Genomic DNA, 44,183 nt, shown 5'->3' with positions numbered 1-44,183 from the left:
CGCGGATCACCCGCCGCCCGGCCCGGCCCGCCGGCCGCGGGCCCCGAGGGACCGCCTCCCTGACCATGGACGGGCGCCGCCCCGGCGGGACCCTGAGCGTGGCCGGGCGCCTGCCCGGCGGGTCCCCGAGCGTGGCCGGGTCCCCGAGCGTGGCCGGGTCCCGGGACGGGCCCCTGGCCGGCGGCGAAGGCGCTGCTCGGGGCGGGAGAGGGGCGGCCCAGGAGGTGGGCGACCAGGTCGTCGGCCTGCGGGCGGCGGGCCGGGTCCTTGGCCAGGCAGGCGGCCACCAGCGGGCGCAGCGGACCGTCCAGGGCGGTGAGGTCCGGCTCCTCGTTGAGGATGCGGTTGATCACGGCCGGGATGGAGTCCGCGCCGAAGGCCGGGCGCCCGGTGGCGGCGAAGACGATGGTCACGGCCCAGGCGAACACGTCGACCGCCGGGGTGACCGCCGCGCCGGCGAGCTGCTCGGGCGCGAGGTAGGACGGCGTGCCGAGGGTGTCGCCGGTGGCGGTGGCCCCCGGGGCGTCCAGGGCGCGGGCGATGCCGAAGTCGATGACGACCGGCCCCTCCGGGCCCATCAGCACGTTGGCGGGCTTGAAGTCGCGGTGCAGGATGCCGGCGCGGTGGATGGCGGCGAGCGCGGTGGCCGTGGAGACCGCCAGGCGGTCCAGCGCGGCGCCCCGCCGCGGGCCCTCCCGGTCGACGAGCTGGCGCAGAGACGGGCCGGGGACGTACTCGCTGACGATGTAGGGCTGGTTGCCGGCCAGGTCGGCGTGCAGCACCGAGGCGGTGCAGAACCGCGCCACCCGCTGCGCGACCGACACCTCGCGCAGGAACCGCGAGCGCGCCTCGGCGTCCCCCGACAGCCGGGCGTGCAGCAGTTTGATGGCCACGGGCTCGCCCGCGCCGGCGCGGCCGAGGTAGACCACCCCCTGGCCGCCGTCTCCCAGCCGGCCGACGATCTCGTAGGCGCCCAGCCGGCGCGGGTCCTCGTCCGTGAGCCCCTGTGCCACCCCAGACCCCCGATAAAGCGATATGTCAGCACTTCGCGTGATGAACGGTACCAGTGGGGCCCCAGGTAAAGGGCGCTGTCAGATCGCTTTGCCGGGGTTGAGGATGCCGAGGGGGTCGAACACGCGCTTGATCCCCTGCTGCACCTCGGTCACGAGCGGACCGCTCTCCAGGCCGAGCCAGCGGCGCTTGAGCAGGCCGACGCCGTGCTCGCCGGTCAGCGTGCCGCCGAGCTCCAGCGCCGCGCGGAAGACCTCGTCGGCCGCGGCCCAGACGTTGGGCGGCGGCTCGGGCAGGCCGCGGTCGAAGATGAACACCGGGTGCAGGTTGCCGTCGCCGGCGTGCGCGACCGTGCAGATGTGCGCGCCATGCCGGGCGGCGGCCTCCTCGATGAGGGTGATCATGTCGGGCAGCGCCGAGCGGGGGACGCAGACGTCCTCCACCAGGCAGGCGCCCAGCCGCTCCTTGGCGGTGTAGGCCAGCCGGCGCAGCCCGATCAGCTCCTCGGTCTCCTCCGGCGTCGAGGACACCGCGACGAAGCCCGCGCCGTTGGCCTCGCACAGCCGCTCCATCTCGGCGGCGTCGCCGGGCAGGTGCCCGTCGGCCTGGGCGATCAGCATGGCCCGCACGCCCGGGTCCAGGCCGATGTTCTTCCAGGCGTCGATGGCCTCCAGGGTGCCCCGGTCCATCAGCTCCAGCAGCAGCGGCTGGCAGCCGGCGGCGACGATCGCGGCGACGGCGTCCCCGGCGGCGCGCGGCGAGGGGAACTCGGCGGCGATCGTGACCGGCGGGACCGACGGCGCCCGCCGCAGCCGCAGGGTGGCGGCGGTGATGACGCCGAGCGTGCCCTCCGAGCCGACGAACAGCCCGGTGAGGTCGTAGCCGGTGACGCCCTTGATCGTGCGGCCGCCGGTGGCGAGGATCCTGCCGTCGGCCAGCACGACCTCAAGGCCGAGCGTGGAGTCGCGGGTGACGCCGTACCGCACGCACCGCAGCCCGCCCGCGTTGGTGGCCAGGTTGCCGCCGATCGTCGAGATCTCGTAGGAGGAGGGGTCGGGGGCGTACATCAGGCCGTGCGCCCGGGCGGCCCGGTCGAGGTCGGCGGTGATCACGCCGGGCTCGACGACGGCGACCTCGTCGGCGGGGGACAGCTCGCGGATGGCGGTCATGCGGGCCAGAGACAGCATCACGCAGCCCTCGACGGCCGTCGCCCCGCCCGCGAGCCCCGTGCCCGCCCCGCGGGGCACCACCGGGACGCGGTGCTCGCTCGCCCAGCGCATGGTGGCCACCACGTCGTCGCGCGTCTGCGCCGCCACCGCGCACAGCGGCTTGCCCGGCTCCAGGAAGGTCTGGTCGCGGGCGTAGGAACCGGCCACGTCCGGATCGGTCAGAACCCGGCCGGAGGGCAGCGCGTCGATGAGGGAGTCAACGGGATTCACGTCTGTGACTGTACGTTCTCCCGTCGCGCGTGCCGAGCCGGACCGGAATCCCCCGCCCCGGCTCCGGAGGGCCGGTGCGAAAGCGCCGAAGTGATGTGCACCTGGGGTGGGACGAAGGGCCGGATGCCCGGAAACCGCGACAGGAGCGGGGCGGAACCCCCGGAAACCGCAATCGGATCGGACTCGCCAGGATGACGATTTCGCAACATCCGCTGTCGGCTTTACTACTCCTTTACCTTTTCGTCTAACGTCCGCTTTGCCGAATCTGGGGCGTTCGTTGGCTAAGCGCCGCAGATCTCCACCGTTGGCGTGTCCATTCACGGCACGCCTTGACGTCGCCCGGACACCCCGGGCGGAGGAGGAAACCTCGTTGTCACGCAGAGTCAGGCGTCTCGTCGCCGCGCTGCCGGTTCTCGGGCTGGCGGCGGCGGGCCTCGCGGTCACGGGTGCCGCGGCACCCGGTGACACCTCGGTCGCCAAATATAAGCCCAGCGCGAGCGACTACTACATCAACTACGCGCCCCCGAGGGTTCAGAGCGAGAGCGCCTCGAAGGCGGAGGAGAAGGTGGACACCGGAGCGGCCAAGCGGCGCCGCGACGTGCCCACCGCCGAGGAGATCGACCACAAGTTCTCCCTGGGCAACCCGGTCGCCGCCCGTGAGCTCACCAAGCGCGAGCACACGGCCGTCCGCACCGGCAAGAACCCCTTCGAGTTCCTGTACAAGAAGGCCAAGGTCACCCAGCAGGCCAAACTGCTCACCCTTCTGGTCGAGTTCAACGAGAACGCCAACGACGACTTCTCGGGTTTCAGCCACCCCAAGAGCACCGACGAGCCGGACGTCTGCGTCACCGAGCCGCCCGGAACCAAGGTGAACGGGCCGCTGCACAACACCATCCCGAACCCCGCCACCGCCGCCGGCGGCGGCAAGGACAACAACTCCATGTGGGTGAAGGACTTCAACAACGCCCACTACAACAACATGCTTTACTCCAGCAAGGGCATCACCCAGCGGGTCCGCACGGACCTGAAGGACCCTCGCGACGGCAAGCCGGGAATCGACATCTCCGGCTACACCATGAAGAACATGTACGAGGAGATGTCCAAGGGCGCCTACACCGTCACCGGTGAGGCCCTGGGCTGGATCAAGGTCCCGCACTCCGAGGCCTGGTACGGCGCGGGCGCCTGCGGCGCCGCCATCCAGGACAGCTCCGGCCACCCGGACAACCCGCGCGGCACCGCCCAGATGGGCGTCGACGCGGTGAACATCCTGGCGCAGCAGAACCCGAGCTTCCCGTGGGCGGACTACGACAAGGAAGACACCTCCGACGCCGACGGCGACGGCAACTACAACGAGCCGGACGGCGTCATCGACCACCTCGTGCTCGTTCACGCCGGTGAGGACAAGTCCGGCGGCGGCGGCGCACAGGGCACCTTCGCGATCTGGGCGCACTCCAGCGCGATCCCCGGCGGCTACACCATCCCCGGCACCAGCATCAAGATCTCGAACTACATCGTGCAGCCGGAGGACTCCGGCGTCGGCGTGTTCGCCCACGAGTACGGCCACGACCTGGGCCTGCCGGACCTGTACGACGCCACCGGCGCCGGCGACAGCGACGTGGAGTTCTGGGACCTGATGTCCACCGGCTCGCACTCCGGGCCGATCTTCCAGTCGATGCCCATCCACATGGGCCTGTGGGACAAGTGGGTCCTGGGCTGGGCCAACCCCAAGGTGCTCAACCCCGGTGACGGCACCAAGCTGCTCACCGTCGGCCAGTCCTCGCGCACGCCGAAGCTCACCGAGGACGGCGTCCGGCTCAACCTGCCCGACAAGGACGTGGTCCTCACCACCCCGCACAGCGGCAGCAAGGTGTGGTGGTCGGGCAACGACCAGGACTGGGCCGACGTGCGGATCACCCGCGACGTGACCGTCCCCGCGGGCACCGACACCAAGTTCCGCTTCTGGAACGACTACACCATCGAGCAGGACTGGGACTACGGCTTCGTCGAGGTCTCCACCGACGGCGGCACCACCTGGTCCGAGCAGAAGATCTACGGCGAGGACGGCTCTCTCGTCTCCACCGGGGACGACTACGCCGACCCCAACAAGCGCATGAAGGACTACGGCAACAAGAAGTACGGCCTGACCGGCGACTCCGGCGGCTGGCAGCACTACTACGCCGACCTCGCGCCGTTCGCCGGCAAGAGCGTCAAGCTGCGCCTGCGCTACGCCACCGACGCCGCCGCCGAGGAGCGCGGCTGGTTCGTCGACGACCTGTCGATCACCAGCGGCGCCACCACCGTGTGGAGCGACGACGTCGAGCAGGGCGCCAACGGCTGGACCGCCACCGTCGGCACCTTCGTCGACACCACCGGCGCCGGCTGGACCCAGCACTCCGGAGCCCTCAAGAGCGCCCAGTACTACCTGGCCGAGTGGCGCAACCTGGACGGCTTCGACAAGGGCCTCAGCTACACCTACGACACCACCTGGAACCGCGACGGCGCCTGGAAGGTCGAGAAGGTCCCCTACAACGCCCCGGGCATGCTGGTCTGGCTGCGCGACACCTCGCTCGGCTACAACAACGCGGCGTCCAACATCTGGTCGCTGCCGTCGGCCGGCGCGAAGGGCCAGCTGCTGCTGGTCGACTCGCACTTCGACCCGCTGCGCCGCACCGGCAAGGCCGCCGAGGTCGACCCGAGCGTGACCAAGAACATCCCCTCCCGCCCGCAGGCCTCCAACGCGGCGTTCGGCTTCAACAAGACCTACTCCTTCAAGGAGTGCCTGGAGTCGGCGCCGTTCGTCGAGGCGTGCACCTCGTTCAAGCCCCAGGAGCCGGTGAAGGCCTTCACCGACGCCAAGGGCTGGTACCCCGGCCTGGAGTCCCGCGAGGACGGCCTGTACTACCGCTTCCGCGACGGATCGGTGGTCGTCCCCTCCAAGGGCGACCAGCAGTACTCCGTGCGGGTCGTCAACGCCGACGGCACCCCGGCGACCGACCTGTACGGCGAGACCGTCAACGGCTTCACCCTCGGCACCGGCAACCCCGGCGACGAGGGCAAGCAGCTCGGCGCGCAGGTCAAGCTGATCGCGCCGCTGCCGGGCAACCTGGGCGTGATCGCCCAGTTCACCGCGCCGAAGAAGTAGATCGGCACGGATGACCATATAGAGCGGCGGCCGGCCCGCGAGCCGGCCGCCGCCACCCGGGACGGGCGCGGCCTCGCCGCGCCCGTCCCGTTCGTTTTCCCCGCCCGCATAGCATGTCCCGGACGGAAACTACGGGACGGGTGATCGGTGAGCGAGCTGCGGACCAAGGCGGAACACACCAGGGCGATCCGCGATCTGCGCAGAGTGGTCCTTGTGGTGAACACCCGGTCCCGCCGGGGCCGCCACCGCTACTTCGAGGCGCTGCGGCTGATGCAGGCCGACGGCTTCCGGCCGCTGCGCACCTACGCCGTCATGGACCCCTCACGGCTGCCCCAGATCCTGGACGAGGCCCTGGACCTCCGGCCCGACCTGCTCGTGGTCGGCGGCGGCGACGGCACGCTCAGCTCGGCGGTCAAGCACGTCGCCCACCGGGACGTCGCCCTCGGGGTGCTCCCGCTCGGCACCACCAACAACTTCGCCCGCAGCCTCGGCCTGCCCCTCGACCTGGCCATGGCGGTCAGGGTGTTCAGCCGGGGCAAGGTCGCCGACATCGACCTCGGCATGGCGGGCGACCAGCCGTTCGCCAACCTCGCGAGCTTCGGGGTGTCGGTCGAGGTGGCGGGCACGGTCAGGCCGTGGCTCAAGCGGATGCTCGGCCGCGCGGCCTACCCGCTCACCGCGCTCACCGTCCTGCCCCGGCACGAGCCGTTCCGCGCCTACATCACCGTGGACGGCCGCCGCCACGAGCTGCTGACCCACCAGCTCAACATCGCCAACGGCCGCTACCACGGCGGCTGGCAGATCGCCCGCGACATCAGCATCGACAACCGCCGCCTGGTCGCCTACCAGCTCGGTTCGGGCAAACGGCTGCGGCTGCTCGCCGAGACCCTGGTGCGCGCCGCCGGAGGCCGCTGGCGCAGCCTGGCGGGCGGCCCGTTCGTCACCGGCACCGAGATGCTGCTGGAGACCGAGCCCCCCCTCGCCGCCGACGTGGACGGCGAGGTCCTGCTCCGCACCCCCCTCACCATCAAGGCCATCCCCAACGGCCTCCGCGTCATGGTCCCCCCCGGCTTCATCGACACCTGAGATTGGTCGGCATGACCCCTGTGCCTTCGGAACCTGGGCGTCGTCCCGGCCGCCGGCCCATCAGCCGGACGCGGAGGGAAGGGGGGCGGCATCGGCAGGCGGGCGGGCGTCGAAGGCCCTGCGGCTGGTCAGGATCTCCGAGGCGTGCGCGATCGACCAGTCGGCGATCGCGGTGGTCAGCTGTCCGACCTCGACGCCCAGCTCGGTCAGCGCGTATTCCACCCGGGGCGGAACGGTGGGATAGACCGTACGGCTGACCAGGCCGTCGCGTTCCAGCGCGCGCAGCGTCTGGGTCAGCATCTTCTGGGTGATGCCCTCCAGAAGCCGGCGCAGGTGGTTGAAACGCATAGGGCCGTCCTGTCGCCGCAGGGCTGCCAGAACGTATAGCGCCCACTTGTTGGCCAGGACCTCGATGACGGTGCGCGAGGGGCAGTCGCGGCGGTAGGTGAGAGCCACGCGCCCGGGGTCACGAGCCGATGCGGTATCCATGGGGTACCTAGATACCATATGGGTGCCTTCTTTACTACAGGTACCGCTGACGACCAGCATGGAAGCCGCGGCCCGACGGGTCGCGGTGACCATGAAGAGGGACGTGAGCGATGACCGCGCGCATGCTCGCCGTGCGCCAGCGGACCTTTGGTGGCCCGCAGGTGATGGAGACCATGGAGATCGGACGGCCCGAGCCGGGCCCGAACGAGGTGCTCGTACGGATCAAGGCGGCCGGAGTGAATCCCGCCGACTGGAAGATCCGCTCTGGACTGCTCAAGCACAGATTCGAACCGCCGCTCACTCTCGGGCTGGACCTGTCGGGCAGGGTGGAGGCGGTCGGCGAGGCGGTGACCGGGCTGCGTCCGGGCGATGCCGTGTTCGGCAACGCCTTCCCGCCCAACGGCGCCTACGCGGAATACGCGGCGGTGCCGGACACGTGGCTGAGCCCGATGCCGGCCGACCTGGACCATGTGCGGGCCGCCGCGCTGCCCACCACGGCGCTCACCGCCTGGCAGCCACTGACTCACGTCGCGCCCATCACTGCCGGACAGCGCATACTGATACACGCGGCCGCCGGCGGCATCGGCCACCTGGCCGTGCAAATCGCCAAGGCGCGCGGCGCGTACGTGATCGGCACCGCCCGCGCCGACAAGCACGCCTTCCTGCGTCGGCTGGGCGCCGACGAGCTCATCGACTACACGCGGGTCGACTTCGCCGAGGTGGCGCGCGACGTGGACGTCGTCCTCGACCCGATCGCCGACGACTACGGGCCCCGTTCGCTGGACACCCCCCCGCCCGGCGGAACGCTCATCGACGTGCGGGGCACCGGCCCGGACCGCAGCGCCGTACGCGAGCTGGCCGAGGAGCGCGGCCTGCGTTTCGTGGAGTTCGGCTTCACCCCGTCCGCGACCGACCTGGAGGCGATCGCCGGACTGGCGCGAAGCGGCACCCTCCAGGTCGCCATCGAGACGGTCCTCCCCCTGGCGCAGGCGGCCAAGGCACACGAGCTCAGCGAGACCGGCCGGGTCCAAGGCAAGATCGTCCTTGTGGTGAGCTGAACCGCCGAGGGGCCCGCACAGGACTTCGGATCCTGAACCGGGCAAAGCCGCGTCCCGGCTTGCCACGGTTCGCCCGCTGTGAAGGCCGCCTCGAAGGCCAGCACGCCGAACATCCCGGAGCTCTCGCTGACCTCGGCGGCGATGGCGGCGAGGTCGCGGCGGGCTTCCGGCCCCGGGACGGCCAGCGCGGCTTTCAGTCCGGCCAGGTTCCACGCTTTGGACGCCGACACCAGCGCGACCGATCGGGCCGCCGCGGGGTCGTCCAGCGACGGGAACGGCACGTGCCGCGCGCCCGGGGCCACGGCCTCGCGCAGCGCGGCTCCCCGGCTTCATCGACACCTGAGGTCCGGTCGGCCACCCCAGACCAAAGGCGGCGCGCCAGTCCGGCGACCTCGCCGAGCCGCCGTCGCGCCGATGGGCGGACACCGGCAGCGACGGCTTCGGGGCCGATACATTGGTCGGTATGACCGCACAGCCGCTGGAACCCGTCGCGCCCCGTGACCCCGGGGAGGACCCTGCCGCGATCTTCGAGGCGCTGCCGCCGTCGCATCGTGCCCAGTTCCGGTCGGAGTACGACGAGGCTTTGGACGCCGCGCACGACCTGGTCAGGTTCAAGCAGGTGCAGACGCTGCTGCGCCAATGGCGTCTGCGAGCGATCGCCTACGCCCGCCCCGGCTACGAGGAGGCGGTTGAAGACGCTCGCCAAGGTCGCACAGAGATGTTCACCCGCTACGCACCGCCAGAGTGGGAAGGCCGAGTGTGAGCCACAAGTTCGATGGTTTCCACGGGCGTGCCCTGTATGAGCTGAACGGCCTTCCCAAAGAGGTTCGCGACGGCCCGCTGCTGGATCGTCTCATCGAGCTTCTCCATGATCCGTGGGACGCGGTCGCGGAGCGTCCCGGTCACTCAGCGGTGCGACATGCCTTCTTCGGAGACGACAGCCAGGGAATGCTCACCTTCATCGTTGATGACGAGACGCAGACCCTGCGCATTGTCGACATACTCTGGGCGGGCTGAGCCCATACCTTCTCCTTCCCCGATCCAGAGTGGTGGGGGGCGGTCCCCGTAGGGCTCAGAGGGCGTCCAGGGCGCTGGTGCGGCTGGGGTGGGGGCGGGCGGCCAGGGAGGAGGCCATGCGGGCGATCGCGTCGGTGAGGAGGTCGGGCGGGGTGGCGAAGTTGAACCGGGCGAAGCCGCGTCCCGGCGCGCCGAACTTCAGGCCCGAGTACAGGGCCACCGAGCCGCGGCGCAGGAACCACTCGGCCGGGTCGTCGCCGAGCCCGAGCGCCCGCAGGTCCAGCCACGCCAGGTAGGTCGCCTGCGGCGGCTGGTATCCCACCCCGGGCAGCCGTTCGGCGAGCAGGTCGCCCAGCAGCGCGCGGTTGGCGTTCAGCCCGGCCATCAGCGCGTCCAGCCATGGTTCGCCCGCTGTGAAGGCCGCCTCGGAGGCCAGCACGCCGAACATCCCCGAGCTCTCGCTGACCTCGGCGGCGATGGCGGCGAGGTCGCGGCGGGCCTCCGGCCCCGGAACGGCCAGCGCCGCCTTCAGCCCGGCCAGGTTCCACGCCTTGGACGCCGACACCAGCGCGACCGACCGGGCCGCCGCCGGCTCGTCCAGCGACGGGAACGGCACGTGCCGCGCGCCCGCGTAGACCAGCGGGGCGTGGATCTCGTCGGAGATCACCCGCACCCCGTACCGGCCGGCGAGCGCGGCGACGGCGCGCAGCTCTTCTTCGGTGAGCACCAGCCCGGTGGGGTTGTGCGGGTTGCACAGCAGGAACGCGGCGGCGCCGGCGGCGAAGTCGCGCTCCAGCGCCGCGAGGTCCAGCCGGTAGCCGTCCGGGCCGAGCGCGAGCGGGCTCTGCACGACCTCACGGCCGATGCGCGGCAGCCAGTAGAAGTACGGGGGGTAGGCCGGGGTGTTGACCACCACCCGGTCGCCCGGGGCGGTCACCAGGTGCAGCACCTCGATGATCCCCGCCATCACGTCCGGCACCAGGCGGATCGCCGCCGGGTCGGTGTGCCAGCCGAAACGGCGGGCGGCGAACGCGGCGAAGGCCTCCGGCAGGCCGCACGCCACCGCGTACCCGGTGTCGCCGCGGGCCACGGCCTCGCGCAGCGCGTCGGCGATCGGCTCGGCGAGCGGGGTGTCCATCTCCGCGACCCACATCGGCAGCACCTCCGGCGGGTACTCCCGCCACTTGGCGCTGTGACGTTCGCGCAGCTCGTCGAGGCCGAGCGCGGAGAGGGGCCCGCCGGGGCCGTGGCCGGTGCCGATCAAGGTGATCCTTTCGGGAGGGTGTACCAGGCTCATCCCCACGAGACCCGGTTTCATCCGTCATTGAGGTGATAGCACATGATCTGTCCCCTTGGCGGTCCGGGGGTGATCGCCTATCTCCTACCCGATCGGGTGATGTGCCCGCCTTCGGGACGCCCGACCATGGACCTGACGCGGCGCGGCCCGCGGACCGCGCTCAAGAGAGGGGGCATGCCATGAAGGAGCGCCGGCCCGACCTTCCGCGCGGCGAATGGCGGGAGTTCTTCGACGCGATGACCCGCGACTACGAGGGCGTCGAGGTCACCGTAGAAGTGGTCAGCAGGGACCTCGGCGACCTGATCGAGGCCGAGCGGTCGCCGCTGGCCTACCTGGAGTACGACCCCAAGGACGATGAGTTCGCGGTCGGCCTCGGCGGGCCCAGTGGTGACACGGTGACCCGGCACGCCGTCCCCCACCCGCGCCAGATCATGGCGGACACCGTGCAGCAGGGCTCCGTGCGGGCCTTCGACGTCGTCGACGCGGAGGGCGCCCAGACGATCGTGACGCTGCGCCGCCCGCGGCTCGCCTCGCGCGCGACCTGAGCTTCGCGCGGAGGCGCGGGCGTGCTGGAATGGCCGGGACCGGCCCCCTGCCAAGATCGGACGCCCGCATGGACTTCGAGCTGAACGAGGATCAGCGCATGTTCCGGCGCACCCTGCGCGAGTTCGTCGACCAGGAGATCATCCCCGTCGCCTCAGAATGGGAACGCGAAGGACGCTACCCCGAGGAGATCGTCGAGGGATTCCGGCGGCTCGGCCTGTTCGGCGTCACCGTCCCCGAGGAGTACGGCGGCCTCGACCTCGACCGGGTGTCCTTCGCCCTGGTCTTCGAGGAGATCGCCCGGGGCTGGATGGGCGTGGCCGGCGTCCTCGGCTCCCACACGCTGTCGGCCTGGATGATCGCCCGGTACGGCACCGACGAGCAGCGGGCCGCCTACCTGCCCGACCTGGCCACCGGCGCGCGCCGCACCGGCATCGCCCTCACCGAGCCCGGCGCCGGCACCGACCTGCAGGGCATCCAGACCCGCGCCGTCCGCGACGGCGACGAGTACGTCATCGACGGCACCAAGACCTGGATCACCAACGCCCGCCACGCCGACCCCCTCCCCGTCCTGGTGAAGACCTCCATCGCCGAGCCGCCGCACAAGGGCATGTCGGTGCTGCTCGTCGACGCCGACCGCGGGTTCACCGTCAGCCGCGACCTGCCCAAACTCGGCTACAAGGGCACCGAGACCTGCGAGGTGGTCTTCGACGGCGTCCGGGTGCCCGCCTCGGCCCTGCTCGGCGGGATCGAGGGCCGCGGCATGCAGCAAGTGCTGTCGGCGCTGGAACTCGGCAGGATCAACATCGCCGCCCGCGCCGTCGGGGTCGCCCAGTGCGCCTATGAGGCGGCCCTGAACTACTCCCGGGAGCGCCACGCCTTCGGGCAGCCCATCTCCGGCTTCCAGGCCGTCCAGCTCAAGCTCGCCGACCTGGCCACCGAGATCCAGGCGGCCCGGCTGCTCACCTACTGGGCGGCCGACCGCTCACAGGCCGGCGCGGTCAACGCCGAGGCGGCGATGGCCAAGTACTTCGCCTCGGAGGTCGCGCTGCGCGCCACCATGGAGTCCATGCGCATCCACGGCGGCTACGGTTACTCTCAGGAGTTCGTGGTGGAACGCCTCTACCGCGACGCCCCGCTCATGGCAATCGGCGAAGGGACCAACGACGTGCAGCGCATGGTCATCGCCCGCGCCCTGCTGTCCGGCGCCGCGAAGGTCGGATGGTGACACCCCCCGCCACCCCGCGCAGCGCCGGGCCCGCCGCGACGGGGAGCGCCGGGGCCGCCCCGCAGACCGCTGGGACCGCCGCCACGGGGACCGCCGGGCCTGCCGCCCCGCAAGCCGCCGGGGCCGCCGTCACAGGGAGCGCCCGAGACTGCCTGTTCTGCCGTATCGCCAAGGGGGAACTGCCCGCCCACCTCGTCCTCGCCGATGAGGTCGCCGTCGCCTTCCTCGACGTCCGGCCGGTGTTCAAGGGCCACGTGCTCGTCATTCCCAGGGACCACGCCGAGACCCTCGGCGACCTGCCGGGGGAGGCCCTCGGACCGTACTTCGCCCGCGTCCAGGCGGTCTCCCTGGCCGTGGAGAAGGGCCTCGGCGCCGCGGGCAGCTTTGTCGCCATGAACAACCGCATCAGCCAGAGCGTCCCCCACCTGCACACCCACGTCGTCCCCCGCCACAAGAAGGACGGCCTGCGCGGCTTCTTCTGGCCCAGAGTCAAATACGAAGACGACGCCGAAGCCGCGTCGTACGCCACCCGCCTCCGCGAAGCCCTCGACCCCACGCCCTAACGCCCCACGTGGTCTTTTCAGGGTCCGTCTCCTACCGCGAGTGGATGGTCGCTACCGATCTCCTGTCGTCCGGCCCGCGTCGTAGACTCGACAGCATGACGGCACCGCAGGAAGAGTAACGAAGATCTTCACCGGCTGATCGACCAGCTCAGGCCCGATCAGGCGCGTGAAGAGCGTGTGCGACTCCTCCAGTTGGTTCACTCGCGCAGCGAAGACCCGGACCTCGGCCCTGATGGTGTACCCACGCTCTTCGGTGCGTTCCAAGCGGGCCGGAGCCCCTCGGCGGCCTGCCGGTAGAGGCCCTAGGACCGTACTCCGCCCGCGTCCAGGCGGTCTCTCCGGCGTGGAAAAGGGCCTGGGCCTGTAACCCACACCGGCGCCATCTCCGCCTAGAAAAGGGCCTCGCTCCGCTCGGACTGTATTTTTCGCGCTTCGCCCGGGCTCGACCACGCGCGCGGAGACCGGGGATCAGACGGTCTCACCCAATTGCTCGGCCAGCCGCTCCAGGCCGCCTCTGATGAGTTGCCCGTACCCGTCGTCGCCGAGGGCGCCCATGCCGGCCCGGGCCTGCTGGAAGTGTTCACGGGCGCGGTCGAGGTCGCCCAGTTTGCGGTAGCACTCGCTCAGGTTCAGGTGCAACGACGGATACAGGCCGGCCACCGGGAGCGGCACCCCGGCCTGCGCCACCTGGTCATCGGTCACCCGATCGGCGGCGGCGAGCGCCCGCAGATCCCACACCAGCTCCTGGTGCACGTCGTCCTGCACGTCGGCCATCGAGTGGGCGAGGACGCACACATGCAGAGGCTCGCCCTGCTCGCCGCCGATGTCATCCCAGATCTGCGCGAACAGGTCGCGAGCGGCGTCGCGCTGACCTTGGCCGTGATGCAGGTCCACCGCTTGGCCGATCCGGGTCAGTGTTGGGTCGGCGGTCATCAACGTCTCCTCCACCATCACAGGGCAACAGCGATCACCCTAGCCCTGCCGAAATGGGCCTCGCTCCGCTCGGGCCGTATTTCCCGGGCTCCGCCCGATGACCTGCCCGCGTACGTGCCCCAGAGACGCACGTCCGGCCGATCAGGTGCGATTCCAAGGCGTTCCATGCGGACAATAGGCAGCGCCTCGATTGCCGCTCAACGTGATGTATGGACGGTCGTGCTCACGACACGAACAACGACCCGAGGCTCGCACTAGCATCGGGGCCTGTGATCGTATGGCTCAACGGCACCCACGGCGCAGGTAAGACGACGACCAGTGCATTCGTGCAGCAACTGATCGCGGATTCACGGGTGTTCGACGCCGAGAAGGTCGGCGAGACACTTATGGACATCACGCCGGGGCTGCCGGCAACGGACAACTTCCAGCACTGGCCGCCTTGGCGGCCACTCGTAGTCGAAACCGCCCGCCGCGTACTCGACTACACCGGCGGCACTCTGGTGATGCCCATGACCGTCCTGGTCGAGCAGTACTGGCGTGAGATCAGCACGGGCCTCGCCCAACATGCCATTCCGGTACGGCACTTCGTCCTCCACGCTGACCAGGACACCCTCCGCGGGCGCATCGAGGGGGACACTCTCCTTGGCCCCTCCTCCTTCCGTCTCAAATACCTTGAGCCCTACGCCGAGGCGGCCCGCACGTGGCTACACAAAGAGGCCGAGGTCGTCGACACCACCCACCTCACGCCCGCCCAGGTCGCCCTGCACATCGCAGAGGCCATCAGAGGTTGAGGTCCGCCCCAGCTTGCCCTGTTTGTCGACGGCCCCTCTGTATGGGCCTTGCTTCGCTCGGGATGAATTTCCGGGCTCCGCCCGGTGGCCTCCGGCCCGTGTGCGGACCATGGAATCCATGTCGGCGCTGACGCCTTATGCCGGTCGAACCGAGGTGATGCCCAGGGAGGCGAGTTCCTCGTCCAGGGTGCGGACGTGTTTGTTGGTGGCCCAGGGTTCGAGGCGGGTGCGGGTCTGGCGGATGGTGTCGGCGAGGCGTCCGGAGCTGTGCCTGACGGTGATGCGGGCTGCTTGGCGGATCTTGTCGGTTGCGGCCGGTATCTCGCGCTTCTGGGTCAGGGCATCGGCATAGATCAGCAGGGTTTCCCCGCGCATCAACGGACTGATCGCGGCTGGCGACAAGGCTCGTTGTGCTGAATCAATGGCCTCGTCGGGGCGTCCCCAGGCGAGCATGCAGTAGGTGGCGTGCCGTTGTACGCCGCTGGGCGTCCACCAGTAGAGGTAAGAGGGGTCGGCCTCGGTCCGGGGATGTTCCACCAGTTGTCGTGATCGGGTGAGTGCGTGTTCGCTGTCGCGGACGTTGCCGTTGGCGGCGAGGACTCGGGCGAGGTCAATGGCATGTACAGAACGGAGCAACGTGCTTGGACTCTGTCGCGCCCAGCCTTGGGCGGCGTAGATGTGGTCGAGTGAACTGCCGGTGCGACCCTCATATCGAGCCATTGCCGCCAGGCAAGTGTGCAGGTAGGCGATCAAGGTTGCGTCGCGGATCTGGTGGGCGGCGGTGAGGCCCTCCTGGTAGCGGCGGCGGGCGCCGGGGTGGTCGAGGAGGTCGTGGTGGAGCCAGCCGGCGAGTTGGCTGAGTTCGGCGTAGGCGCGGATGAGACGGTCGCGCAGGCCGGGGAGCAGTGACTCGCGGTGGAGCAGGTCGGCGACGAGGGCGCGCTGGCCCTCCACGACGGGCAGGACCTTGGCGGGGCCGAACTCGTCGTCCAGGCGGCGGCAGCGGGCGGTGAGCTTCTCGATCAGTTCCACGGTCGCGGCGTCGACCCGGGTGGAGGAACGGATCGCGGTGGCCAGGCGGTCCTTCTCCGGCGGGGACAGGTGGCGCAGCAGCGCCAGGGCGGGGGCGCCGCCGAGTGCGAGGGCGAGCTCGAACAGCAGATCGCGGCGCTTCACGTCGGCCTCCTCGGCTGTGAGGGCACGCAGCAGCGCGGCGCAATCCTTGAAGCCGGGAACGGGGACCGCCGGGCGTGCCGCTTCCACTTCCTGACCCATGGTGACATGCCCCGAGATGGCGACGGGGGCGGCAGAGGGCCGTTGGGCGCTATGGGACGAACGGTGGTCGGTGCGGTCGATGAGGTCGCGGTCGCGCACGCTGTAGGAGGCGTAGACCCGGTCGCTGACCAGGCGGCGGGCGGTGGTCCGGTAGACGTGCGCGAACAGGGCGATGGTGCGGGCCGTCGGGCGCATGCCGCGCTGTGGCCAGTGCTCGAACTCGTACAGCCGTGACTCCCGCAGCGCCGCCGTGCCCGCCGGGTCGAGGTCGTTGTACCGCGCGGCGGCCTCGGCGGCGGTCAGCCCGTAGGCGTACCGGTACAGGCGCAACCGGCTGACGTCGTAACAGACCGAGAACAGGTCGGCGATCTGGTCGAAGGTGTAGCCCATGGCGCGCAGCGCCTCACTGCGCCGCCTGCACTCCAGCAGGACGTGAACTCCCTCGCCCGACATGGCCGTCCGCCTCCCCGACTACGACTCGAACAGGTTCCCGGATCACAGAACTTATACGGAAAGTGTCTTGTTGACTACGGAGAATGAGGAAAGCCGGGGGATGTCGGTGGGTTCTGCCGGGTGGTGATCAGGCGAACACCTGTGTTCGCGCACGTCATCGGGCCTTTCGCCTGGAAGATCGCCGTGGAGGAAGGTGGGATCGGAGATGCGTGCTCGCTCGGCGATCGTTGTGGCTCGTGTCCACGAGAACCGACTCCAGCGACGAGGCGCCGCGCGTGGCCGCCGAAGACGTCGCGCCGTCCGGCCCGTCGTGCGCCGGTCACCCATCGCACGCTGTGACGGTCGATGAGGCCGCTGATCGTGTCGCGCCGCCCGGCTCGCCGTACGCCGGTCACCCATTGCACGCCGTGCCGGTCGAAGAGGCCGTGCGGCTCGGCCCGGAGATTCTGGTCTGGCGGCGCGTCTTTCCGGGCGCGCTGGACCAGGCCGCGGAAGCCAGGCGCTTCACCCGGTTCCTGCTCGGCGGCACGCCGTTCGCCGACGATGCCGAACTGGTCGTCGGGGAGCTGGCCGGCAACGCCGTCCGCCACACCCGGAGCGGATCGCCGGAAGGCCACTTCACCGTGGAGATCGCGCTCAACTCGCCCCGCCGTCGGCCGCTCGGCGCCTCCGTTAGAGCGGTGGGCGTCATGGTCACCGTCTACGACCTCGGCGGGGCCGGCGTCCCGGCGTTCGGCGACCATGGCCGGACGGACATCGCTTGCGCGGAAGGCGGGCGTGGGCTGGCCATCGTGGCCGCCCTGGCCGAACGCGCCGGCTTCCAGGGCGCCCCGGCGACCGGCCACAGAGTATGGGCCTACCTCGCCGCGCGCCGGCCGTGATGGGTGCGGTCGCGAATCCGGGGGTCAAGCGCCTTGCGAGCTGACGCGATGACCGGCGCGACCTTCTCGGGCTTGAGTCTCAGGTAACCAGAGGCCCCAGGATCGGTGCTGCGAACGGCGAGCACTCGCTTGGAGCGCGTTCCGTCTCACCACCACGATCGAATCCGGCCCTCATGGAAGAAGGATTTCTCATGTCCCGACAAGCGACACCGTCCGCTGAGGACGGCAAGCGGCTCGTCAACGGCTTCGTCGACGAGATCTTCGGCGATCTGGACGCCAACCCCGACTTCGTCGCCATGATGAGGTCGGCCGTCCCTGAGATGCCCGCCGAGCCGTCTCCCGCGCAACTGGAGGCCTACGCGGAACTGTCCACCCTGATCCAGGACCCCGGCTTCAGGGCCGGTGTCCGCCGCATGGCCGAACATCAGGCGGCCGAAAGGGCGGAGGGAGACCGGACCGGGCTCCACCATGAGGTGACCGACCTGGTCCGCGAGCGAGTCCAGAAGGCCCAGGCCGACGGCATCGAACCAGGCTCACCAGCGGCACGGCCGGTCCTGGCGGAGATCATCGCCGGGTATACGACGACTTTCGGCCACCCCGACAGCGCCGAGTACCGCCGCAAGCTGCTGACCCGCCTGGAGGTCGCGAACGACCCGCGCGCCGGGCGGTACTTCGGTCTGCTCTCCACGATCAACGGCTGGCCGGCGCCACCGAGCCTGGAACCGGTATTCGACTGGTTCATAGAGGCCCTTCGGCACCACCCCATCCCATAGAAGGACGGCTCCGGCGCGCCGAGTCACCCGTCCTCCCGCGACAGGGGCGGGCGGGATGCTTCGCCGGCGGCGCCGAGACAGTGGCCGGCCGGGTGAAAGAACCTAGTGCGGTGACCACATACGTTCACCGGGCGCGGCTCTCCACCCTCGGCCACGTGCTGCACTGATCGGCGCCGGGTCGGCGGGTCGTGGTACGGCGATGCCGGCGCCTGCTACGGCGCCCGAGCCGGTGAACGTTCGTGGACAGCGCACTAGCGATCGGGTCGGATGCCGGTGGCCGCCTCGAGTGCGGTGAGGAACCAGCGGGCCGCCGGCACCGGGTCGGACTTGGGGGGCCGGCCGTTGATCAAGGCCAGCAGACGCCAATACCGCGAGACCTGGGGGTCGGCCCCGATACGGACGCGTTCGGCGAGCCAGATCCGGAACTCGGCGTCATCCTCGCGCCGGTGGGCGGCGGCGAACGCGGCGACCAGTTCCTCCACGATGGCCTGGGCCGGTACAGAGGTCGGAGAGATCCCGTCGGCCATGGCCCCGCCTGCCAGGTCCGCGACGGTCCGCTCGACCTGTCGCCACCTCTCCGGGTCGCCCTGGTCGGCACCGGAGGAACGGTCGGCGGCATGTCGCTCGAACGCCCGGCGAACGCTGTCCCGGAAGGACGGGTCACCGACGAGGTGCGCCAGCTCCAGCCATGCCTCGATCTGCTCGACCGTGGGGTCGTCCGGCAGATCCGGCAGCATCGAGCGCAGGTACGCGGCGAAGCCGGGCTCCATGTCGAGCCCGCGAGTCGTCTCGCCTATGAGGTCGGTCACCGTCTGACGGCGCTGCTCGGCGGTCAGCCGGGCGAGCCGGTTGGCGCGCGCGATCCCGGCCGCGTCCGCACCATGAGTGGCGACCTGGCGCAGCACGGCCTGCCGTATCCGCAGAGTCCGAATCTGGGTCTCCAGGGCCGCGACCTGCCGCTCGGCGACATCGGCCAGGCTCTGCGCATGCGTGAGCACCCGGGTGACCGTCGCGAGATCGACACCGAGATCACGGAGCGTCCGGACCAGTTCCAGCCGGCACAGCGCCTCGTCATCATAGAGACGGTATCCACCAGGTGACCGGCCCACCGGCGGCACCAATCCCTCATCGGAGTAGAAGCGAACCGTCGGCACCGACAGTCCGGTCAGCCGGGCCACCTCGCCGATCGTGTGAAGGCCGTCGTCGTTCACGCGGCCCGGCCCCGCTCATCGACCGGCAGCGCATGACGGACCGGCGCGGCATGACCGGCCGACCCCCGGGCCGGCCGCTCAAGGAAGACGCCGGCGCCGCCAGAGAACACGACCTGAGCCGACGACCGACAACGGGCACGCGCGGCAGCCATGGGCAACTCCCAAGCCTAGGAACAGATGAAGGCGTGAACGACTATGCGGCCTCACCTCACTTGAGACTCAACCAGGCGACGGCATCGGACGGCACCGGGGAGTCTGATGTTCACGCTGTCGGTTCGAGTGGGTCGTCTTCGGCGAGGATGCGGTTTCGCGGTGGTGGTGGTCGCAGGACTTCTCGCGCCATCGCCTCCCTCCCCAGCACGATAGGGTCGGAGTAGCTCGACACGCTGTAGTCCTGCTCGACGGGCGAGCCGCTCATCGCGCTCCCGAGGGGCTCCCAGCCCGGCCGTCGAAAACATCCACGACGCGACAGGGTTGTCGAAGAGCACGGGCATCGAGAAATCGTCTGTCGCTGTCGACGGTTGCGAAACAGCATGAGCGACTCAGAGGACGGCACCTCATCTGGTTCGTCATCGGCGCATCCTTCGGGAACCGAAAGCGAGGTTGAAAGACACCATGACTTCCCCGGAGAAGGAGCACACCCGCGGTGACGGGCCCGCGCCGATGCGGTGGGATCGCCAGCGCACGGACGCTGTGGACGACGCGGCACTGCCGGGGCTCGCCCGTCTGTCGACCTTGGTTCGCAGTGTGCGCACCCCGGAATTCCAGGGGGTGACCGTCCGGGCCGTGGCGCAGGCCGGCGCGACGGGGCGTGCACTGGACACCGCTGTATCTCGCCTCGGGTGCGAAGGAGGTGTTCTTCGACTGGCTGCGCATCCATCACCCCGAACTCCTCGCCACCTACACCACGCTGTACGCGAAGGGCTCAGAGGTCCTCCCGGACTACCGCAAGGACATGCGTGCCCGCCTGTTTCCTCTCTTGACCCGGTACGGGCTGCCGTTGCCGGATCAGGCCACCGAGGACAAGTTCGCCCTGCGCGGCCGACGCGGCCGGCCGGAACCGCCGCGACAGGCGACGCTGTTCTGATCACGCCGAACCCGGGCGGATAGGGAGACCATGAGTGATCAACAGATGGCGGACGTCCCCACCGGAGGACTGGCGGACGTCCTCGCCGAGAAACTGACCGTTGTCTTCGTCGGCATCAATCCCGCGCCGCTCTCCGTCGCGGCCGGGCACAGCTTCGCGACGCCGGGAAACCGGTTCTGGCCGGCCCTGTACGCCTCCGGCTTCACCCCGGCCCTCCTGCGTCCACAACAGGAACGAGACCTGCTGGACCTGGGCCTGGGCATCACCAGCATCGTGCGCCGGCCCACCTCCCGAGCCGACCAGCTCACGCCCCGCGAACTGGCCGACGGCGGAGGCGACCTGACGCGGCGCCTGCACGCTTTCTCTCCCCGCTGGGCGGCGTTTCTCGGCGTCAGTGGATACCGCGCCGCGTTCGGCGCGCCTCAGGCACGCATCGGAGCCCAGGCCGACACGATCGGCGGAGCTCGGGTATGGATACTGCCCAACCCAGCGGCCGCAACGCTCACTTCCCGCCCGCAGCCCTGGCGGCGGAGTTCACCCGGCTGCGCCGCGCGACAGGAATGCCCGACCGATCCGCGCCAGAGGACGTTCGGCAGCGAGAGTGACGTGGGGTGTGCCGTCCGGCGCAGGAGGCGGGCGGTCCGGCGATGGGTGGGTTATTGGGTGCCGGCAGGCCCGGGTAGGCTCCGGCGGCGTGGAACCGCTGCTCGCCGTGCCGGTGCTGCTGGCCCTCGTCGGGGTGCCGGCCGTGGTGCTGTGGCGGGTGCTGCGCGGCCGGCGTGAGCTCGGCACCAGCCCCGCCGAACGCGCCACCTTCGAAACCCTGCACACCGCCTCCCTGGCCGCTCCGCCGCTGCGGGCCGGGCTGACCGCCGCCGGGGCGCTCAAGGCGTCCCGCTACCTGCGCGAGCTGCTCGGCTCGCCGGGCATCGCCATCACCAACGGCGAGGAGCTGCTGGTCTACGACGGCGCGGGGGAGCACCATGCAAAGGACGCCTTCGCGCACGCCGCCGAGACACTCCGTGACGGCCGCATCCAGGTGCTCGGCCCCGACGTCGTGTGGTGCCTGTCGCCGGAGTGCCCGGTCAGGTACGCCGTGGTGGTCCCGCTGACCACCGACGACCGGGTGGTCGGGTCCCTGGCCGCCTACGGCGACCACGCCAGCGCCGGGCTGGTCAGGGCCACCGGCGAGGTCGCCGCCTGGGTGGACTCCCAACTGGAGCTGGCCGAGCTGGACCGTTCGCGCACCCTGCTCATGGAGGCAGAGGTGCGGGCGCTGCGCGCGCAGATCTCCCCGCACTTCATCTACAACTCGCTGACCACCATCGCCTCGTTCGTGCGCACCGACCCCGAGCGGGCCAGGGAGCTGCTGCTGGACTTCGCCGACTTCACCCGCTACTCCTTCCGGCGGCACGGCGAGTTCACCACCCTGGCCGAGGAGCTGCGCTCGATCGACCGCTACCTCACCCTCGAACGGGCCCGCTTCGGCGACCAGCTCCGCGTCACGCTGCGCATCGCCCCGGAGGTGCTGCCGGTGGCGGTGCCGTTCCTGTGCCTGCAACCCCTGGTCGAGAACGCCCTGCGGCACGGCCTGGAGAGCAAGGACGGCGTCGGGCGCATCGCCATCACCGCCGAGGACGCCGGCGCCGAGTGCCTGATCAGCGTGGAGGACGACGGCATCGGCATGGACCCCGAGCGGTTGAGGCGCATCCTGTCCGGCGACCCCGACGAGCGGTCGGGCACCGGGGGCGTCGGGCTCGCCAACGTCGACGAGCGGCTGCGCCAGGTGTACGGCGACGAGTACGGACTGGTGGTCGAGACGGCCGTGGGCGCGGGGGCCAAGGTGAGCGTCCGCCTGCCCAAATACCGGCCGGGCGTCTCCGTATAGTTATCAGCGCCGGGCGTCTGACCCGTTGACTTCCCCTGCCCGATTCACCACCCTCTAGGGGGATGAGGAGCAACTTTCGCCAGGTCGGCGCCCCGGTTCGGCGGCCCCTGGGCGAGTCAGGGTGAGTGGCGGTGAGGTGACGGGCCTGCGCGTGCTCGCGGTGGACGACGAGCAGCCGGCGCTTGAGGACCTGGCGTACCTGCTGCGCGCCGATCCCCGCATCGGCGAGGTCGCCCTGGCCCGCGACGGCGCGTCGGCGCTGAAGATGCTCGACCGCGCCATGGCCGACGGCAGGCCGGTCGAGGCGGTCTTCCTGGACATCCGCATGCGCGGCCTGGACGGCGTCGTGCTCGGCCGCCTGCTGGCCCAGTTCGCCCGGCCGCCGCGCGTCGTGTTCGTCACCGCCTACGAAGAGCACGCGGTGGACGCCTTCGAGATCAAGGCCGAGGACTACCTGCTCAAGCCGGTTCGTCCCGAGCGGCTCGCCGAGGCCATCCGCAGGGTCTGCGCCGGCATCCCGGGCGGTCCGGGCGCCGGGGAGGAGGCCGCGCGTCCGGCGCCCGAGGGCGACACCATCCCGGTCGAGCTGGCCGGGGTGACCCGGTTCGTGGCCAGCTCCGACGTCCGCTACGTCGAGGCCCAAGGCGACTACGCGCGCCTGCACACCGCGAGCGGCAGCCACCTGGTGCGCATCCCGCTGGCCGCGCTGGAGGAGCGCTGGGCCGGCGCCGGGTTCATCCGCGTGCACCGCAGCCACCTGGTCGCGGTCAAGCACATCGACGAGCTGCACATCGACTCCGGCCGCTGCACGGTGCGCATCGGCGACACCGAGATCCCGGTCAGCCGCCGCCACACCCGCGAGCTGCGCGACCTGCTCGTCCGCCGCGCCAGGAAAGGCCGCGCCGAATGACCGCCGACCGTGAGCCGCGTCAGGAACGGCCACGCGGAGTGGGCGCCGACCACGAGCCGCGCGAGGAAAGGCCGCGTCGAGTGAACGCCGACCGTGAGCCGCGCCAGGATGGGCCGCGCCGAGTGGGCGCCGACCGCGAGCCGTCCCCGCCGGCCTCCGCTCGCGGGGACCGGCCGCAGGACGGCGGGTGGCGGCGCATCGCCCCGAAGACCCCCGAACGGCCGCGGCGGCAGGTGGTCACCAGCCCGCGCACCACCGCCGCCCGCAGGCCCCGCCAGCCCGTCACCCGGGAGATCGACGAGCAGACCAGCCTCGGCGAGGTCTACATGCGCTCGCTGGTGCGCACCCAGTTCCGGCTGGCGCTGTTCGTCTGCACGGTGCTGTCGTGCGTCATCGGCGGCCTGCCGCTGCTGTTCCTGCTGGTCCCCGGTCTGCGCGAGGTGCGACTGCTCGGCGTGCCGCTGCCGTGGCTGGTGCTGGCCGGGCTCATCTACCCGGCGTTCGTGGCCGGCGCCTGGCTGTACGTCCGCCAGGCCGAGCGCAACGAGCGCCACTTCGCCGACCTGGTCGAGCGCCGGTGACCGGCCGCGCCGCCGGTTGTGCCGGGGACAGCTCCGGGAAACGCCGACCCCGGACATGCCGGGGTGGCGGTCTCCGGCGGCGCACCTCGGCGGCGCCGGCTCCGGCGAGCCCGACCTCCGTCCGGGCGGGAGCACGGCGCTGAACGCCGGGCTCGGGGTGGCGGCGGTGGTGGTGGTCATGGTGGCGGCCATCCTCATCGGGGCCTTCGGCCTGCGGCTCTCGCGCACCACCTCCGACTTCTACGTCGCCTCGCGCACCGTCTCGCCGCTGTGGAACGCCTCGGCGATCGGCGGGGAGTACCTCTCGGCGGCCTCCTTCCTCGGCATCGCCGGCCTGATCCTCGCCTACGGGGCCGACATGCTGTGGCTCCCGGTCGGCTGGACCGGCGGCTACCTGGTGCTGCTGGTGCTGGTGTCGGCGCCGCTGCGCCGCTCGGGCGCCTACACGCTGCCCGACTTCGCCGAGGCCCGGCTGGAGTCGATGGCCGTGCGGCGCATGGCGAGCGTCCTGGTGGTGCTGATCGGCTGGCTGTACCTGATGCCGCAGTTCCAGAGCGCCGGCCTGGTGCTGCGCACGATCACCGGCGGCCCCGCGTGGGTGGGCGGCCTGCTCGTGGCCGTCGTCGTCGCGGTCAACGTCCTGTCCGGCGGGATGCGCTCGATCACCTTCGTCCAGGCCTTCCAGTACTGGCTGAAGCTGACCGCCCTCGCCCTGCCCGTGGTGTTCCTGCTGTTCGCCTGGTACGCGCACGGCAGGCCCGCGCCCGAGGGGGACGCGCCTCCGGTGTTCGCCGCCCCGGTCACCGTGACGATGGGCGTCGACGTCACCATCGGCGTCCAGCGGCCGGTCGAGGTCACCGCGAAGGGCCGGGTGGACGGCCGCGTCCTGCGGGGGGAGCGCCTCACGCTGACGCCCGGCCCGCACACCGTCACCGCCGACACGACGCTCGGCTTCCCCGCCGGGGCCCTGGTGCCGCACGCCGAGAACCTGCCGGTGCTCACCGACCACGAGTGGGCGCTGCCCCTGCACGGCCGGGAGCACCCGCTGTACGCGACCTACTCGCTCATCCTGGCCACCTTCCTCGGCACCATGGGACTGCCGCACGTCCTGGTGCGCTTCTACACCAACCCCGACGGGCGGGCCGCCCGCCGCACGACCCTCGTCGTGCTGACCCTGCTCGGGGCCTTCTACCTGCTGCCCGCCATCTACGGCGCGCTCGGCCGCCTCTACACCCCCGAGCTGCTGATGACCGGCCGCACCGACGCGGTGGTGCTCACCCTGCCCGCGCGCCTGGTCGGCGGGACGGCGGGCGAGGTGCTCGGCGCGCTGGTCACGGCCGGGGCGTTCGCCGCGTTCCTGTCCACCTCCTCCGGGCTCGCGGTGTCGGTGGCGGGCGTCATCGGCCAGGACATCCTGCGCGGGGGAGTGCAGTCGTTCCGCGCCGCCACGCTGATGGCGGTGGCCGTGCCGCTGGTGCTGGCGACCTCCGCCCGATCTCTCGCCGTCGCCGACGTGGTCGGCCTGGCCTTCGCGGTCGCCGCGTCCTCCTTCTGCCCGCTGCTGGTGCTCGGCATCTGGTGGCGGCGGCTGAGCGCCGCGGGGGCGATGGCCGGTCTGCTCACCGGCGGCGGCCTGGCCAGCACGGCCGTGATCGCGGTCATCACCGGCGGCCCGTACACCGGGTGGACCGGGGCGCTGCTGGCCCAGCCGGCGGCCTGGACGGTGCCGATCTCCTTCGCCGTCATGATCGTCGTGTCGCTGCTGACGCCCGGGGGCGTTCCGCGCGGCGTCGCCCGCACGATGGTGCGGCTGCACACGCCCGAGACGCTCGACGTCAACCGCGGCGACTGGCGGCCCCGCTCCACCTGAGCCCACGCCGCCGGGACCAGGGGGGTGGGCGGTCGTGCGCAGGGGGCCGTTCGCCGTAGCCAGGGGCGCGGCGACCATTCGTCGCAGGGATCGCGCCTTTGGGCGCAGGTCCGCGCCAGATGAGCGATCCTTCGGTACGACTTGGCGACCGCATGCCCCGCACCCCTGCGCAGCGGCGGGTGGGTGCTTCTACGGTATGGCGTGATTCAGATCACAACGTTGGAGGTCTCGTGACCACTCGACAAGACGAGTCGTCCGAATACGAACAGGTGCAGGCCGGCGCCGATTTCCAGGAGTTGCGCCGCCGTTACCGCAGTTGGGCGTTCCCGGTGACGATCGCCTTCCTGGCCTGGTACCTGCTTTACGTGATCCTGTCCGGCTGGGCGCGCGGGTTCATGGGCACCAAGGTCTTCGGCAACGTCAACGTGGCGCTGATCTTCGGCGTTCTGCAGTTCGTGTCGACGTTCCTGATCGCGTGGGCGTACGCCCGGCATGCCGACAAGAAGCTCGACCCGCTGTCGGGCAAGCTGCGCGACGAGATGGAGACCACGACCCATGAGTGACCACGCGCTGTCGATCACCCTTTTCGTGATCTTCGTCGCCGCGACGCTGGGCATCACGTTCTGGGCGAGCCGCAACACCAAGAGCGCCACCGACTACTACGCGGGCGGACGCTCGTTCACCGGTGTGCAGAACGGCCTGGCCATCGGCGGCGACTACATGTCGGCCGCGTCCTTCCTCGGCATCGCGGGCATCATCGCGCTGTCGGGTTACGACGGGTTCCTCTACTCGATCGGCTTCCTGGTCGCCTGGCTGGTGGCGCTGCTGCTCGTCGCCGAGCTGATGCGCAACTCCGGCAAGTTCACGATGGCCGACGTGCTGGCCTTCCGGATGAGCCCGCGCCCGGTGCGCACGGCCGCCGGCGTGTCGACGATCACGGTCAGCATCTTCTACCTGCTGGCCCAGATGGTCGGCGCGGGCGCGCTGGTCGGCCTGCTGTTCGGCATCACCTCCGACGCCGGCAAGATCGGCACCATCGTGGTGGTCGGCCTGCTGATGATCATCTACGTGGTCGTCGGCGGCATGAAGGGCACCACCTGGGTGCAGATCGTCAAGGCCGTGCTGCTGATGACCGGCGCCGCCCTGGTGACCCTGCTGGTGCTCGGCCACTTCGGGTTCAACCTGTCGAGCCTGCTCGGCAACGCGGCCCAGCAGAGCGGCAAGGGCGACGCCTTCCTCAACCCGGGCCTGAAGTACGGCGTCGAGGCCAAGGGCCTGGTCAGCAAGCTGGACCTGATCAGCCTCGGCCTGGCCCTGGTGCTCGGCACCGCCGGCCTGCCGCACATCCTGATCCGCTTCTACACCGTGCCGACCGCCAGGGACGCCCGCAAGTCGGTCCTGTGGGGCATCGGCATCATCGGCGTGTTCTACCTGCTCACCCTCGTGCTCGGCTTCGGCGCCGCCGCGCTGGTCGGCAGCAAGGCCATCGCCGCGCAGAACAAGGCGGGCAACACGGCGGCTCCGCAGCTGGCGCAGAAGGTCGGCCAGCTCATCTTCGGCGACGTCGGCGGCACGATCCTGCTCGCGGTCATCGCCGCGGTGGCGTTCGCGACGATCCTCGCCGTGGTGGCGGGCCTGACGCTGGCCTCTTCCTCCAGCTTCGCCCACGACCTGTACGCGCACGTCTTCAAGCGGGGCAACGCCACCGAGCAGCAGGAGATCAAGGTCGCCCGCATCGCCGCCTTCGCCATCGGCGCGGTGTCGATCGTCCTGGGCATCTTCGCGCAGAACCTGAACGTGGCCTTCCTGGTCGCGCTCGCCTTCGCGGTCGCGGCCTCGGGCAACCTGCCCGCGATCCTCTACAGCCTGTTCTGGAAGCGGTTCAACACCGCGGGCGCGGTCTCGGCCATCTACGGTGGCCTGGCGTCGGCCGTGCTGCTGGTGATCTTCTCGCCGGTGGTGTCGGGCACGCCGACCTCGCTGTTCCCCGGCGCGGCCTTCAACTGGTTCCCGCTGGAGAACCCCGGCCTGGTCTCGATCCCGATCGGCTTCCTGGCCGGCTACATCGGGACGGTGCTCAGCAAGGAGTACAACGCGGCCAAGTACGCCGAGATCGAGGTGCGGTCGCTCACCGGCGCCGGCGCCGAGAAGGCGACCGGCCACTGAGAACCCTCCGGGGTGGCGCCTTCGGGTGCCTCCCCGGAGCGCTGGGGACATCCTCCCTCAGCCGCCCCGGCCGCGGGTCCGCCCCCAGGAAGACCCCGGCCGGGCTTCGCCGCGGGCGCCCGGCGCCCGTTTCAGGAGATGACCGTCACCGGGTGCTGGACGACGCCGTCGAAGTGGTAGCCCAGCATGTTGAACCGCGCCCGCGCCGGCTGGGTGGCCCCGGTCTCGTCGACGGCCCTGGCCATCAGGATGTGCGCCCCCGGCCGCCTCGGCACCCAGGCCAGGTGCCAGGGCGCCCACGCCCGCGCCGGGCGGGGCCCGCGGGTCTCGGCGCGCTGCCAGCTCAGGCCGCCGTCCACGCTCACCTCGACCCGGACGACGCGGCCGCCGCCCGACCACGAGCGGCCGCGCAGGATGTGTTGCCGCCCGGCCCGCAGCGTGGCGCCCCACGGCAGCTCGAAGGCGCTCTTGACCACCTGGTCGCTCAGCGGGGCGCCGCCGGGCGGGTGGCCGGGCCCGAACATGCGGTAGAAGCGGGTGTTCCACGGCGAGGAGAGCGCGGTGGTGGCGACCTCGATGTCGCCGAGCCACTTGATCGAGGCCACGCCGCTCCAGCCGGGCACCACCAGGCGGGCGGGGAACCCGTGGTCGGGCGGCAGCGGCCTGTCGTTCATCTCGTAGGCCACCAGCACGTCCGACAGCGCCTTGGCGATGGGCAGCGGACGGCGCACGTGCCCGTGGTCGACGCCGTCCTCGACGTACACCGGGTCGAGGCCCCGCGGCATGACGTCGACCGCGTCGGCGCGCACCCCGGCCAGGTCCAGCAGCGTCGACAGCGGCACGCCGCGCCACCGGGCGACGCCGATGGCGCCGAGCCGCCACGGGATGCCCGCCATGCGCTGGTCCTGCTGGAGGTCGAAGAAGGCCCGCCCGTTGCCGGCGCACTCGATGGCGACGTCCGCGGTCGTCGCGGGCAGGGCCAGCAGGTCCTCGTAGGTCAGGGTGCGGGGGGCACGCAGCCCGTCCCCGTGCAGCCGCAGCCGCCAGGTACGCGCGTCGATGAGCGGCGTGGCGGTGTGGTCGCGGACGAAGAAGCGGTCGTTCGGGGTGTGGTACCCCTGACCGTGCATGGCCTCCCAGCGGGTCTCGGCGCTGGAGCCGTAGGTGATGAACAGGTCGGGCGGCAGCGGCTTGACGATGGGCCCCGGCGCCGCGGGGAACGCCGCCGGCGCCTCCGCGGGGGGCGCTGAGGGCGCGCGGCGCATCCGGGGGACCGGCGCGGCGCTCCTCGCGTGTCCCGGGGCGGGTCTGGTCCTGGTGGCCTCGCCGGTCCGGTCTTCGAGTTCCATGGGGGACCCCCCGTCCGGTCAAACTTGTACCAATTTCCTACCAGGAAACCATGTTATAGGTCCAGTCTACTCCGCGCGCGCCTCCGGCGGGAGGCCCCCGGGCGCGGAGCGGGGCGCTCAGTCGCGCCCGAGGAACTCCAGCAGCCGGTCCAGCGGCCAGGTGTTGATCACGTCGTCGCCGGTCAGCCCCGCCCGCTGGGCGATGCCGACGCCGAAGCGCAGATTGTCCATGTGCGGCACGGCGTGGGAGTCGCTGTCGATGCTGAACCGGACCCCGTGGTGGCGGGCCAGCCGCACCAGGTCGGAGGGCAGATCGGCGCGGTCGGGATAGGCGTCGATCTCCAGCGCCGTCCCCGTGCGGGCCGCCGCTGCGAAGACGGCCTCCCAGTCGGCGTCCACCGGCGGGCGCTTGCCGATCTTGCGGGTGGTCGGATGGCCTATGACGTGCACGTGCGGGTTCTCACAGGCGGCGACGAACCGGCGGGTCATCTCCTCGCGCGACTGGGTGAAGTGCGAGTGCACCGAGGCCACGCAGATGTCGAAGCCCGAGAGCACCTCCGCCGGCCAGTCGACCGTGCCGTCGGGCGCGATGTTCAGCTCGGTGCCGTGCAGCAGCCGCATGCCCGGGTGCTCGTCCTGGAGCCGGCGCAGCCGCTCGCGCTGCTCCAGCATCTTCTCCAAGGTCATCCGCTGCATGAACAGGTTCGGCGCGTGGTCGGTCACCGCGTAGTAGGCGTACCCGCGCCGCGCCGCCGCCGCGACCATCTCTTCCAGTGTCGCGATGCCGTCGGTCAGGTCGGTGTGGGTGTGCAGGTCGCCCTTGAGGTCCGAAAGCGTGACCAGCTCGGGCAGCGCGCCGCGCAGGGCCGCCTCGACCTCCCCGCCGTCCTCGCGCAGCGGGGGCGGCACCCACTGCATGCCGAGCGCCGCGTAGATGTCCTCCTCGGACTTGGCGGCGATCACCGTCTCGCCCTCGAACAGGCCGTACTCCGACAGCTTCCAGCCGCGCTTGACGCACATCTCGCGCAACCGCACGTTGTGCTCCTTGGAACCGGTGAAGTACTGCATCGCCGCGCCCCACGACTCGGCGGGCACCAGGCGGAGGTCCACCTGGAGGCCCTGCGTCGTGCGCACCGAGGTCTTCAGCGCCCCGCTCGCGATGACCTCCGCCACGTACGGCTGCGCCTTGAAGTCGGCCATCAGCGACTCGGGGCCCACCGCGAGGACGTCGATGTCGCCGACCGTCTCCTTCATGCGGCGCAGCGACCCGGCGAAGGCGATCTGCTCGGCGGCCGGGAGCGAGGCGATGACCCGCTCGGCCAGCTCCATCGCCACCCCGGCGTGCACCCGCTCGCCGGCCCGCCTGAGCTGCTCGATGCCCTTGAGGAGGTTCTCCTCGGTCTTGGCGCCGAACCCGCGAAGGCCCGCGAGCCGGCCCTGCTCGATCGCCTCCGCCAGCGCCTCGGGCGAGTCGATGCCGAGTTCACGGAAGAGGAACACGGCCTTCTTGGGCCCGAGGGAGGCGATGCGCGTGAGCAGGCGCACCCCCTCGGGCACCTCGGCGCGCAGGGCGTCGAGCTGGCGGAAGCTGCCCCGCTGCAGGAACTCCTCGACCTTCTTCGCGATCGCCTCGCCGACGCCGGGCACCTCGCGGACGTTCACCCGCGAGATGTCCCCGGGATGGCCGGCGATGGCCTTGGCGGCCTTCTGGTAGCTGCGCACCCGGAAGGCGTCGCCGCCGGTCATCGCGAAAAGATCGGCATACTCCTCAAGCGCCGCCGCAGCGGCGTCGTTGGCCCGCCCCATGGGGGCCAGCTTACGAAGGCCCCCCGACAATTCCGCCCCCGGGACCCGCCGACGCGCCTTGGGCCTTCGCATGGGCGAGCCCGCCTCCCGAAGGAAGGCGGGCTCGAGGGACGTTCCGCGCGTGCGGCGTCAGTGGATCACCGAGCGGGTGATGTAGGGCTCGGCGAGGTGGGTCAGTTCCTCTTCGGTGAGCTTCAGCTCGACCGCCGCGACGGCGTCGTCTAGGTGGTGCTCCTTGGTGGCGCCGACGATCGGGGCGGTCACGCCGGGCTGGGAGAGCAGCCAGGCCAGCGCCACCCGTGCCGCGGGGACGCCGCGCTTGCCCGCCGTCTCGGCCACCCGGGTGAGGACCTCGGCGTCGCCCGGCCCGCCGTACAGGTGCTCGATGCGCCAGTCGACGCCCGAGCGCGTCGTCCCCTCCTGCGGCACGTCCGCCCGCGCCAGCAGCCCGCGCGCCAGCGGGCTCCACGGGATCAGCCCGACCCCCTGGTCCAGGCAGAGCGGGATCATCTCCCGCTCCTCCTCCCGGTAGAGGAGGTTGTAGTGGTTCTGCATGGTCACGAACTTCGTCCAGCCGTTGACCTCGGCCACGTGCTGGGCCTTGGCGAACTGCCAGGCGTACATGGTGGAGGCGCCGATGTAGCGCGCCTTGCCCGACCGCACGACGTCGTGCAGCGCCTCCATGGTCTCCTCGATGGGGGTGAAGTCGTCCCACCGGTGGATCTGGTACAGGTCCACGTGGTCGGTGCCGAGCCGCCGCAGCGAGGCGTCGATGCCGTCCAGGATGTGCTTGCGCGACAGCCCGCCGTCGTTGGGCCCCTTCCCCATGGGGAAGAAGACCTTGGTGGCCAGCACGTAGTCCTCGCGGCGCGGGAAGATCGTGCGCAGCAGCCTGCCGGTGACCTCCTCGCTGGCGCCCTCCGAGTAGGTGTCGGCGGTGTCGAAGAACGTCACGCCCGCCTCGGCGGCCCTGCGCACCAGCGGCTCGCTGTGCTCCTCGTCCAGCACCCAGTCCTGCCAGCGCGCCGGATCCCCGTAGCTCATCATCCCGAGGCAGATGCGCGAAACCTTCAGCCCGGTCGTGCCAAGCCTGACATATTCCATAATCGATCCCTCCTCTTGGACATCTCACCACGAACGCCCGGAAGGTCGGCCACCATCGCCGACCTTCGCGGCATCGCTCCGTGGTACCGGTGAGGCCCGGGGGCATGAGACTGATCGCTACCATGGCACGGTCAACATGCCGGGGAAGCCAAACGAGGTGTCATGACGACCGAAGGTCCGCGAGCGGTGAGCCCCTCCGAGCCGCTACGGCCGGAGCCGCTCCCGTCCCAGCCGGTCCCATCCGGGCCGGTGTCGTCCGCGGAGAGCGCGGCCGGCGCGGTCGCCGCGGCCACCGCCTTCGGGCTCGGGTTGCACCATGTGCAGCTCGCGTCGCCGCCGGGGGAGGAGGAGGTGTGCCGGGGGTTCTACGTGGGCGTCCTCGGCATGACGGAGGTGGACAAGCCGCCGGAGCTGGCCGCCCGGGGCGGGCTGTGGGTGCGCGCGGACGCGCTGGAGATCCACCTTGGGGTCGAGGAGGACTTCCGGCCCGCGCTCAAGGCGCATCCCGGCATCCTGGTGGCCGACCTGGACGCGCTGGCCGAACGGCTCACCGCCCACGGCGTCGCCATCACCTGGGACGACGCCTTTCCCGGGTACCGCCGCTTCTACGCCGCCGACTGCCACCGCAACCGCCTGGAGTTCCTCACTCCCCGCACCGGCTGACGCCCGGCCCTGCGTCGCCACCGACCGGCGCGCCCGCCGCTCCCGCCGCGTCGAGGCGGCGGTGCCAGGGTACGGCGGAGCCGGCCTCCGGCCTGGCCGTCACGTCGCGGGTTGGCCCGGCCCGGCGGCCCGGAGCAACTCGGCGAAACATCGTTGCCGGATTTGGTGCGATATTTCTAGCTTCGTTCCATGAGTCTTCCTGGTGAGCCCGCCAGTGCCGATCCTGGACGTGGCGGCGAGCGATTACGGCGGCATCCGGCGGCGCGAGCCGCCCACCGGCTGTGCCGGACGCTGGAGCGGCACGGCATCACCGCCGAGGTCCACGAGGGCAGGGGCCTCGCGCTCGTGTCGGTCTGCGTGGACCTGGTGGCCTGGACCGACGGGTCCTGCTACTTCTGGTGGTCGGGCGAGGTGTCGGAGGCGACCGGCCGCCGGACCTACAACTACAGCCCGGCCGGCGACCCGGTGACCGCCGCCCGCCGCGTCGCCGACCGGTACACCACCCTCCGCCACGGCCGCCCCACCCCCTCCTCACCCGAGCCGGTCCCCGCCCTCTCCCGGCCCGAGCCGGTCCCCGCTCTCTCCCGGCCCGAGCCGGCCCCCGCGACGGCCCCGGCCTTCCGCTGATCAGAGGGTGGCGTGGACCTCGCCGACGGGGCGTCCGCCGCCGAGCACGGGAACGGTGGTGAAGGACTCGGCGCCGGCGGTCGCGGCGCCGATCTCCGCCAGGGCGGCCAGGGCGATCGCCGAGGTCGCGCGCGGCCCGCCGTCGATCACCTTGACGGCCACCGCGTGCCCCTCCGAGGTGGCGGCCACCAGCACTCCCTCCGCGCCGCCCTTCACCACGGTCCCCGGCAGGGCGCGCATCAGCTCGGTGTTGACGTGCCCGGTGCCCCCGACGTACTCGGGGTGGGCGCGCATGGCGTCGGCCACGGCGCGCTCGGGCGTGCCCTGCGGGGCGACGGCGAGCGCCCGCACGGCGCGGGCCAGGCCGGCCAGGGAGAGCGCGAACAGCGGGGCGCCGCAGCCGTCCACGGCCGTGTGCGGGCTCTTCTCGCCCGACAACCGCTCGACGGCCGAGCGCGCCCGCCGCTGGAGGGGGTGGGCGGCGGTGAGGTAGGAGGCGGTGTCCCAGCCTGCGGCGGCGCAGGCCATGAGCATCGCCGCGTGTTTGCCCGAACAGTTCATCCGCACCCTGGCGCGGTCCTCACCGGCCCTGACCATGGTGTGCCGGGTGGTCTCGTCCTCGGGCCAGTCGGCGGGGCAACCCAGCGCGGAGGGGTCGAGTCCGGCCTCGGCGAGCATCGCGCGGACCAGTTCGGCGTGGAAGTCCTCGCCGGTGTGGCTCCCGGCGGCGATCGCCAGGCGCGGGCCCGCGAGGGCCGCGCCGGACTCCAGGCAGGCCAGGGCCTGGAAGGGCTTGGCCGAGGACCGGGGGAGCATCGGCTCGTCCACGGCGCCGCGCGCGAGCGCCAGGGCGCCGTCGGGCGCGAGGGCGGCGACGCTGCCGAAGTGGACGCTCTCGGTGAAACCGGACCTGACGACCTCCGCCAGACGCGCGTACATGTGGTGCCTTTCTCGAAGGGGAAAAGGGGGGGCGGGGGGCGCCGGTCAGGCGTGGAGGGCCGCCTCCGGGGCGCCGGAGGCGGCCGCGGCGGCGCGCCGGGCGGCGCCGGCCTGGCGGGCCTCCAGCGTACGGGCCAGCTTGGACAGCGAGGCGTTCACCACCAGGTACACCAGGGCGACGACGATGTAGGTCTGGATGAGCAGGTGGTTGAAGTTGGCCAGGATCTTGCCGCTGTAGAGCAGTTCGGCGTAGCTGACGACGAAGCCCAGCGAGGTGTCCTTGAGCAGCCCCACCGACTGGCTGACGATGGACGGCAGCACGCGCCGGGCCGCCTGGGGCAGCACGATGAGACGCATGGTCTGCCCGCGCGTCAGCCCGACCGCGAGTCCGGCCTCGCTCTGGCCGCGCTCCACCGACAGGATGCCCGCCCGGAAGATCTCGGCGAAGGCCGCCGCGTTGGACACCGACAGCGGCACCGCGAGCTTCCAGAACAGCGGCAGGTCCAGCCCGTACCGGGGGAGCGCGAACAGCACCACGTAGACCAGCAGCAGCGCCGGGATCGTCCGGACGACCTCGACGTAGCCCCCCGCGGCCCAGCGCACCGGGCGCCGCGGCGACAGCCGCCCGAGCGCGAGCACCAGCCCGCCGGCCATGGCCAGGACGGCGCAGACCGCGGCCGCCAGGACGGTGGACCACAGGCCGCCGAGCAGGTAGCGCCACATCGGCCAGGTGGCGTAGGGCTGCCAGCGGGCGGCGTCGAGCTGGCCGTTGGCGGCGAACTGGCGCACGGCCAGCGCGAGCAGGGCCAGCAGCGCGAGCGCCGTGAGGTAGGTGGCGGCGCGGGTGCGCCGCCGGGCGCGCGGCCCGGGCTCGTCGAACAGCAGGCGGCCGCCGCTCATCGGCGCACCGCCAGTCTGCGTTCGAGCACGCCGGTGACGAAGCCGGCCAGCGACGACAGCAGCATGTAGGCCACTCCGGCTCCCACGAAGATCGGGATCGGCCGGGCCTCGACGAGGTTGACCCGGTTGGCGGCGGCGGTCAGCTCCACCACGCCGACCGCCGCCGCCAGCGAGGTGTTCATCGTGAGCATGATGAAGATGTTGCCGAGCGGCTGGACGACCGTGCCGAGCGCCTGGGGGAGCACCACGTGGCGCAGCGACCCGGTGAACCCCAGCCCGAGCGCCCGCGCGGCCTCGCCCTGCCCGGAGGGCACGGCGTTGATCCCCGAACGCAGCGCCTCGGCGACGTACGCGGCCTGGTACAGCGCGATCACCACCACGGCCGTCGTGAACAGCCCCGCCTGCACGCCGATCTCCGGCAGCCCGAAGACCGCCAGGATCAGCAGCACCAGCAGCGGAATGTTCTGCAGCGTCTCCACGTAGACCGTCCCCGCCGCGCGCAGCACCGGTACCGGGCTGACGCGCGCGGCGGCGACGAGGGTCCCGGCCACGGACGCGCCCGCGAACGCGAGCAGCGTGAGCTGCAGGGTCACGAGCAGGCCGTCCCACAGCGCCGGGAGGTTGCCGGTCAGGGCGTCCATCGGCGGCGGCGCCTAGGAGCCGGGGACCGAGCCGATGGCCGGCGGCGCCGGCGGCTCGCCCTGCACGACCGTGCCGATGGACTTCTTCCACGCCTCCTGCCACAGCCCGGCGTCCTGGATCTTCTTCAGCCAGTCGTTGACGAACTTCTTCATCTGGTCGTCGCCGTGCTTGAGCCCGATGCCGTAGGGGTCGGTGGTGAACGGCTCGCCGACCACCTGCACCTCGGGGTCGCTCTTGCCGTCGGCGACCAGCAGCGACTGGTCCTGGACGTAGGCGACGCCGCGGTCCTGCTTGAGGGCCTGGATGCACTCGGGGTCGCTGCCGAAGGTCACGATCTTGGCGTTCGGGGCGACCTTCTTGATGGCGGGGATGGCCGGGGTGTTGGCGCCGGCGATGACCGTCTTGCCGTCGAGGTCCTCGGGCTTGGCGATGCCCGTCGTGCCCTTCTTCACCGCGACGGCCAGGCCGGAGGTGTAGTACGGCCCGGCGAAGGCGACCTGCCGGGCGCGCTCGGGAGTGATCGTGTAGGTCTGGAAGACCACGTCCACGGTGCCATTGGACAGCAGCGCCTCGCGGGTCTCCGACGCCGAGTTGACGATCTTGACGCTGGGCTTGCCGATGATGTACTTGGCCAGCATCTTGCCCAGGTCGGCGTCGAAGCCCTCGACCTGGCCGGTCGCCGGGTTCTGCTGGGAGAGCAGCGGCGCGTCCAGCGAGCCGCCGACGAGCAGCTCGCCGCGCTTCTTGATCGTGTCCATCGTCGAGCCGGCCGGGATGTCGGCGGCCGTCGCGACCGGCGCCGAGGGATAGGGGTCGCCCGCCTGGGCGCCGGCGTCGCCCGCGGGGGCGGGCGGGACGGCGGGCGAGCCGTCGCCGCCGGAGCAGGCCGCCGCCCCGGCCAGCGACGCCACGGCCATGACGGTGAGCGCCGCGCGGCGCGTGCGGGACAGTGCTGAGGCGTTTCCGCGCAGCTGGATCATCACTTACCATCCGACTTCATTCGGAATCGAATTTTGATCGGACGATAGAGGTCGATGTCGGCCGAAGTCAATCGATTGCCGCATTAAGTAACATCGTGGTATTCATCTCGTTGTGTCAGGCAAAGGAGAGCTGCTCCGTCTCGTCGCGCTAGGCCAGGCCGAGTCCCGCGCCGAGTTGGCCCGGCATTCCGGCCTCGCCCCCTCCAGCGTGTCTCTGCGGGTGGAGGAGCTCATCGACGCCGGCCTGCTCCAGGAGGAGGGCGCCGGGCTGTCCACCGGCGGCCGGCGGCCCCGGCGCCTCAAGCTCGCCCCCAAGGCGGGGCTGCTCGCCGTCGCCGACCTCGGCAGCCACCACGCCCGGCTCGGCCTGGTCGACCTCGCCGGCACCCCGCTGGCCGTCGTCGAGCACGCCTGCGACATAGGGGCCGGGGCGGCCCCCACCCTCGACTGGCTCGCCGCCCGGGTGGAGGAGCTCGTCGCCGCCTCCGGCGGCGGCCTGCCGGTGCGGGGCGTCGGCGTCGGGGTCCCCGGCCCGGTCGATCCGGTGGACGGCACGGTGATCTCCCCGTCCCGCATGCCCGGCTGGAACGAGTTCCCCGTCGGCGCCCACCTGGCCGAGCGGTTCGACGTCCCCGTCCTGGTGGAGAACGACGCCAACCTGATGGCCGCGGGCGAGCACCTGGCCTGGCCGGGATGCGCGAACCTGATGGTGCTCAAGGTGGGCACCGGCATCGGCTGCGGCATCATCGCGGACGGCAGGCTGCATCGCGGGCGCGGGGCCGCCGGCGACATCAGCCACGTCAGCGTGCGCGCCGACCGGTCGGTGATGTGCTCCTGCGGGCACTCCGACTGCCTGGAGGCCTACGCCAGCGGCGCCGCGCTGATGGCCGCCCTGGCCGGCCAGGGCATCGAGGTGGACCATCCGGCCCGCATCGCCCGGCTGGCCGCCGACGGCGTCCCCCAGGCCACCAATCTCGTGCGCGGCGCCGGGCGGCTCATCGGCGACGTGCTCACCGCGCTGGTCAACTTCTTCAACCCCGACGCCGTCGTGATCGGGGGCAGCCTGTCGGCGGCCGAGCAGCTCATCGCCGCCGTGCGGGGAGCGGTCTACGAGCGGTGCCTGCCGCTGGCCACGCGCGACCTGCGGATCGACGTCACCCGCGCCGGGCCGAACGCCGCCATCCTCGGCGCGGGGTCGCTGCTGCGCGACGTGGTGCTGTCGGGCGACTGGGTCGAGGAGGCCTCCGCCCGCCCCTGACCGGCCCCCTGACCGGCCCGCTGACCGGCCTCGCTCCTGACCGGCCCCGCGCGAGGGCCGCTAGATCCAGTCCTTCTTGCGGAACACGACGTACAGGATCGCCGACGCCACCACGATCAGCAGGCTGGAGGTCCAGAAGCCCTCGGCGTGGGAGAACCCCGGGAAGGGGATGTTCTGCCCGTAGAAGCCGGTGATCAGCGTGGGCACGGCGATGATCGCCGCCCAGCTCGTCACCCGCTTCATGATGTCGTTCATGCGGTAGCCCTGCAGGTTCAGATGGGTCTCGTAGACGTTGCCCACCAGGTCGCGCAGCGACTCGGTCCATTCGGACACCCGCAGCACGTGGTCGTAGACGTCCTGGTAGTAGGGCGCCATCTCGGACTCCACCACGCCCAGGTCGCGGCGCATCAGGCTGGTGAGCACCTCGCGCATCGGCAGCACGACCCGCCGGAACCGCACGGTGGTGCGGCGGACGTCGAACATGCGCCGCTGCATGCCCCGGTTGTTGCCGGGCCGCTCGGTGAACAGCCCGTCCTCCAACGCCTCCACCCGGTCGTCGAGCGCCTGGGCGACGTCGAAGTGACCGTCCACCACGTAGTCCAGCAGGGTGTGCAGCAGGAAGGACACCCCATGCCCCGCCTTGCCCGGGCTGGCGTCCCAGCGCGCCGTGATCGCGTCGATGTCGCACGAGTCGTCCGAGCGCACGGTGACCAGCGCGTTCTTGGTCACGAAGACCGAGAGCTCGGTGAGGTGCAGCGCCGTCGCGTCCTCTCCCAGCCGGACGGCGTACAGCGTGAGGAACAGGTGGGTCTCGTAGATGTCCAGCTTGGGCCGTTGATGGGGGTGCAGGACGTCCTCGACGGCGAGCTCGTGCAGCCCGAGCTCCTCGCTGATGACCGCCAGCTTCTCCGGCGTGGGGGACAGCAGGTCGAACCACACGGTCGCCGAGGGGTCCTTGAGGTGCTCGGAGACATCGGCGTAGGGGAACCCCTCGGCCTCTAGAACGCCATTGCGGTACAGGCGGGTGCGCACCATGCCCGCCACCCTAGACCCGCACGTCAAGAGCGGCGCAGACCGGCCCGCAACACGAAGACGATCAGGGCCAGACCGGCGAGGATCTGCGCGCCGAGCACGATGCGGTTGACGTCCACGGCCGGCGCCCACGAAACCTCGCCGTCCCTGACGACGTACGCGCCGACCGGGCGGGCGATCGCGCCGCCGCCCCCGCCCATGCCGCCGCGCACCTGGCTTCCCACGTCGCCCTGGCCGAAACCGCCGCCGGCGCGTACCGAGACCGCCGGGATGACGGTGGCGCCGTCCTTCTCGTACGGCTGCCCGTACACCCGCTGCGCCCCGGAAAGGTGCTCGAAGAACTCCCGCAGTTCCATGCCCGCCTCCGTGATCGAATCGCCTCTAGGGTCATCATGCCTCTCCCGGCCGGCACGCACTCGGGATCGAGCCGGTACGGATAGAAAGGGGATGTGAACGAGCACGAGAACGCGGACGGCGTCCGCCCAGGGGTACCAGGGCCCGGGGACGGCGCCTTCACGCGCGCGTACGAGATCCGCCGGCCGGCGCCGCACGACGCCCCCGCCGTCTACGAGGTGGTGTCGGCCTGCGACACCGCGGTGCTGGGGCATCCCGACATGACGCCCGACGACGTGGCCGACGTGCTGGCCGACCCGGCGCTCGACCTGGAACACGACGCCTGGCTGGTCCTCCGGCGCGAGGACGGCGGTCCGGCCGGCTGGGCGTACGCCCTGCGCCAGGGGGAGGACGTCGTGGAGATCGAGGTCTGCTCCCGCGAGGAGGAGGTCCGGGCCTGGCTGTGGGACACCGTGCTCGACCGCGCCCGGCGCGTCACCGCCGAGATCGCGGTCTACCGGCAGGACGAGGCCAAGCGGGCCGAGGCCGCCGCGCGCGGGTTCGCGCCGGCGACGAGCTTCCACCGGCTGCGCGCCGACCACGCCGAGGTGGAGCCGGGCTCCCTCCCCGGCGTCACCGTCCACCCGGCGGCCGGGTCGGAGGAGCGGATGCGCGCCGCCCACCGCGTCCACCAGGAGGGTTTCGCGGAGCATTTCGGGTTCGTCCCCAAGGAGTACGCCCGCTGGAAGGCCGACTTCGAGGCCTCCAGCACCCACGACTGGTCCCAGCTCATGCTCGCCGAGGTGGACGGCGTGCCGGCGGCCATGCTGCTCGGGTCGGACATGTTCGCCGCCGACGAGAACTGCGGATACGTCCGCATCCTGTCGGTGCTGCCGGAGTTCCGCGGCCGGGGGCTCGGCCGGCTGCTGCTCAAGCGGGCCTTCGCCGCCGACGCGCGCCGCGGGAGGGCCGGGACGTACCTGCACGTGGACGCGGGCAACACCACCCCGGCGCTCGACCTGTATCTGTCGGTCGGCATGCGCCCCGTCCTGGCCATCGACGTCTGGCGCCGACCCCTCTAGGAGACGCGGGAGCGGCGCAGCAGGGGCAGTACGCACGCCGCGCCCACCAGCGCGCAGGCGGCCAGGCCGAACCCGGTCACCCCGATCGCGTGCGAGGAAGGGATGAGGCTCAGGTACAGCGAGCCGAAGGTCGCCACGCCCATCACCTGGCCGAGCTGGAGCGTCGTGGACATCAGCCCGCTCGCGTCCGGCGCGTCCCGCGGCTCCACGCCGGCCAGGGCGACGGTGAACAGCGGGCTGTAGGCCAGCCCGAGACCGGCTCCGGTCACGGCGAGCAGGATCTCCAGCAGCGGCTCGCCCCGGCCGCCGCCGCCGAACACCAGGGACAGGCCCGCGTAGCCGAGGGCCGCGAGCGCGAACCCGGCGAGGATCAGGCCGCGGTGCATCCGGGCGGGCAGGCGCCGCCAGGTGAGGCTCACGACCGCGAACCCCGCCGCGCCGGGCACGAAGGTCAGGCCCGCGCGCAGCGGCCCGTCGCCGATCCCGCCCTGCAGGTGCAACGCCACGGTGAACAGGAACCCGCCCCAGGTCACCATCGCGAAGAAGACGCCGAGCACGCCGGGGAGCAGGCCGGGGGCGCGCAGGAGCCGGCCGGGCACCAGGGGATGCCGAGCGCGCCGCTCCGCGACGGCGAAGACGCCGAGCAGCGCCACGCCGGCCGCCATCGAGCACCAGCCCCACAGCGGCCAGTGCTGCTCGTGCCCGAGGACCAGGGGGATCACCAGCAGCGACACCGCCGCCGACAGGGAGAGCAGTCCGGGCAGGTCGAGCCCCTGGTCGCGCGGCACGTGGTCGGAGGGCAGCATCCGCGCGCCGGCGGCGAGCAGTGCGAGGCCGATCGGCACGTTGACCAGGAAGACCGGGCGCCACTGGGTGCCGAACAGGTCGGCGGTCACCAGCAGGCCGCCGAGCACCTGCCCGGCGACGATGCCGCCGGCCAGCACCGCCGAGTAGGCGCTGAGCGCCCTGGCCCGCGCGGCGCCCGTGAAGTTGAGCTGGATGATGCTGAGCACCTGGGGCACCATGAAGGCGGCGCCCGCGCCCTGCGCCAGGCGGAACCCGATCAGCGCGCCCTCGGAGCCGGCCAGTCCGCAGGCCAGGGACGCGGCGGTGAACAGGGCCAGGCCGAGCAGGAACATCCGGCGCGGGCCGGACAGGCCGCCCAGCCGGGCCCCGGTGATGAGCAGCATGGCGTAGGCGATGGTGTAGCCGGAGATGATCAGTTGCAGGCCGGAGCCCGAGGCGCCGAGGGCGGCGCGGATCGTCGGGGCGGCGACGTTGACGATCGACACGTCGAGGATCGCCATGAACTGTCCCGCCAGGACCACGGCGAGCGTCCATCCCGGGCCGCGCCGGGACCGCGGGACGGCGGGGGCGAGCGTTGCTACGGAGGTCATGCCAGGAATCGTCGGGCCGTTCCGGTACCGGTAACGAGAGCCTGCCGATCCTGGTAGCGGCACTACCTGGCAAGACGCCGCCCTCCGCGCCATCATGGACCCCGTGACGAGGACGGTTTCCAGGCGGGGGGAGCTCGCGGCGTTCCTGCGCAGCCGGCGTGAGCGCATCGCCCCGGCCGACGTGGGCCTGCCGCCGGGCCTGCGCCGCCGCACGCCGGGGCTGCGGCGCGAGGAGGTGGCCCAGCTCGCCGGGGTCGGCGTCACCTGGTACACCTGGCTGGAGCAGGGCCGGCCGATCAACGCCAGCGTCCAGGTGCTGGACGCCATAGCCCGCACGCTGAGACTCGACACGGCCGAGCGCGAGCACCTCTACCGGCTCGCCGATGTGCCCGAGGTGCCGCAGAACGACAGCTGTGGCCGGCTGGAGCCCGAGGTGCACACCATCCTGGGGAACCTCGACCCGCTCGCGGCCGTGGTCTACAACAGCCGCTACGACGTGCTCGCCTGGAACTCCACCTACGCCCTGCTGTTCCCGGCGCTGGTCGTCGGCGACCCGCCCGAGCGCAACGCCATCTGGCAGTGCTTCACCTGTCCCGAATGCTGCAACCCGGTGCGCAACCTCCAGGACGAGCGCGGTCTCATGGTGGGCATGCTGCGCGCGGCCTTCGGACGCCACCTCGGCGAGCCGTCGTGGGTCGACTTCGTCCGCAGGCTCTCGGCGGCCAGTCCCACCTTCGCCCGGATGTGGGCCAGCCACGACGTGGCCAAGCCGGGCACGCGCATGAAGATCTTCCAGCGGTCCGGCGTCGGCCTGGTCCGCATGGCCTCCACCAGCCTGACCCTGGCCACGCCCCCGGAGACCCGCGTCGTCGTGTACACGCCCATGGACGACGAGAGCCGCGGGCGCATCGAGTGGCTTCGCGCGCACCCGGACGTTGCGGCCGGCGACCACACCCACTGACCGGGGAGAACCGACGGCCGGTGCCGGGTCTGTCGTGGTTTATCCGATCGTGACTTGACGGCGGATGTGACGCGCGAGTTACATGAACCTACCCCCGTAAACGTTTTCAGTGGTCTTTCCGAACATCTGTAAACGTTTACTCTTCCCCTGGACCGAGGTGACACGTGAGTGACGGGCCGACCATCACGACGATCGCCCAGCGCGCCGGCGTCTCCATCGCCTCGGTGTCGCGCGTCCTCAACGGCCTGCCCACCAAGGCCGAGACCGAACGGCGGGTGATGAGCGCCGCCCGCGAGCTCGGCTACGTGCCGAACTCGGTGGCCAGGTCGCTGAAGTCCCGCCGCAGCAACCAGCTCGGGTTCGCCATGGCCGACATAGGCAACCCGGTGTACCTGGCGATGATCCGCGAGATCCAGCCCGTGCTGAGGGCGGCCGGCTACCGCCTGGTCCTGCACTCCACCAACGCCGACACCGATGACGAGATCGACGTGCTGCGCGGGCTCGGCGAGCGGTACATCGACGGGCTCATCATGATCCCGCTGCGGGTGACCGGCGAGCACCTGAAGATGTTCGCCGCGGCCCGCGCGCCCGTCGTGGTCATCGGCTCGGTCCCCGAGGGCACCCCGGTCGACAACGTGCGCACCGACTCCCGCGAGGGCGTGCGGCTGGCCGTCGAGCACCTCCACGGCCTCGGCCGCCGGCGCATCGGCTTCGTCAACGGCCCGCTGGACACCGTGCCCGGCGCCGCCCGCGCCGCGGCCTACGCCGAGGCGGTGCGCGCCCTCGGCCTGCCGCACGACCCCGCGCTGGCCGAGGTCGGCGATTTCTACCGCGCCGACGGCGCCCGCGCCACCGCCCGGCTGCTCGAACGCGCGCCGGACGTGGACGCGCTGCTGTGCGCCAACGACCTGATCGCGCTCGGCGCACTGGACGTCCTGCGCCGCGAGGGACGCCGGGTGCCGCAGGACGTCGCCGTGGCCGGCATGGACGACACCGACCTGGCCACGCTCGCCTGGCCCCCGCTGACCAGCGTGTCGCTCGGCTCGCCCGAACGCGGCCGCGCCGCCGCCGAGCTGCTGCTGGACCGGCTGGCCAGCAGGGACCGCGAGCCCCGCGTCGTCACCGTCGAGCCCCGCCTGGTCGTCCGCGCCTCCACCGCGGGGGACGACGCCCCCGGCGAGCCGCCCGCCGTAGACGCCTCGACCGTAGACGCCTCGACCGTAGACGCCTCGACCGTAGACGCCTCGACCGTAGACGCCGCGGCTCGCGACACCTCGGCTCGCGACACCTCGGCTCGCGACGTTTCGGCCGTCGACGCCTCCGCCGTCGAAGAGGCCGTCGGCGACTCGGGGAGGGAGGCGCCGTGACCATGACCGCGCGGACGACCCGGCGGCCCGCGGCGGGCCGGCGCGCCGGCG

At 71.7% G+C, this 44,183-nt stretch carries 42 protein-coding genes; 25 read left to right on the top strand and 17 right to left on the bottom strand.

Features of this window, described 5'->3' with window-relative positions; translation table 11 throughout:
• The coding region (locus ABZU32_RS37325) for a serine/threonine-protein kinase (protein ID WP_354930555.1) at window positions 1-1,013 on the bottom strand (1,013 nt) is incomplete at its 3' end.
• A 78-nt stretch (window positions 1,014-1,091) separates the two neighbouring features.
• Entirely contained in the window at window positions 1,092-2,450 is a 1,359-nt protein-coding gene (locus ABZU32_RS37320) for an FAD-linked oxidase C-terminal domain-containing protein (protein ID WP_354930552.1), read from the bottom strand.
• A 370-nt stretch (window positions 2,451-2,820) separates the two neighbouring features.
• Here ABZU32_RS37320 and ABZU32_RS37315 point away from each other — a divergent pair, with 370 nt between their 5' ends.
• Both ABZU32_RS37315 and ABZU32_RS37310 read left to right on the top strand, forming a co-directional pair.
• Complete coding sequence (locus tag ABZU32_RS37315) at window positions 2,821-5,592, top strand: immune inhibitor A domain-containing protein (RefSeq protein WP_354930549.1); 2,772 nt, start codon at window positions 2,821-2,823, stop codon at window positions 5,590-5,592.
• 147 nt (window positions 5,593-5,739) lie between these two features.
• The gene (locus ABZU32_RS37310) at window positions 5,740-6,678 is read left to right on the top strand and encodes a diacylglycerol kinase family protein (RefSeq protein WP_354930546.1); all 939 of its coding nucleotides are present in this window, start codon (window positions 5,740-5,742) and stop codon (window positions 6,676-6,678) included.
• Between the two features lie 60 nt (window positions 6,679-6,738).
• On the opposite strand, the gene ABZU32_RS37305 is transcribed toward ABZU32_RS37310, so the two are convergent.
• Window positions 6,739-7,167 carry a helix-turn-helix domain-containing protein gene (locus tag ABZU32_RS37305; protein WP_354930543.1) on the bottom strand — a complete coding sequence of 143 codons (429 nt, stop codon included), beginning with the start codon at window positions 7,165-7,167 and terminating at the stop codon, window positions 6,739-6,741.
• A gap of 110 nt (window positions 7,168-7,277) precedes the next feature.
• Here ABZU32_RS37305 and ABZU32_RS37300 point away from each other — a divergent pair, with 110 nt between their 5' ends.
• The 3 genes from ABZU32_RS37300 to ABZU32_RS37290 all read left to right on the top strand — a co-directional run bounded on the left by ABZU32_RS37300 (window position 7,278) and on the right by ABZU32_RS37290 (window position 9,242).
• Complete coding sequence (locus ABZU32_RS37300; protein WP_354930540.1) at window positions 7,278-8,225, top strand: NADP-dependent oxidoreductase; 948 nt, start codon at window positions 7,278-7,280, stop codon at window positions 8,223-8,225.
• Between the two features lie 463 nt (window positions 8,226-8,688).
• Entirely contained in the window at window positions 8,689-8,988 is a 300-nt protein-coding gene (locus ABZU32_RS37295; RefSeq protein WP_354930537.1) for a DUF6247 family protein, read from the top strand.
• Window positions 8,985-9,242: a hypothetical protein gene (locus tag ABZU32_RS37290; protein ID WP_354930534.1), complete on the top strand. Its 258-nt coding sequence runs from the start codon at window positions 8,985-8,987 to the stop codon at window positions 9,240-9,242. Before ABZU32_RS37295 ends, ABZU32_RS37290 begins: the two co-directional genes overlap by 4 nt.
• Before the next feature lie 55 nt (window positions 9,243-9,297).
• Here ABZU32_RS37290 and ABZU32_RS37285 read toward each other — a convergent pair whose 3' ends face one another.
• Window positions 9,298-10,506: an aminotransferase class I/II-fold pyridoxal phosphate-dependent enzyme gene (locus tag ABZU32_RS37285; protein ID WP_354930532.1), complete on the bottom strand. Its 1,209-nt coding sequence runs from the start codon at window positions 10,504-10,506 to the stop codon at window positions 9,298-9,300.
• 212 nt (window positions 10,507-10,718) lie between these two features.
• Here ABZU32_RS37285 and ABZU32_RS37280 point away from each other — a divergent pair, with 212 nt between their 5' ends.
• The 3 genes from ABZU32_RS37280 to ABZU32_RS37270 all read left to right on the top strand — a co-directional run bounded on the left by ABZU32_RS37280 (window position 10,719) and on the right by ABZU32_RS37270 (window position 12,873).
• Entirely contained in the window at window positions 10,719-11,084 is a 366-nt protein-coding gene (locus ABZU32_RS37280; RefSeq protein ID WP_354839498.1) for a DUF5335 family protein, read from the top strand.
• Between the two features lie 68 nt (window positions 11,085-11,152).
• Entirely contained in the window at window positions 11,153-12,310 is a 1,158-nt protein-coding gene (locus tag ABZU32_RS37275; RefSeq protein ID WP_354839501.1) for an acyl-CoA dehydrogenase family protein, read from the top strand.
• Window positions 12,304-12,873: an HIT family protein gene (locus ABZU32_RS37270; RefSeq protein WP_354930529.1), complete on the top strand. Its 570-nt coding sequence runs from the start codon at window positions 12,304-12,306 to the stop codon at window positions 12,871-12,873. Before ABZU32_RS37275 ends, ABZU32_RS37270 begins: the two co-directional genes overlap by 7 nt.
• Window positions 12,874-13,341: 468 nt before the next feature.
• Here the strand turns inward: ABZU32_RS37270 and ABZU32_RS37265 are convergent, their stop codons facing one another.
• On the bottom strand, window positions 13,342-13,806 hold the full coding sequence (locus ABZU32_RS37265) for a tetratricopeptide repeat protein (protein ID WP_354930526.1): 465 nt from the start codon (window positions 13,804-13,806) through the stop codon (window positions 13,342-13,344).
• A gap of 269 nt (window positions 13,807-14,075) precedes the next feature.
• Between ABZU32_RS37265 and ABZU32_RS37260 the strand changes: the two genes are divergently transcribed.
• Window positions 14,076-14,597, top strand: a complete 522-nt coding sequence (locus tag ABZU32_RS37260; protein ID WP_354930523.1) for an ATP-binding protein — start codon at window positions 14,076-14,078, stop codon at window positions 14,595-14,597.
• A 135-nt stretch (window positions 14,598-14,732) separates the two neighbouring features.
• On the opposite strand, the gene ABZU32_RS37255 is transcribed toward ABZU32_RS37260, so the two are convergent.
• Window positions 14,733-16,325, bottom strand: coding sequence for a hypothetical protein (locus ABZU32_RS37255; protein ID WP_354930520.1), 1,593 nt, complete (start codon window positions 16,323-16,325; stop codon window positions 14,733-14,735).
• A 236-nt stretch (window positions 16,326-16,561) separates the two neighbouring features.
• Between ABZU32_RS37255 and ABZU32_RS37250 the strand changes: the two genes are divergently transcribed.
• Entirely contained in the window at window positions 16,562-17,206 is a 645-nt protein-coding gene (locus ABZU32_RS37250) for an ATP-binding protein (protein ID WP_354930517.1), read from the top strand.
• Window positions 17,207-17,397: 191 nt separating this feature from the next.
• Window positions 17,398-17,979: a hypothetical protein gene (locus ABZU32_RS37245; RefSeq protein WP_354930514.1), complete on the top strand. Its 582-nt coding sequence runs from the start codon at window positions 17,398-17,400 to the stop codon at window positions 17,977-17,979.
• A 251-nt stretch (window positions 17,980-18,230) separates the two neighbouring features.
• Here ABZU32_RS37245 and ABZU32_RS37240 read toward each other — a convergent pair whose 3' ends face one another.
• The gene (locus ABZU32_RS37240) at window positions 18,231-19,190 is read right to left on the bottom strand and encodes a MerR family transcriptional regulator (protein WP_354930511.1); all 960 of its coding nucleotides are present in this window, start codon (window positions 19,188-19,190) and stop codon (window positions 18,231-18,233) included.
• A gap of 853 nt (window positions 19,191-20,043) precedes the next feature.
• Between ABZU32_RS37240 and ABZU32_RS37235 the strand changes: the two genes are divergently transcribed.
• The 8 genes from ABZU32_RS37235 to ABZU32_RS37200 all read left to right on the top strand — a co-directional run bounded on the left by ABZU32_RS37235 (window position 20,044) and on the right by ABZU32_RS37200 (window position 27,692).
• The gene (locus tag ABZU32_RS37235; protein WP_354930508.1) at window positions 20,044-20,277 is read left to right on the top strand and encodes a hypothetical protein; all 234 of its coding nucleotides are present in this window, start codon (window positions 20,044-20,046) and stop codon (window positions 20,275-20,277) included.
• 30 nt (window positions 20,278-20,307) lie between these two features.
• Complete coding sequence (locus ABZU32_RS37230; RefSeq protein ID WP_354930505.1) at window positions 20,308-21,060, top strand: mismatch-specific DNA-glycosylase; 753 nt, start codon at window positions 20,308-20,310, stop codon at window positions 21,058-21,060.
• On the top strand, window positions 20,972-22,165 hold the full coding sequence (locus tag ABZU32_RS37225; RefSeq protein ID WP_354839559.1) for a histidine kinase: 1,194 nt from the start codon (window positions 20,972-20,974) through the stop codon (window positions 22,163-22,165). The genes ABZU32_RS37230 and ABZU32_RS37225 overlap by 89 nt, the downstream gene beginning before the upstream one ends.
• 136 nt (window positions 22,166-22,301) lie before the next feature.
• Window positions 22,302-23,075 carry a LytTR family DNA-binding domain-containing protein gene (locus ABZU32_RS37220; protein WP_354839562.1) on the top strand — a complete coding sequence of 258 codons (774 nt, stop codon included), beginning with the start codon at window positions 22,302-22,304 and terminating at the stop codon, window positions 23,073-23,075.
• 80 nt (window positions 23,076-23,155) lie between these two features.
• Complete coding sequence (locus ABZU32_RS37215; RefSeq protein WP_354930502.1) at window positions 23,156-23,656, top strand: hypothetical protein; 501 nt, start codon at window positions 23,156-23,158, stop codon at window positions 23,654-23,656.
• A 55-nt stretch (window positions 23,657-23,711) separates the two neighbouring features.
• Window positions 23,712-25,526: a cation acetate symporter gene (locus ABZU32_RS37210; protein ID WP_354930499.1), complete on the top strand. Its 1,815-nt coding sequence runs from the start codon at window positions 23,712-23,714 to the stop codon at window positions 25,524-25,526.
• A 230-nt stretch (window positions 25,527-25,756) separates the two neighbouring features.
• Window positions 25,757-26,089 carry a DUF485 domain-containing protein gene (locus ABZU32_RS37205; protein ID WP_354839570.1) on the top strand — a complete coding sequence of 111 codons (333 nt, stop codon included), beginning with the start codon at window positions 25,757-25,759 and terminating at the stop codon, window positions 26,087-26,089.
• Window positions 26,082-27,692, top strand: a complete 1,611-nt coding sequence (locus tag ABZU32_RS37200; protein WP_354839573.1) for a cation acetate symporter — start codon at window positions 26,082-26,084, stop codon at window positions 27,690-27,692. The genes ABZU32_RS37205 and ABZU32_RS37200 overlap by 8 nt, the downstream gene beginning before the upstream one ends.
• A gap of 131 nt (window positions 27,693-27,823) precedes the next feature.
• On the opposite strand, the gene ABZU32_RS37195 is transcribed toward ABZU32_RS37200, so the two are convergent.
• The 3 genes from ABZU32_RS37195 to ABZU32_RS37185 all read right to left on the bottom strand — a co-directional run bounded on the left by ABZU32_RS37195 (window position 27,824) and on the right by ABZU32_RS37185 (window position 31,951).
• Window positions 27,824-29,041 carry a sulfite oxidase gene (locus tag ABZU32_RS37195; RefSeq protein WP_354930496.1) on the bottom strand — a complete coding sequence of 406 codons (1,218 nt, stop codon included), beginning with the start codon at window positions 29,039-29,041 and terminating at the stop codon, window positions 27,824-27,826.
• A 117-nt stretch (window positions 29,042-29,158) separates the two neighbouring features.
• Window positions 29,159-30,847, bottom strand: a complete 1,689-nt coding sequence (gene polX, locus ABZU32_RS37190; RefSeq protein ID WP_354930493.1) for a DNA polymerase/3'-5' exonuclease PolX — start codon at window positions 30,845-30,847, stop codon at window positions 29,159-29,161.
• A gap of 129 nt (window positions 30,848-30,976) precedes the next feature.
• Complete coding sequence (locus ABZU32_RS37185) at window positions 30,977-31,951, bottom strand: aldo/keto reductase (protein WP_354930490.1); 975 nt, start codon at window positions 31,949-31,951, stop codon at window positions 30,977-30,979.
• A gap of 162 nt (window positions 31,952-32,113) precedes the next feature.
• Here ABZU32_RS37185 and ABZU32_RS37180 point away from each other — a divergent pair, with 162 nt between their 5' ends.
• Together ABZU32_RS37180 and ABZU32_RS37175 are read left to right on the top strand one after the other, a co-directional pair.
• Window positions 32,114-32,614 (top strand): glyoxalase, encoded by a 501-nt coding sequence (locus tag ABZU32_RS37180; protein ID WP_354930487.1) that lies wholly within the window; start codon window positions 32,114-32,116, stop codon window positions 32,612-32,614.
• Window positions 32,615-32,803: 189 nt separating this feature from the next.
• Window positions 32,804-33,241, top strand: coding sequence for a hypothetical protein (locus tag ABZU32_RS37175; RefSeq protein ID WP_354930484.1), 438 nt, complete (start codon window positions 32,804-32,806; stop codon window positions 33,239-33,241).
• Here the strand turns inward: ABZU32_RS37175 and ABZU32_RS37170 are convergent, their stop codons facing one another.
• Genes ABZU32_RS37170 through ABZU32_RS37155 form a run of 4 tightly spaced genes read right to left on the bottom strand, consistent with a single transcriptional unit; the run spans window position 33,242 to window position 36,702 of the window.
• Window positions 33,242-34,180, bottom strand: coding sequence for an asparaginase (locus ABZU32_RS37170; protein WP_354930481.1), 939 nt, complete (start codon window positions 34,178-34,180; stop codon window positions 33,242-33,244). It lies immediately after the preceding gene.
• 45 nt (window positions 34,181-34,225) lie between these two features.
• Window positions 34,226-35,080, bottom strand: a complete 855-nt coding sequence (locus ABZU32_RS37165) for an amino acid ABC transporter permease (RefSeq protein ID WP_354839591.1) — start codon at window positions 35,078-35,080, stop codon at window positions 34,226-34,228.
• On the bottom strand, window positions 35,077-35,721 hold the full coding sequence (locus tag ABZU32_RS37160; protein WP_354930478.1) for an amino acid ABC transporter permease: 645 nt from the start codon (window positions 35,719-35,721) through the stop codon (window positions 35,077-35,079). Before ABZU32_RS37160 ends, ABZU32_RS37165 begins: the two co-directional genes overlap by 4 nt.
• A gap of 12 nt (window positions 35,722-35,733) precedes the next feature.
• Window positions 35,734-36,702 (bottom strand): glutamate ABC transporter substrate-binding protein, encoded by a 969-nt coding sequence (locus ABZU32_RS37155; protein ID WP_354839597.1) that lies wholly within the window; start codon window positions 36,700-36,702, stop codon window positions 35,734-35,736.
• Window positions 36,703-36,814: 112 nt separating this feature from the next.
• Between ABZU32_RS37155 and ABZU32_RS37150 the strand changes: the two genes are divergently transcribed.
• Window positions 36,815-37,960, top strand: coding sequence for an ROK family protein (locus ABZU32_RS37150; protein WP_354930475.1), 1,146 nt, complete (start codon window positions 36,815-36,817; stop codon window positions 37,958-37,960).
• 60 nt (window positions 37,961-38,020) lie between these two features.
• On the opposite strand, the gene ABZU32_RS37145 is transcribed toward ABZU32_RS37150, so the two are convergent.
• Together ABZU32_RS37145 and ABZU32_RS37140 are read right to left on the bottom strand one after the other, a co-directional pair.
• Window positions 38,021-38,995, bottom strand: coding sequence for a magnesium transporter CorA family protein (locus ABZU32_RS37145; protein ID WP_354839603.1), 975 nt, complete (start codon window positions 38,993-38,995; stop codon window positions 38,021-38,023).
• 23 nt (window positions 38,996-39,018) lie between these two features.
• Window positions 39,019-39,348: a spore germination protein GerW family protein gene (locus ABZU32_RS37140; RefSeq protein WP_354839606.1), complete on the bottom strand. Its 330-nt coding sequence runs from the start codon at window positions 39,346-39,348 to the stop codon at window positions 39,019-39,021.
• Between the two features lie 93 nt (window positions 39,349-39,441).
• Between ABZU32_RS37140 and ABZU32_RS37135 the strand changes: the two genes are divergently transcribed.
• Complete coding sequence (locus ABZU32_RS37135) at window positions 39,442-40,407, top strand: GNAT family N-acetyltransferase (protein ID WP_354930472.1); 966 nt, start codon at window positions 39,442-39,444, stop codon at window positions 40,405-40,407.
• On the opposite strand, the gene ABZU32_RS37130 is transcribed toward ABZU32_RS37135, so the two are convergent.
• Entirely contained in the window at window positions 40,404-41,804 is a 1,401-nt protein-coding gene (locus ABZU32_RS37130; protein ID WP_354930469.1) for an MFS transporter, read from the bottom strand. The genes ABZU32_RS37135 and ABZU32_RS37130 overlap by 4 nt on opposite strands.
• Window positions 41,805-41,907: 103 nt before the next feature.
• Between ABZU32_RS37130 and ABZU32_RS37125 the strand changes: the two genes are divergently transcribed.
• Both ABZU32_RS37125 and ABZU32_RS37120 read left to right on the top strand, forming a co-directional pair.
• Window positions 41,908-42,765 (top strand): helix-turn-helix transcriptional regulator, encoded by an 858-nt coding sequence (locus tag ABZU32_RS37125; RefSeq protein ID WP_354930466.1) that lies wholly within the window; start codon window positions 41,908-41,910, stop codon window positions 42,763-42,765.
• Window positions 42,766-42,929: 164 nt separating this feature from the next.
• Complete coding sequence (locus tag ABZU32_RS37120; RefSeq protein ID WP_354930463.1) at window positions 42,930-44,132, top strand: LacI family DNA-binding transcriptional regulator; 1,203 nt, start codon at window positions 42,930-42,932, stop codon at window positions 44,130-44,132.
• Window positions 44,133-44,183 lie beyond the last annotated feature (51 nt).

Origin of the sequence: Sphaerisporangium sp. NPDC005288 (genome assembly GCF_040607475.1) — a bacterium.
Lineage (GTDB): Bacteria > Actinomycetota > Actinomycetes > Streptosporangiales > Streptosporangiaceae > Sphaerisporangium > Sphaerisporangium rhizosphaerae.
Note: the sequence above shows the minus strand (reverse complement) of the source record. Positions and strands in the feature narration are given on the sequence as shown.

What these genes read in the sequence shown, in the direction of transcription:
- ABZU32_RS37305 (WP_354930543.1), bottom strand. Translation starts at nt 7,167, where the DNA reads ATGGATACCGCATCGGCTCGTGACCCCGGGCGCGTGGCTCTCACCTAC.
- ABZU32_RS37300 (WP_354930540.1), top strand. Translation starts at nt 7,278, where the DNA reads ATGACCGCGCGCATGCTCGCCGTGCGCCAGCGGACCTTTGGTGGCCCG.
- ABZU32_RS37295 (WP_354930537.1), top strand. Translation starts at nt 8,689, where the DNA reads ATGACCGCACAGCCGCTGGAACCCGTCGCGCCCCGTGACCCCGGGGAG.
- ABZU32_RS37280 (WP_354839498.1), top strand. Translation starts at nt 10,719, where the DNA reads ATGAAGGAGCGCCGGCCCGACCTTCCGCGCGGCGAATGGCGGGAGTTC.
- ABZU32_RS37275 (WP_354839501.1), top strand. Translation starts at nt 11,153, where the DNA reads ATGGACTTCGAGCTGAACGAGGATCAGCGCATGTTCCGGCGCACCCTG.
- ABZU32_RS37270 (WP_354930529.1), top strand. Translation starts at nt 12,304, where the DNA reads ATGGTGACACCCCCCGCCACCCCGCGCAGCGCCGGGCCCGCCGCGACG.
- ABZU32_RS37265 (WP_354930526.1), bottom strand. Translation starts at nt 13,806, where the DNA reads ATGACCGCCGACCCAACACTGACCCGGATCGGCCAAGCGGTGGACCTG.
- ABZU32_RS37255 (WP_354930520.1), bottom strand. Translation starts at nt 16,325, where the DNA reads ATGTCGGGCGAGGGAGTTCACGTCCTGCTGGAGTGCAGGCGGCGCAGT.
- ABZU32_RS37245 (WP_354930514.1), top strand. Translation starts at nt 17,398, where the DNA reads ATGTCCCGACAAGCGACACCGTCCGCTGAGGACGGCAAGCGGCTCGTC.
- ABZU32_RS37230 (WP_354930505.1), top strand. Translation starts at nt 20,308, where the DNA reads ATGAGTGATCAACAGATGGCGGACGTCCCCACCGGAGGACTGGCGGAC.
- ABZU32_RS37210 (WP_354930499.1), top strand. Translation starts at nt 23,712, where the DNA reads ATGCCGGGGTGGCGGTCTCCGGCGGCGCACCTCGGCGGCGCCGGCTCC.
- ABZU32_RS37200 (WP_354839573.1), top strand. Translation starts at nt 26,082, where the DNA reads ATGAGTGACCACGCGCTGTCGATCACCCTTTTCGTGATCTTCGTCGCC.
- ABZU32_RS37195 (WP_354930496.1), bottom strand. Translation starts at nt 29,041, where the DNA reads ATGGAACTCGAAGACCGGACCGGCGAGGCCACCAGGACCAGACCCGCC.
- polX (WP_354930493.1), bottom strand. Translation starts at nt 30,847, where the DNA reads ATGGGGCGGGCCAACGACGCCGCTGCGGCGGCGCTTGAGGAGTATGCC.
- ABZU32_RS37185 (WP_354930490.1), bottom strand. Translation starts at nt 31,951, where the DNA reads ATGGAATATGTCAGGCTTGGCACGACCGGGCTGAAGGTTTCGCGCATC.
- ABZU32_RS37180 (WP_354930487.1), top strand. Translation starts at nt 32,114, where the DNA reads ATGACGACCGAAGGTCCGCGAGCGGTGAGCCCCTCCGAGCCGCTACGG.
- ABZU32_RS37175 (WP_354930484.1), top strand. Translation starts at nt 32,804, where the DNA reads ATGAGTCTTCCTGGTGAGCCCGCCAGTGCCGATCCTGGACGTGGCGGC.
- ABZU32_RS37170 (WP_354930481.1), bottom strand. Translation starts at nt 34,180, where the DNA reads ATGTACGCGCGTCTGGCGGAGGTCGTCAGGTCCGGTTTCACCGAGAGC.
- ABZU32_RS37165 (WP_354839591.1), bottom strand. Translation starts at nt 35,080, where the DNA reads ATGAGCGGCGGCCGCCTGCTGTTCGACGAGCCCGGGCCGCGCGCCCGG.
- ABZU32_RS37160 (WP_354930478.1), bottom strand. Translation starts at nt 35,721, where the DNA reads ATGGACGCCCTGACCGGCAACCTCCCGGCGCTGTGGGACGGCCTGCTC.
- ABZU32_RS37155 (WP_354839597.1), bottom strand. Translation starts at nt 36,702, where the DNA reads ATGATCCAGCTGCGCGGAAACGCCTCAGCACTGTCCCGCACGCGCCGC.
- ABZU32_RS37145 (WP_354839603.1), bottom strand. Translation starts at nt 38,995, where the DNA reads ATGGTGCGCACCCGCCTGTACCGCAATGGCGTTCTAGAGGCCGAGGGG.
- ABZU32_RS37140 (WP_354839606.1), bottom strand. Translation starts at nt 39,348, where the DNA reads ATGGAACTGCGGGAGTTCTTCGAGCACCTTTCCGGGGCGCAGCGGGTG.
- ABZU32_RS37130 (WP_354930469.1), bottom strand. Translation starts at nt 41,804, where the DNA reads ATGACCTCCGTAGCAACGCTCGCCCCCGCCGTCCCGCGGTCCCGGCGC.